General features: G+C 68.9%; 59 protein-coding genes and 1 pseudogene (1 of these 60 cut by a window edge). 22 read left to right on the top strand and 38 right to left on the bottom strand.

Annotated features, from left to right (window positions below; all coding sequences use genetic code 11):
• From AC1RLW_RS30535 to ispC, 9 genes and pseudogenes are all read left to right on the top strand, one after another.
• On the top strand, positions 1-186 hold the end of the coding sequence (locus AC1RLW_RS30535) for a polyprenyl synthetase family protein (RefSeq protein ID WP_159274880.1). The gene continues 687 nt to the left of window position 1, outside the view; 186 of the gene's 873 nt are visible here — the last part of the coding sequence; the start codon falls outside the window, past its left edge; the stop codon is at positions 184-186.
• 38 nt (positions 187-224) lie between these two features.
• Positions 225-1349 carry a Rieske 2Fe-2S domain-containing protein gene (locus AC1RLW_RS30530; RefSeq protein WP_493196166.1) on the top strand — a complete coding sequence of 375 codons (1125 nt, stop codon included), beginning with the start codon at positions 225-227 and terminating at the stop codon, positions 1347-1349.
• Positions 1350-1582: 233 nt separating this feature from the next.
• On the top strand, positions 1583-2689 hold the full coding sequence (locus AC1RLW_RS30525; RefSeq protein WP_493196165.1) for a terpene synthase family protein: 1107 nt from the start codon (positions 1583-1585) through the stop codon (positions 2687-2689).
• 53 nt (positions 2690-2742) lie between these two features.
• Positions 2743-3861, top strand: a complete 1119-nt coding sequence (locus AC1RLW_RS30520) for a Rieske 2Fe-2S domain-containing protein (protein WP_390348231.1) — start codon at positions 2743-2745, stop codon at positions 3859-3861.
• Between the two features lie 122 nt (positions 3862-3983).
• Positions 3984-4094 (top strand): annotated as a pseudogene (locus tag AC1RLW_RS30515) (polyprenyl synthetase family protein); the annotation flags it as partial.
• A 264-nt stretch (positions 4095-4358) separates the two neighbouring features.
• On the top strand, positions 4359-5483 hold the full coding sequence (locus AC1RLW_RS30510) for a Rieske 2Fe-2S domain-containing protein (RefSeq protein ID WP_493196164.1): 1125 nt from the start codon (positions 4359-4361) through the stop codon (positions 5481-5483).
• A 25-nt stretch (positions 5484-5508) separates the two neighbouring features.
• Positions 5509-6447 (top strand): 4-hydroxy-3-methylbut-2-enyl diphosphate reductase, encoded by a 939-nt coding sequence (ispH, locus tag AC1RLW_RS30505; protein WP_493196163.1) that lies wholly within the window; start codon positions 5509-5511, stop codon positions 6445-6447.
• Positions 6444-7742 (top strand): flavodoxin-dependent (E)-4-hydroxy-3-methylbut-2-enyl-diphosphate synthase, encoded by a 1299-nt coding sequence (gene ispG, locus AC1RLW_RS30500; RefSeq protein ID WP_493196162.1) that lies wholly within the window; start codon positions 6444-6446, stop codon positions 7740-7742. Before ispH ends, ispG begins: the two co-directional genes overlap by 4 nt.
• A 10-nt stretch (positions 7743-7752) precedes the next feature.
• Positions 7753-9000: a 1-deoxy-D-xylulose-5-phosphate reductoisomerase gene (gene ispC / locus AC1RLW_RS30495; protein WP_493196161.1), complete on the top strand. Its 1248-nt coding sequence runs from the start codon at positions 7753-7755 to the stop codon at positions 8998-9000.
• Positions 9001-9094: 94 nt separating this feature from the next.
• Here ispC and phnY read toward each other — a convergent pair whose 3' ends face one another.
• From phnY to psrA, 4 genes are all read right to left on the bottom strand, one after another.
• Positions 9095-10552, bottom strand: a complete 1458-nt coding sequence (phnY, locus tag AC1RLW_RS30490) for a phosphonoacetaldehyde dehydrogenase (protein ID WP_390348221.1) — start codon at positions 10550-10552, stop codon at positions 9095-9097.
• A gap of 21 nt (positions 10553-10573) precedes the next feature.
• Positions 10574-11821 (bottom strand): phosphonoacetate hydrolase, encoded by a 1248-nt coding sequence (gene phnA / locus AC1RLW_RS30485; RefSeq protein WP_062480081.1) that lies wholly within the window; start codon positions 11819-11821, stop codon positions 10574-10576.
• Positions 11822-11865: 44 nt separating this feature from the next.
• The gene (locus tag AC1RLW_RS30480; protein ID WP_095747023.1) at positions 11866-13182 is read right to left on the bottom strand and encodes an MFS transporter; all 1317 of its coding nucleotides are present in this window, start codon (positions 13180-13182) and stop codon (positions 11866-11868) included.
• A 123-nt stretch (positions 13183-13305) separates the two neighbouring features.
• Positions 13306-14400, bottom strand: a complete 1095-nt coding sequence (psrA, locus tag AC1RLW_RS30475; protein WP_493196160.1) for an iron-containing alcohol dehydrogenase PsrA — start codon at positions 14398-14400, stop codon at positions 13306-13308.
• Between the two features lie 175 nt (positions 14401-14575).
• Here psrA and AC1RLW_RS30470 point away from each other — a divergent pair, with 175 nt between their 5' ends.
• From AC1RLW_RS30470 to AC1RLW_RS30445, 6 genes are all read left to right on the top strand, one after another.
• Positions 14576-15460, top strand: a complete 885-nt coding sequence (locus AC1RLW_RS30470) for a LysR substrate-binding domain-containing protein (RefSeq protein WP_493196159.1) — start codon at positions 14576-14578, stop codon at positions 15458-15460.
• 87 nt (positions 15461-15547) lie between these two features.
• On the top strand, positions 15548-17101 hold the full coding sequence (locus tag AC1RLW_RS30465) for a class I adenylate-forming enzyme family protein (RefSeq protein WP_493196225.1): 1554 nt from the start codon (positions 15548-15550) through the stop codon (positions 17099-17101).
• Between the two features lie 4 nt (positions 17102-17105).
• The gene (locus tag AC1RLW_RS30460) at positions 17106-18227 is read left to right on the top strand and encodes an SLC13 family permease (protein WP_493196157.1); all 1122 of its coding nucleotides are present in this window, start codon (positions 17106-17108) and stop codon (positions 18225-18227) included.
• 38 nt (positions 18228-18265) lie between these two features.
• Positions 18266-18955 (top strand): helix-turn-helix domain-containing protein, encoded by a 690-nt coding sequence (locus tag AC1RLW_RS30455; RefSeq protein WP_487847403.1) that lies wholly within the window; start codon positions 18266-18268, stop codon positions 18953-18955.
• A gap of 64 nt (positions 18956-19019) precedes the next feature.
• Positions 19020-19871, top strand: a complete 852-nt coding sequence (locus AC1RLW_RS30450; protein WP_493196156.1) for a DMT family transporter — start codon at positions 19020-19022, stop codon at positions 19869-19871.
• A gap of 79 nt (positions 19872-19950) precedes the next feature.
• Entirely contained in the window at positions 19951-20280 is a 330-nt protein-coding gene (locus AC1RLW_RS30445; protein ID WP_095747028.1) for a hypothetical protein, read from the top strand.
• Positions 20281-20361: 81 nt separating this feature from the next.
• On the opposite strand, the gene AC1RLW_RS30440 is transcribed toward AC1RLW_RS30445, so the two are convergent.
• Positions 20362-21423, bottom strand: coding sequence for a DUF6708 domain-containing protein (locus AC1RLW_RS30440; protein WP_493196155.1), 1062 nt, complete (start codon positions 21421-21423; stop codon positions 20362-20364).
• A gap of 268 nt (positions 21424-21691) precedes the next feature.
• Between AC1RLW_RS30440 and AC1RLW_RS30435 the strand changes: the two genes are divergently transcribed.
• Positions 21692-22567 (top strand): hypothetical protein, encoded by an 876-nt coding sequence (locus AC1RLW_RS30435; RefSeq protein ID WP_493196154.1) that lies wholly within the window; start codon positions 21692-21694, stop codon positions 22565-22567.
• A gap of 108 nt (positions 22568-22675) precedes the next feature.
• Here AC1RLW_RS30435 and AC1RLW_RS30430 read toward each other — a convergent pair whose 3' ends face one another.
• The 7 genes from AC1RLW_RS30430 to AC1RLW_RS30400 all read right to left on the bottom strand — a co-directional run bounded on the left by AC1RLW_RS30430 (position 22676) and on the right by AC1RLW_RS30400 (position 31315).
• Positions 22676-23719 (bottom strand): NADP-dependent oxidoreductase, encoded by a 1044-nt coding sequence (locus AC1RLW_RS30430; RefSeq protein WP_493196152.1) that lies wholly within the window; start codon positions 23717-23719, stop codon positions 22676-22678.
• A gap of 118 nt (positions 23720-23837) precedes the next feature.
• Entirely contained in the window at positions 23838-24200 is a 363-nt protein-coding gene (locus tag AC1RLW_RS30425; RefSeq protein ID WP_447747628.1) for a DUF3325 domain-containing protein, read from the bottom strand.
• Between the two features lie 31 nt (positions 24201-24231).
• Positions 24232-24870 carry a DUF4198 domain-containing protein gene (locus tag AC1RLW_RS30420; RefSeq protein WP_307588223.1) on the bottom strand — a complete coding sequence of 213 codons (639 nt, stop codon included), beginning with the start codon at positions 24868-24870 and terminating at the stop codon, positions 24232-24234.
• A gap of 53 nt (positions 24871-24923) precedes the next feature.
• Positions 24924-27104, bottom strand: a complete 2181-nt coding sequence (locus AC1RLW_RS30415) for a TonB-dependent siderophore receptor (RefSeq protein WP_493196151.1) — start codon at positions 27102-27104, stop codon at positions 24924-24926.
• Positions 27105-27275: 171 nt separating this feature from the next.
• Entirely contained in the window at positions 27276-29759 is a 2484-nt protein-coding gene (locus AC1RLW_RS30410; protein WP_493196150.1) for a TonB-dependent siderophore receptor, read from the bottom strand.
• An 85-nt stretch (positions 29760-29844) separates the two neighbouring features.
• On the bottom strand, positions 29845-30783 hold the full coding sequence (locus tag AC1RLW_RS30405; protein ID WP_493196149.1) for a FecR family protein: 939 nt from the start codon (positions 30781-30783) through the stop codon (positions 29845-29847).
• Positions 30776-31315 (bottom strand): sigma-70 family RNA polymerase sigma factor, encoded by a 540-nt coding sequence (locus AC1RLW_RS30400; protein ID WP_493196148.1) that lies wholly within the window; start codon positions 31313-31315, stop codon positions 30776-30778. The genes AC1RLW_RS30405 and AC1RLW_RS30400 overlap by 8 nt, the downstream gene beginning before the upstream one ends.
• 179 nt (positions 31316-31494) lie before the next feature.
• Between AC1RLW_RS30400 and AC1RLW_RS30395 the strand changes: the two genes are divergently transcribed.
• The 3 genes from AC1RLW_RS30395 to AC1RLW_RS30385 are packed head-to-tail and all read left to right on the top strand — an operon-like array spanning position 31495 to position 36046.
• Positions 31495-32688, top strand: a complete 1194-nt coding sequence (locus tag AC1RLW_RS30395) for an efflux RND transporter periplasmic adaptor subunit (RefSeq protein WP_493196147.1) — start codon at positions 31495-31497, stop codon at positions 32686-32688.
• Positions 32685-34661 (top strand): MacB family efflux pump subunit, encoded by a 1977-nt coding sequence (locus AC1RLW_RS30390; RefSeq protein ID WP_493196146.1) that lies wholly within the window; start codon positions 32685-32687, stop codon positions 34659-34661. Before AC1RLW_RS30395 ends, AC1RLW_RS30390 begins: the two co-directional genes overlap by 4 nt.
• Positions 34662-34669: 8 nt before the next feature.
• Positions 34670-36046: an efflux transporter outer membrane subunit gene (locus tag AC1RLW_RS30385; RefSeq protein WP_493196145.1), complete on the top strand. Its 1377-nt coding sequence runs from the start codon at positions 34670-34672 to the stop codon at positions 36044-36046.
• On the opposite strand, the gene AC1RLW_RS30380 is transcribed toward AC1RLW_RS30385, so the two are convergent.
• The 10 genes from AC1RLW_RS30380 to AC1RLW_RS30335 form a co-directional block, all read right to left on the bottom strand.
• Positions 36027-37427 carry a sensor histidine kinase gene (locus AC1RLW_RS30380; protein ID WP_095950133.1) on the bottom strand — a complete coding sequence of 467 codons (1401 nt, stop codon included), beginning with the start codon at positions 37425-37427 and terminating at the stop codon, positions 36027-36029. The two genes, AC1RLW_RS30385 and AC1RLW_RS30380, sit on opposite strands and share 20 nt — an antisense overlap.
• Positions 37424-38122 carry a response regulator transcription factor gene (locus tag AC1RLW_RS30375; RefSeq protein ID WP_062478915.1) on the bottom strand — a complete coding sequence of 233 codons (699 nt, stop codon included), beginning with the start codon at positions 38120-38122 and terminating at the stop codon, positions 37424-37426. Before AC1RLW_RS30375 ends, AC1RLW_RS30380 begins: the two co-directional genes overlap by 4 nt.
• Positions 38123-38172: 50 nt before the next feature.
• Positions 38173-38553 carry a hypothetical protein gene (locus AC1RLW_RS30370; protein WP_493196144.1) on the bottom strand — a complete coding sequence of 127 codons (381 nt, stop codon included), beginning with the start codon at positions 38551-38553 and terminating at the stop codon, positions 38173-38175.
• 5 nt (positions 38554-38558) lie between these two features.
• The gene (locus tag AC1RLW_RS30365) at positions 38559-39053 is read right to left on the bottom strand and encodes a DUF4260 domain-containing protein (RefSeq protein ID WP_493196143.1); all 495 of its coding nucleotides are present in this window, start codon (positions 39051-39053) and stop codon (positions 38559-38561) included.
• The gene (locus AC1RLW_RS30360) at positions 39046-39510 is read right to left on the bottom strand and encodes a Spy/CpxP family protein refolding chaperone (RefSeq protein ID WP_493196142.1); all 465 of its coding nucleotides are present in this window, start codon (positions 39508-39510) and stop codon (positions 39046-39048) included. The genes AC1RLW_RS30365 and AC1RLW_RS30360 overlap by 8 nt, the downstream gene beginning before the upstream one ends.
• An 89-nt stretch (positions 39511-39599) precedes the next feature.
• Positions 39600-39983 (bottom strand): hypothetical protein, encoded by a 384-nt coding sequence (locus AC1RLW_RS30355; RefSeq protein ID WP_062478905.1) that lies wholly within the window; start codon positions 39981-39983, stop codon positions 39600-39602.
• A gap of 247 nt (positions 39984-40230) precedes the next feature.
• Positions 40231-42036 (bottom strand): phosphoenolpyruvate--protein phosphotransferase, encoded by a 1806-nt coding sequence (ptsP, locus tag AC1RLW_RS30350; protein ID WP_139700413.1) that lies wholly within the window; start codon positions 42034-42036, stop codon positions 40231-40233.
• 10 nt (positions 42037-42046) lie between these two features.
• A complete protein-coding gene (locus AC1RLW_RS30345) occupies positions 42047-42316 on the bottom strand; it encodes an HPr family phosphocarrier protein (RefSeq protein WP_062478901.1) in 270 nt (89 codons plus the stop codon).
• A complete protein-coding gene (locus tag AC1RLW_RS30340; RefSeq protein WP_062478898.1) occupies positions 42285-42740 on the bottom strand; it encodes a PTS sugar transporter subunit IIA in 456 nt (151 codons plus the stop codon). The genes AC1RLW_RS30345 and AC1RLW_RS30340 overlap by 32 nt, the downstream gene beginning before the upstream one ends.
• A 188-nt stretch (positions 42741-42928) precedes the next feature.
• On the bottom strand, positions 42929-43465 hold the full coding sequence (locus AC1RLW_RS30335; RefSeq protein WP_492687403.1) for a hypothetical protein: 537 nt from the start codon (positions 43463-43465) through the stop codon (positions 42929-42931).
• 102 nt (positions 43466-43567) lie between these two features.
• Here AC1RLW_RS30335 and AC1RLW_RS30330 point away from each other — a divergent pair, with 102 nt between their 5' ends.
• Complete coding sequence (locus AC1RLW_RS30330; RefSeq protein ID WP_062478893.1) at positions 43568-44065, top strand: TlpA disulfide reductase family protein; 498 nt, start codon at positions 43568-43570, stop codon at positions 44063-44065.
• A 65-nt stretch (positions 44066-44130) separates the two neighbouring features.
• On the opposite strand, the gene AC1RLW_RS30325 is transcribed toward AC1RLW_RS30330, so the two are convergent.
• On the bottom strand, positions 44131-44577 hold the full coding sequence (locus AC1RLW_RS30325; protein WP_062478890.1) for a c-type cytochrome: 447 nt from the start codon (positions 44575-44577) through the stop codon (positions 44131-44133).
• Between the two features lie 160 nt (positions 44578-44737).
• Between AC1RLW_RS30325 and AC1RLW_RS30320 the strand changes: the two genes are divergently transcribed.
• Both AC1RLW_RS30320 and AC1RLW_RS30315 read left to right on the top strand, forming a co-directional pair.
• The gene (locus tag AC1RLW_RS30320; protein WP_095747044.1) at positions 44738-45451 is read left to right on the top strand and encodes a cytochrome b/b6 domain-containing protein; all 714 of its coding nucleotides are present in this window, start codon (positions 44738-44740) and stop codon (positions 45449-45451) included.
• Positions 45448-46038 carry a GNAT family N-acetyltransferase gene (locus tag AC1RLW_RS30315; protein WP_493196141.1) on the top strand — a complete coding sequence of 197 codons (591 nt, stop codon included), beginning with the start codon at positions 45448-45450 and terminating at the stop codon, positions 46036-46038. The genes AC1RLW_RS30320 and AC1RLW_RS30315 overlap by 4 nt, the downstream gene beginning before the upstream one ends.
• A 7-nt stretch (positions 46039-46045) precedes the next feature.
• Here AC1RLW_RS30315 and AC1RLW_RS30310 read toward each other — a convergent pair whose 3' ends face one another.
• The 15 genes from AC1RLW_RS30310 to AC1RLW_RS30240 all read right to left on the bottom strand — a co-directional run.
• Positions 46046-46552 carry a peroxiredoxin gene (locus AC1RLW_RS30310; protein WP_070061892.1) on the bottom strand — a complete coding sequence of 169 codons (507 nt, stop codon included), beginning with the start codon at positions 46550-46552 and terminating at the stop codon, positions 46046-46048.
• An 83-nt stretch (positions 46553-46635) separates the two neighbouring features.
• Positions 46636-46905 carry a 30S ribosomal protein S17 gene (gene rpsQ, locus AC1RLW_RS30305; protein ID WP_062478880.1) on the bottom strand — a complete coding sequence of 90 codons (270 nt, stop codon included), beginning with the start codon at positions 46903-46905 and terminating at the stop codon, positions 46636-46638.
• A 9-nt stretch (positions 46906-46914) separates the two neighbouring features.
• On the bottom strand, positions 46915-47124 hold the full coding sequence (rpmC, locus tag AC1RLW_RS30300; RefSeq protein WP_056577224.1) for a 50S ribosomal protein L29: 210 nt from the start codon (positions 47122-47124) through the stop codon (positions 46915-46917).
• A 55-nt stretch (positions 47125-47179) separates the two neighbouring features.
• Complete coding sequence (gene rplP / locus AC1RLW_RS30295; protein WP_007838137.1) at positions 47180-47596, bottom strand: 50S ribosomal protein L16; 417 nt, start codon at positions 47594-47596, stop codon at positions 47180-47182.
• Positions 47597-47648: 52 nt separating this feature from the next.
• On the bottom strand, positions 47649-48560 hold the full coding sequence (gene rpsC, locus AC1RLW_RS30290; protein WP_062478877.1) for a 30S ribosomal protein S3: 912 nt from the start codon (positions 48558-48560) through the stop codon (positions 47649-47651).
• A 17-nt stretch (positions 48561-48577) separates the two neighbouring features.
• The gene (gene rplV / locus AC1RLW_RS30285) at positions 48578-48910 is read right to left on the bottom strand and encodes a 50S ribosomal protein L22 (protein ID WP_007838134.1); all 333 of its coding nucleotides are present in this window, start codon (positions 48908-48910) and stop codon (positions 48578-48580) included.
• Positions 48911-48919: 9 nt separating this feature from the next.
• Positions 48920-49198, bottom strand: a complete 279-nt coding sequence (gene rpsS, locus AC1RLW_RS30280; protein ID WP_062478874.1) for a 30S ribosomal protein S19 — start codon at positions 49196-49198, stop codon at positions 48920-48922.
• 10 nt (positions 49199-49208) lie between these two features.
• Positions 49209-50033, bottom strand: coding sequence for a 50S ribosomal protein L2 (gene rplB / locus AC1RLW_RS30275; RefSeq protein ID WP_056576555.1), 825 nt, complete (start codon positions 50031-50033; stop codon positions 49209-49211).
• Between the two features lie 2 nt (positions 50034-50035).
• Positions 50036-50371, bottom strand: coding sequence for a 50S ribosomal protein L23 (gene rplW, locus AC1RLW_RS30270; protein WP_056576559.1), 336 nt, complete (start codon positions 50369-50371; stop codon positions 50036-50038).
• Positions 50368-50988, bottom strand: coding sequence for a 50S ribosomal protein L4 (rplD, locus tag AC1RLW_RS30265; protein WP_062478869.1), 621 nt, complete (start codon positions 50986-50988; stop codon positions 50368-50370). Before rplD ends, rplW begins: the two co-directional genes overlap by 4 nt.
• Complete coding sequence (gene rplC / locus AC1RLW_RS30260) at positions 50988-51668, bottom strand: 50S ribosomal protein L3 (protein WP_062478866.1); 681 nt, start codon at positions 51666-51668, stop codon at positions 50988-50990. Before rplC ends, rplD begins: the two co-directional genes overlap by 1 nt.
• A 236-nt stretch (positions 51669-51904) precedes the next feature.
• Positions 51905-52459: a hypothetical protein gene (locus AC1RLW_RS30255; RefSeq protein ID WP_493196138.1), complete on the bottom strand. Its 555-nt coding sequence runs from the start codon at positions 52457-52459 to the stop codon at positions 51905-51907.
• A gap of 16 nt (positions 52460-52475) precedes the next feature.
• On the bottom strand, positions 52476-54059 hold the full coding sequence (locus tag AC1RLW_RS30250) for a hypothetical protein (protein WP_493196137.1): 1584 nt from the start codon (positions 54057-54059) through the stop codon (positions 52476-52478).
• Between the two features lie 151 nt (positions 54060-54210).
• A complete protein-coding gene (rpsJ, locus tag AC1RLW_RS30245; protein ID WP_007838118.1) occupies positions 54211-54525 on the bottom strand; it encodes a 30S ribosomal protein S10 in 315 nt (104 codons plus the stop codon).
• 21 nt (positions 54526-54546) lie between these two features.
• The coding region (locus tag AC1RLW_RS30240; protein WP_487861899.1) for an EF-Tu C-terminal domain-related protein at positions 54547-54619 on the bottom strand (73 nt) is incomplete at its 5' end.

Raw genomic sequence — 54619 nt, 5'->3', positions numbered from 1 at the left:
GGCAAGACCGCGGGCAAGGACGCGTACGACGACAAGGCGACCTGCGTTTCGATGCTCGGCCTCGACGCCTCGCGCACGCTGGCCCGCACGCTGAACGCGCGCGCCCATGCGGCGCTCGCACCCTTCGGTGAGCGCGCCGCGCGGCTCGGCCAGCTGGCCGACCTGGTGGTCCAGCGCGCGCACTGAGCCCCACCTGCGAATGCCCCCGCCCCAGGAGCCCCGACATGCCTGAACCGACGACCCATTTCATGAGGGAACCGCTGGGCGTGAACAGCGCCCCGTCGGTTGCCGACGAACGCCACGCGCGCGTCGTGGAGGTTCGCACGCCGCCGCGGCCCATGCGCAGCACCACGGGAGAGACGCGCCCCCCCCATCCTTATGCCAACGGCTGGTTCGCCGTGTGCTTCAGCCACGAGGTCAAGCCGGGAGCGGTGCGCATCGTGCCGTTCGCGGGACAGGAGCTGGTGATCTACCGCACGCAGTCGGGCCTGGCCCGTGCCATCGATCCGTACTGCCCGCACCTGGGTGCGCACCTGGGCCACGGCGGGAAAGTCGACGGCGAGAACCTGGTCTGCCCGTTCCACGGCCTGAGCTTCGGCCCCGATGGCGGCTGCGTGCGCGCCTGCGCAGGCCAGACGCCGCCGAACGCGGCACTGACGGGCCGCTACATGAAGGAGATGAACGGCGCGATCATGGTGTGGCGACACAGCGAGGACCGGCCGCCCGACTGGGACATTCCGGAAATGGACCTCAGCGACCGCCTCAACCCCCGGTACGGCAGCCACGAACTCGAAGGCTACTTCGACTCGATGGTCGAGAACAGCATGGACCTGACCCACTTCGGATGGGTGCACGGGTTCACCGAGACCGCGCTGTCGCACGAGGTGGACGGGCACAAGCTCATCGTCACGATCACCGCCCGCTGGAAGGGGCAGCGTTTCCACTCGCGTCTGACCAACTTCGGCCTCGGCTTCACCCGCGGGGAGAACGCGTTGCCGGACCTCGGCGTGCAAGTCGTGACCCTGGCCTTCGCGACACCCGTCGCGCCCATGAAATGGACCTTCCGCTGGAGCGACAACCCCAGCGTCGCGCGCTTCGACCGCTGGCCGGCCCCGCTGCGCAAGCTCGCCTACCAGGTGCTCAATCCGCTGGCGCACCGCTGGCTGATCTCGGTGGTGGGCGGCGACTTCCCGATCTGGGACGCCCGCACCCGCCTCCCGCATCCCAAGCTCATGGCGGGGGAGCGCTCCTTCACCGCCTTCCGGCGCTGGTCGGCGCAGTTCTACCCGCCCACCTCCGGCGACGACGCAGACGCTGGCCATGTCCTGCGCATGTCTGCGGGACGCTGAGCCGCCCCCACCAGGAGTTCCCACCATGCGCGTCATCCTTGCCCAGCCCCGAGGCTTGCGAGCTGCGCGATATCGCCGTGAGCTTCTCGGACGCTCTGCGCAAGGACAAGGCGGCGTCGTTCAGCTTCATTGCGCGGCGGACCTGAGTTCCTGCGCGAACGGCGCCAGGAACGCCACTCGCGCGCCTGCCCCACCCACCTCACCCGCGACGACGCGACCCAGGAGAAAACCGCATGACCAGCCGTCTCAAGTTCCCATTGCTACCGATCCCGCGCCGCTGGGAGATGCATCCGCACTTCGATCCCGCGCATTCGCTGACGAACCGCTTCGAGATGGCGACGCTCGCCTACTGCGACCGCTTCAGGATGTACGACAGCGAGACGCAACGGGCTCGCCTGGCCAAGATAGAAATCTCGCGCCTCGCCGCCCTGATGTACACCAAGGGCTCCGACGAGTTGCTGCAGGTCGGCTCCGACTTCACGTTGTGGGCGTTCGCCTTCGATGACGAGTACTGCGACGAGGGCCCGCTCAGCAAGGATCCGGCGGGCTTCAACCGCAAGGCCTGCGAGATCCTGCGCGGCATCGACAGCCCGGAGGATCCGCCTTGCAACGGCGACAAGTACGCCATGGGGATACGGGACATCCGCCAGCGCCTGGACCGGTTCGCCAAGCCCCAGCAAGCCGCGCGGTTCACCGAGATGATCCGCTGGTACGTCACCTCCGAGATGATGAAGCTCACGGACCCCAGTCCGACGCTCAGCGATTACTTCGTCACGCGCCTGTACGCGGGGGGCGGCATGGCGTTTCCGGCGCTGGTCCATATCGTGGCCGACGTCGACCTCCACCAGGACGAGTGGGAGGACCGGCGCGGGCGCGCCCTGATGGAGATCACGGCCCTGCTGGCCATCCTCGACGCAGAGATGTACGCCTACCCCAAGGAAGTTGCGCGCAGTTCCAACGACCACAACATCCTCATGCTCTTCCTGCGCGACTACCGCTGCTCTTTCGAAGAGGCGGTCGAGCGCTACATGCAGATGCGCTGGCGAATGATCAGCCTCTTCGAGCGCGTGCTCCAGGACGTGCTCAAGGACGCATCGCCGGCCATGACCGAATTCGTCAACGGTCTGGCTCTCTATCACGTGGGGACGATCCCATGGTCGATCGGCAACAACCGCTATGGATCGATCAGCGGGCTGGTGACCAACGAAGCGGTGGAGGACGGCGGCGTCACGTACGAGTGTCCGCCGGAGAGTTTCGAATCGATCGGCATCCAGTCGTGCGATTGGTGGTGGACGCTCGATCCGGCGCGGCGGGAAGTCGCGCACAGGCGCCGGGCCTGAGTCCGCAGGCGCCAGGCACCGAGGGCGGCGATCCACCGAAACCGAGAGCTCACATGACCGTTCTACTGAAACAGACAGAGACCGAGGCGCCTCCCGCCCCACCGATGCATGTGTCGGACGCCGCGACGCCCTTGCGCGCGCGCCAGCCGATGGCCGCGCACATGAAGTGCCTGCCCGGCGACGCAAGGCCGGTGCTGCCCTATCCGAACGGATGGTTCGCCGCCTGCTTCAGCCACGAGCTCAAGCGCGGTGCGGTGCTGATCAGGCCCTTGATGGAACGGGAAATCGTCCTGTACCGGACGCAATCCGGCCTCGTTCGCGTGATCGAGCCCTATTGCCCTCACATGGGTGCGCACCTGGGACACGGAGGCCGGGTCGAAGGAGAGAACCTGGTGTGCCCCTTCCATCGCCTGAAGTTCGGACCGGAAGGCGGCTGCGTGCACACGGGCCGCGCCGGGCCGACACCGCGCATGGCACTGACCGCACGGCATGCACGGGAGCACAACGGGCTCGTCTTCACGTGGGTGCATCACGAGGGGCACTCTCCCTCGTGGGAGCTGCCGGTGCATGACATGAGCGGCTGGAGCCGTCCGGCCTTCGTGCATCACGAGCAGGAAGGCTATTTCCAGAACTCCGGGGAGAACAGCGTCGACGTGATCCATTTCGACACGATCCACCGCTTTGGACAACCGGAAATGTCCGCCCGCGTCGTCGACAACCAGCTGGAGGTCCGGATGTCGGCCACGTTGATGGGCAAGCCCATGTTCCTGCATCTCACGAACTACGACGCAGCCACCATGTACGGGCACTTCACGGTGCCTTCGCTCGGCCTGCAAGCCGTTGTCCGGGCGTATTCCACGCCCAACACGCGCCTGCGCTGGTCCTTGCGCATCGTCACGACCCTGAAAGTCGAACGCTTCGCCCGCTGGCCTGCGGGGGTCCGCTCGGCGCTCTATGCGCTGATGAAGCCGCTCGCGGGCGTGTGGTCGGATCGCACGTCGCACCAGGACACGCGGATCTGGGACCACAGGGGGCTCCCGGGGAGTTTCAAGCTGATGGCCGAAGAGCGACCTGCCGCGCTGTACCAGCGCTGGGTGTCGCAGTTCTATTCGTGCGACTTCCCGGGTGTGAAGCCTTCGGCAACGGACAGGCCTTCGCACAAGGAGACTTGATGACCGCCTCCCTCGAGCATGCGCCCCACCGCATGGCCCCTTGCCCGGACGAGACCCGCTTCGACGCCTGGATGCACGACGCGGTCCGCCGCACCGAGCACGCCCTCGCCGACGCACCGCCCGACGCGCTGGACGCCACGGGCGCCGCCATCGAGATGGTCCACGTCTACTCGCTCGTGCACGACGACCTGCCCGCGATGGACGACGACGACCTGCGCCGCGGCAAGCCGACCTGCGTGTCGACGCTCGGCCTCGAAGCGTCGCGCGCGCTGGCCCATGAACTGCGCGAGCGCGCCCATGTGGCGATCGCGCCCTTCGGATCGAACGGCCGGTATCTCGGGCAACTGGCCGACCTGATCGTCCACCGCTCGCACTGAAACGATCGCCCCGCCACCCGACGCGTTTGCCATGCCTTCTTCATCGCCAGCCAGGCGTCGTGGGGCCAGGACGAGGCTCTCGACGCTGCATCCGAACATCCTCACCCAGGAGTCCCAGAGATGACCGAACCGACCGCGCGCACCATGATCGGCCTGCCCTCCGTGCAAGCGATCCATCCACCCGCAGGCGAACACCATGCCTTCCCCCAGGAGGTTCGCAAGCCGTACCTCCTGGCGCGCAGCGCCTCGGGCGACACCCGTCCTGCGCTGCCCTATTCCAACGGCTGGTTCGCCGTGTGCTTCAGCCACGAGGTCAAGCCGGGCGGGGTGCACGTCGTCCCCTTCATGGGGCAGGACCTGGTCGTCTATCGCACGCAGTCGGGGCTGGCGCGTGTCGTCGATCCGTATTGCCCGCACGCGGGCGCGCACCTGGGACACGGCGGGAAGATCGACGGCGAGAACCTGGTCTGCCCGTTCCATGGCCTGGCGTTCGGTACCGACGGCGGGTGCGTGCGCGCCTGCCCGGGCCAGACCCCGCCCCGCGCGGCGCTGACGAGCCGCTACATGCGGGAGCAGAACGGGACCATCCTGGTGTGGCGGCACAGCGAGGACCGGCCTCCCGAATGGGAGATTCCCGCCATGGACCTGTCGGACCGCCTCAGCCCGCAATTCGGCGCCCACGAACTCGACGGCTACGGCGACTCCATGGGAGAGAACGGCATGGACCCGACCCACTTCGGCTGGCTGCACGGATTCACCGATACCGAGATCACGCACGAGATCGAGGGGCACACGCTCGTCGCCACGATCAACGCACGCTGGAAAGGACAGCGATTCCGCTCGCGCCTGACCAACTACGGCCTTGGCCATGCCTGCGGGGAGAACGAAATGCCGGACCTCGGCGTGCACGTCGTGACCCAGGCGTACGCCACCCCCATCGCCCCCCTGAGATGGACGTTCCGCTGGATCGACAACCCCAGCGTCGCGCGGATCGATCGCCTGCCCGCGCCGCTGCGGCGACTCGCCTACCGGGTGCTCAATCCGCTGGCACACCGCTGGCTGATCTCGGTCGTCAACGACGACTTCACGATCTGGAACGCCCGCACGCATCTGAAGCATCCCAAGCTCATGCCGGGCGAGCGCACCCTGGCCGCGTTCCGCCGCTGGTCCGAGCAGTTCTACCCACCCACCCAGACCGCCGACGCGGAAGCCGGCCCGGCGCCGAGAACGTCGACGGGAAGATGAACCGCCACCCCGAGGAGTCCCCACCATGCGCGTCATCCTTGCCCAGCCCCGAGGCTTCTGCGCCGGCGTCGTGCGCGCCATCGACACGGTCGAACACGCGCTGCGGCGCCACGGCACGCCCATCTACGTGCGCCACGAAATCGTCCACAACAAGCACGTCGTCGACGACCTGAAGGCGCAGGGCGCCGTGTTCGTCGAAGAGCTGGCCGAAGTGCCCGCGGACGCGGTGGCGATCTTCAGCGCGCATGGCGTGAGCCACGCGGTCGAGGTCGAAGCCCGCGCGCGCGGCCTGCGCGCGATCGATGCCACCTGCCCGCTGGTCACCAAGGTGCACGAGCAGGGGCGCCGCTATGCCGCCAAGGGCTATGCGCTGATCCTCATCGGCCACGCCGGGCACCCCGAGGTGACGGGCACGCTGGGGCAGATTCCGGCGCCGGTCACGCTGGTGCAGACCGAGGCCGACGTGGACGCGCTGGTGCTCGATGCCGACGCGCCGCTGGCCTACATCACGCAAACCACGCTGTCGGTCGACGACACGCGCGGCATCATCGACTCGCTGCAGCGGCGCTTTCCGCAGATCGTCGGCCCCGACACGCGCGACATCTGCTACGCCACGCAGAACCGGCAGACGGCCGTGCGCGAACTGAGCCAGCAAGTCGACGTGGTGCTGGTGGTCGGCGCGCAGAACAGTTCCAACTCGCAGCGCCTGCGCGAGATCGCGGCGCAGGCCGGCGTGCGCAGCTACCTCATCGCGCAGGGCAGCGAGCTCAAGCCCGACTGGGTGCGCGACGCCGGCGCGGTGGGCGTCACCGCCGGCGCCTCGGCGCCCGAGACCATGGTGCAGGACGTGGTCGCCGCGCTGCGCCGGCTGGCCGAGGTGGAACTGCTGACGCTGCCCGGGCGCGAGGAGCATGTGGTGTTCCGGCTGCCGGCGGAACTCGCGGCGGAAGTGGCCGTGCCATGAAACCGCCCGTCGCACGCCGCCTCTCGCGGCAGGTGCGCGTCGGCACCGTGCGCATCGGCGGCGATGCGCCCGTGGCCGTGCAGGCCATGACCAACACCGACACCGCCGACGCGGCCGCCACCGTGGCGCAGGTGGCGGCGCTCGCGCGCGCGGGGGCCGAGCTGGTGCGCCTCACGGTCAACAACGAGGAGGCCGCCGCGCAGGTGGCGCCGATCCGCGATGCGCTCGCGCGCCAGCAGGTGAATGTGCCGCTGGTGGGCGACTTCCACTTCAACGGCCACCGCCTGCTCGCGCAGTACCCCGACTGCGCGCAGGCGCTGGCCAAGTACCGCATCAACCCCGGCAACGTCGGGCGGGGCGACAAGCGCGACGCGCAGTTCTGCCAGCTCATCGAGATCGCCTGCCGCCACGGCAAGCCGGTGCGCATCGGCGTGAACTGGGGCAGCCTCGACCCCGCGCTGCTGGCGCGCCTGATGGATGCGAACGCGCAGGCGGCGCAGCCGCAGCCGGCCGACGAGGTGATGCGCCAGGCGCTCATCGTCTCGGCGCTGGAGAACGCCGCGCGCGCCGAAGACGTCGGCCTGCCGCCCGATCGCATCGTGCTGTCGGCCAAGGTGAGCCAGGGGCAGGACCTTATCGCCGTGTACCGCGAACTCGCCGCGCGCTGCGACTACCCGCTGCACCTGGGCCTCACCGAGGCGGGCATGGGCTCCAAGGGCATCGTGGCCTCGGCCACCGCGATGGGCGTGCTGCTGCAGCAGGGCATCGGCGACACCATCCGCGTGTCGCTCACGCCCGAGCCGAACGGCGACCGCACGCGCGAGGTGCTGGTGGCGCAGCAGATCCTGCAGTCGATGGGCCTGCGCGCCTTCACGCCCAGCGTGACCGCCTGCCCCGGCTGCGGGCGCACCACGAGCACCTTCTTCCAGTCGCTGGCCAGCCAGATCGAAGGCTGGCTGCACGCGCAGGCGCCGGCCTGGCGCGTGCGCTTTCCGGGCGTGGAAGACATGCACGTGGCCGTGATGGGCTGCGTGGTCAACGGCCCCGGCGAGAGCCGGCTCGCGCACCTGGGCATCTCGCTGCCGGGATCGGGCGAGCAGCCGGTGGCGCCGGTGTACATCGACGGCGAACGCGCGCTGACGCTCAAGGGCGAGCACATCGCCGACGACTTCACGCGGCTGGTCGAGACCTACGTGGCCGCGCGCTACGGCGCCGATGCCGAGGCGCGCGAGCGGCTGGGTGCGTGGATGAAGCCGTCGTCGCGCGAGCGCGTCGTGCCGATCGCTGCCGTCTGAAGGCACTGCCATGGCCACGCAACGCCTCACCCTGCTCGGCGCCACCGGGTCGATCGGCGACAGCACGCTCGACCTCGCGGCGCGCCACCCCGACCGCTTCACGGTGCATGCGCTGACGGCGCACCGCAACCTCGACAAGCTCTTCACGCACTGCGTCGCCTTCCGCCCCGAGGTCGCGGTGGTCGGCGATGCGACAGGCGCCATGCAGTTGCAGGCCCGGTTGCGCACGGCCGGCCTGCGCACCGAGGTCATGCACGGCCCGCAGGCGCTGTGCGAGGTCGCGCAGTCGGCGGGCTGCGACACGGTGGTCGCAGCCATCGTCGGTGCGGCGGGGTTGCTGTCGTCGCTGGCGGCGGCGCGCGCGGGCAAGAAGATCCTGCTGGCGAACAAGGAGGCGCTCGTGATGTCCGGCGCGCTGTTCATGCGCGCGGTGGCCGCGCACGGCGCCACGCTGCTGCCGCTGGACAGCGAGCACAACGCGATCTTCCAGTGCCTGGCGGGCGCGCCGGCCGGCGGCGCGGGCGTGCAGCGGCTGGTGCTCACCGCGTCGGGCGGGCCGTTCCTGCACCGCCCGCTGGAGGCGCTGGACCGCGTCACGCCCGACGAGGCCTGCGCGCATCCCACCTGGCGCATGGGCCGCAAGATCTCGGTCGACTCCGCGACGATGATGAACAAGGGGCTGGAGACCATCGAGGCACGCTGGCTGTTCGCGATGCCACCCGAACGCATCGAGGTGGTGATCCACCCGCAGAGCGTGATCCATTCGATGGTGGCCTATGCCGACCAGTCGGTGCTGGCGCAGCTGGGCCGCCCCGACATGCGCACCCCGATCGCGCACGCGCTGGCCTGGCCCGAGCGCATCGACTCGGGCGTGGCGCCGCTGGACTTCCTGCAGCTCGCCCACCTGAGCTTCGCCGCGCCCGAGCTGAAACGCTTTCCCTGCCTGCGCCTGGCGCTGGAGGTGCTGCGCAAGGGGTGCGCGGCCAGTGTGACGCTCAATGCGGCGAACGAAGCGGCGGTCGATGCGTTCCTGAACGGGCGCCTGCGCTACACCGACATCGCGCACGTGGTGGAAGACTGCCTGCAGCGCGCGCCTGCGTCCGCGCACCAGAACCTCGACGACATCCTCGCGGCCGACGCGCACGCGCGCGTGCTCGCAAGTCAGGCGATCCAGCGTGCGGCGTTGCGGTCCCCATCGCCGGCGGTCCCGCTTTCCGAGTCGGTCACCTTGGCCGAAGGCACGGGCGCACGGCTGTAGCGCGACAGCCATTTGGCCGCCACGGCCAGTGCCATCGGCGGTGGGGTCTCACGCACGGCGCGCGACGCGCCATGCGCCTCGTGCGCCGCGCCAGTCACCATGGCAGCGAGTAGGTCTTGGTGTTGGTGAAGCTCTTCATCGCCTCGAGCACGCCTTCCTTGTAGCCCAGGCCCGAGTCCTTGATGCCGCCGAAGGGCGTGAGCTCCAGGCGGTAGCCCGGCACTTCGCGCACATTGACGCTACCCACGTTCAGCTCGCGGATGAAGCGCGTGATGTAGTCCAGGCGGTTCGTGCAGATCGACGACGACAGGCCGTAGGCCGTGCCGTTGGAGATGCGGATCGCTTCGTCGATGTTCTTGAAGCGGATGACGGGCGACACGGGGCCGAAGGTCTCGTGCTTGGCGACGGTCATCTCGGGGTCGACGTGGTCGAGCACCGTCGGCGAATAGAGCGCGCCGCGGCGCTCGTTACCGTACAGGAGCTTGGCGCCTGCTGCGATGGCTTCGTTGACCACGGCTTCGAACTGCTTGGCAGCTGCCTCATCGATCACGGTGCCCATGTCGGTGTCGGGGTCCATCGGGTCGCCGTACTTCAATGCGCGGGTCTTCTCGACCAGCAGTTCGACGAAACGATCAGCCACGGCTTCGTGCACCAGCATGCGCTTCACGGCCGTGCAGCGCTGCCCCGAGTTCTTGTACGACCCGTTGGCAGCCAGCGTGGCCGCCTCCTCGATGTCCGCGTCTTCCATCACGATGATCGGGTCATTGCCGCCCAGCTCCAGGATCTGGCGCTTGTAGGTGGCCTTGCCCGCGATGTACTTGCCGATGGGCACGCCACCCGTGAAGGTGACCAGGTCGACGTCGGCGTTGGTCAGCAGCTCGTCGGCAATTTCCTTCGGGTCGCCCGTGAGCACCGACAGCATCTGCGGCGGCAGGCCCGCCTCGTACAGGATGTCGGCCAGCAGGAAGGCCGTGAGCGGCGTCTTCTCGCTGGGCTTCAAGACGATGCGGTTGTTGGTCGCGATGGCCGGCGCCACCTTGTGGATCACCTGGTTCAGCGGGTGGTTGAACGGCGTGATGGCGGTGATGGCGCCCAAGAGTGGCTCGCGCATCGTGTAGACCTTGCGGCTCTTGCCGTGGTGCGTGAGGTCGCAGGAGAACACCTGGCCATCGTCCACCAGCGCCTGGTTGGCGGCGAACAGCAGCACGTCGGAGGCGCGGCCCACTTCGTACAGCGAGTCCTTGCGCGACAGGCCCGACTCGAGCGTGATGGTGCGCGACATCTCGTCCAGGCGCGAGGCGATGATCTCGCCGGCGCGCATGAGGATCTTGTAGCGCTCGTAGCGCGTGAGCGTGGGCTTGTAGTCGCGGGCAATGCGCAGGGCGTTGCGCACGTCGTCCAGCGTGGCCTTGGGCACGGTGGCGATCACCTCGCCGGTGTACGGGTAGGTGACCTCGATGGTGCGGTCGCGGTGGACTTTCTCGCCCGCGATGCGCAGGGCTTCGCGGTACACGGTGCCGGGCTTCAGGGCGGCGTGGTCGGACTTGCTCATGGAATGCTCCGTCAAATAAGTTCAGGCGGCGGCCACCAGTGGGCCTTGGGCGTGGTTCAGTGCGAGGTCGAGCGCGTCGAAGTTGCGCAGCCGGCGCGTGCTCGCCACGCCTGCGACGGGGCGGTTGCAGATCAGGGGCACCTTCTGCTCCGACACGCCGCCGTGCGAACGCAGCGGCACTTCGAGCGCCGTGAGGTCGTGGCGCGTGGCCGAGGTGCCGATGACGGTGCTCTGCTCGCTCACCACCACGATGTCGCCGATGCGGTCGGGCGGCAACTCGAAGCGCTGCGCGGCCTCCTTGCGCGAGAGCACGAGCTGCATGCCGGGGATGCGCTGGATGCGGTCGATCCAGCCGGGCACCTCATCCTCGCTGGGCACATACACGGTGGCGAACGAGCCGAGTGCGCCGTGGTGCACCACATACGGATCGGTGATCGGCAGGATCACGCGCGCGCGGTCCGGGCCATACCAGCCGTCGAGCACGTCCTGCAGGTAGATGACGTTGGGCGAGCCGTCGGCGCCGTGCTTGTCGTTCATGCCGTGGTCGGCCGTGAGTACGATGGTGGCGCCGAGTGCATCGAGCTGCGCGAGGTAGCCGTCCATCATCTTGTAGAAAGCGTTGGCGGCGGGGCTGCCCGGCGCGGCCTTGTGCTGCACGTAGTCGGTGGTCGACAGGTACATCAGGTCGGGGCGGCGCGATTCCATGAGCTTCACGCCGGCGGCGAACACGAACTCCGAGAGTTCGGCGCTGTAGACCGAAGGCACCGGCATGCCGACCATGTCGAGCACGTTGTCGATGCCGTTCTCTTCCATCGTCACCTGGTCCGACTTCTCCGACGAGAAGCAGATGCCCTTCATCTTGTGGCCCAGCAGCTTGCGCAGCTTGTCCTTGGCGGTGACCACCGCGAGCTTCGCGCCTGCATCGGCAAACGCGGCCAGCACGGTGCCGGCACGCAGGTACTTGGGGTCGTTCATCATCACTTCCTGGCCCAGCTCGCGGTCGAAGAAGTAGTTGCCGCAGATGCCGTGCACCGCAGGCGGTGCGCCGGTCACGATCGACAGGTTGTTGGGGTTGGTGAACGAGGGCACGACGCAGTCGGCGAGCAGGTCGGCGCCGCCCTTGCGCATGGCCTCGAGGTACGGTGCCACGCCGGCCGCAATGGCCGCGTCGAGGTACGCGGGCTCGCAGCCGTCGACGCAGACGACGACCACCGGGCGGACCATCCAGCGGTAGCTGCGGCCGTTGACTTCGAGTGAGTCGGATTTCATGAAGAGATGCTCCTTGGCAAGTTGGGTGTGTCGGTGCGCAGGCCTCAGCGGCGGATGAACAGCGCAATGAAGGCACTGATGAGGCAGCTGGCCGCGACGATGGGGAACACCACCGAGGTGCTGCCCGAGTGGTCCAGCATCCGGCCGATCAGCGGTTCGCCCAGGCCGGCCAGCAGGTACGAGAAGAAGTTCATGACACCGGTGGCGGTGCCGGCGCGCTTGGCGCCCACGAGGTCGGGGCACAGGGCCCAGAACGACGAGGCCGGGCCGTAGACGAAGAAGCCCGCCAGGAACAGCAGCCCCAGGCCGAGGATGCTGGTGGGCAGCAGGTACATGCCCATCGAGGCGATGGCGCCCAGCAGCATGTACAGCACGATGGCCTTGTAGCGCTTGGAGCCGAACACCTTGTCGGAGATCCAGCCGTTGGTGAGCGCGCCGAAGGCCATGCCCACGGGCAGCGCCACCGAGATCCAGGCCGGGTCGATCATGCCGTCGGCGGCCTTGGCCCAGTCCTTGCCCAGGAAGTGCACGGGCACCCAGACGATGAGGCCGTAGCGCGCCGCGTTCTGGAAGCCGATGGCCAGCGCGGCGATCATCAGCTTGGGGTTGCTGAGCACGGCCTTGTAGCGCGACCACGAACTCTCTTGCGGTTCGCCGTCGGCCACGCCGGCCTTCTCGGCTTCCTGCGGGTTGTTGTTGGCCACGCCGGTGTCGGGCGACTTGAAGCCCAGGTCTTCCGGCCGCTCACGGGCGATCAGGTAGAAGGCGATGCCGCCCACCAGCATCAGCAGCACGGGGAGCCGGAAGATCCAGCGCCAATCGAGGTGCAGCACGTTGACGACGATGATCGACGTGACGAACGACAGCACCGAGGCGCAGCCGGCGGCGAACACGTAGAAGCCGTAGACCTTGCCGCGCTCGCCCGCGCCCCACCAGTTCGACAGCAGCCGGCTGCCCGGCGCCCAGCCCAGGGCCTGGAAGTAGCCGTTGATGCCCCACGGGATCGCCAGGCTCTTGAAGCCGACCGCGAAGCTCACGACCCAGTTGGCGGCGCACGAAAGGATGGCGCCGGCGGTCATCACGCGGCGTCCGCCGAACTTGTCGCCCAGGTTGCCGTTGATGGCCTGCCCGACGGCATAGCACCACAGCAGCGAGGTCGAGGCCCAGCCGAGCATTTCCTTGGAGAGGCCGAACTCCTTCTGGATGCCGGGGATGGCGAAGCCGAAGGTCTGGCGCCCCGTGTAGAAGAAGAAGTAGCAGAACATGGCCGCCAGCAGCATCCGCCACTGCGCCTTGCGGAACGAATTGTCGAGGGGGCGTGCGTAGGTGCCCGCCTGCAGGATGGGATTGGCCGCTTGCATGGTATGTCTCCTTGTCTTGACGGGCGTGGGGCCCGTGGGGCCGGCTCGATGGCCGGCATGCTGTCTGTCGTGTCTGTCGTGTCTGGCTGTCTCTGTCTTGTCTCGCTGCGCAGTCCCTGCCTGTCAGGCCAACGCCGCCGCGCCGATGAAGTTCTTGCCGCGCGCCCCGTCCATGGCGCGCGCGATCATGGCCGCCGCTTCGCTGTCCGCAACGCCATAGTCGGCAAACTCGGTCTTCACGCCAAGCCCCTGCAGGAAAGCCCGCAGTCGCTGCGTGGCGGTCGCCATGTCGGCGCCGAACAGCAGCTGCAGCGTCCGGTCGCGGTCGGGCGAGCGGGCCCAGGCTTTCTCCAGCACGAGGGGCAGCGTGAACGAGCACGCGATGCCGTGGGCCAGGCCGTGGCGCAGCGTCATCTCGTAGGAGATGGAATGCGCCAGCGCCGTCTTGGTGTTGGAAAACGCCATGCCTGCCTTCAGCGCGGCCAGCGCCATGCGCTCGCGCAGGTCGAGGTTGCCCAGGTCCTTCAGCAGCGCCGGCAGGCAGTCGAAGATGTCGCGCACGGCCGAGACGGCGAAGGTGTCGGAGACCGGGTTGGCGTTGACGTTCCAGATGGCTTCGAGCGCGTGCGAGAGCGCATCGAGCCCCGTCGACACCGTGGTGCCCGCCGGCACCGAGAGCATGAGCTCGGGGTCGACGATGGCGGCCTCGGGCCAGGTGGCGTCCAGGTGCAGCGAGTATTTCTTCTGGTTGCCGGCGTCCCAGATGGTGGCCCACGGCGTCACCTCGCTGCCGGTGCCGGCGGTGGTCGGCACGGCGATCAGCGGCTTGACGCTGGCGGGCACGAAGGGCTTGCCGGTGGCCAGCAGCGCGACGAGCTCGTCGAACTGCCCGTTGGCCGTGCCCACCATCAGCGCCTTGGCCGTGTCGATGGCGCTGCCGCCGCCCACCGCCACGATGGCGTCGCAGGGCGCGTCCGATTGCCAGAAGGTGTTGTAGAGCTCGCGCAGGTGGGCGACGTCGGGGTTGGGGCGCACGTCGTCGATCACGGTGACGAGCGCGTCGCCCAGCAGCGCCTGCAGGCGCTCGACCAGGCCCAGGCCGCGGGCCTCGGGGAAGGTGACGAGCGCGACGCGGCGGCCCGCCAGGAGCGCGGGCAGCCGTGCGAGGCTGCCTCGCCCGGAATGAATGGACACGGGGTTGCGGTAGGCGTGGGGCATCTTTTTTGTCTCCGGTTTCTGTCTGGGCCGCAGTGTCGAAGCGGCGTGCCGGGGCGTCCAATCGCATTTCGCGCGTGCAACCCGTCCAAAACCGATGGATGCCTTCGGGAAAGCCTGCATAGGCGCCGGCGCCGCATCTGAGGGAGGCTCGGCGCACGCCCCTCACGACCGCCCCATGTTTCACCAGTACTACAAGTGGATCCGCTGCTTCCACGCCGTCGCCAAGACCGGCGGCTTCACCACGGCCGCGCGCTACCTGCACATCGGCCAGCCCACCGTGACCGACCAGGTCAAGGCGCTGGAAGAGCGCTTCAACGTCGAGCTGTTCCTGCGCAGCGGGCGCGCCGTGCGGCTCACGGCCGCGGGCGAGCAGCTGTATGCGATCACGCAGGGCCTGTTCGGGCAGGAGGAAGAGGCGATGCAGTTCCTGCAGCGCGCCCACAAGCTGCGCACGGGGCTGGTGCGCGTGGGCGCGGTGTCGCCGCCCATCGCGCTGGAGCTGGCGCGCAGCTTCAAGCGCAGCCACGCCGGACTCGACCTGACGGTGTCGATCGGCTCCGAGGCCTCCACGCTCGGCGGGCTGCAGGACTTCGACATCGACGTCGGCATCCTCGTCGAGCCGCCCGAGATCGAAGGCCTGCACCAGGTGCCGTACCGCGTGGAGCGCATCGTGGCCGTGGTGCCCGCGAAGCACCCGTGGGCCAAGAAGCGCACCATCGCCACGCGCGACATCGCGGGCGAGCCGGTGATCCTGCGCGAGCCCGGCTCCAAGACGCGCCACCGCGTCGAACGCGCCTGCGCGCAGCAGGGCGTGCAGATGCACTGCGTGATGGAGATCAACAGCCGCGAGGCCATCCTGCACGCCGTGGCCAACGGCATGGGCGTGGGCTTCGTGACGCAGATCGAGTGCATTCCGCTGCCCGGCCTGAAGATGGTGGAGATCGACGACGACGAGCTGTCGATCAGCTACTCGCTGTGCTGCCTGGCGGTGCGCAAGGACCGGCCGCTGATCCGCGCGCTGTTCGAGGTGGCGCAGCAGGGCGACGACACGGCCGGCTGAGCAGGGTTTCGTCGCCGGCGGCACACCCCGCGGCGGGCTTCTTCGCTATCCTGCCGTCTGGCCCCAGACGAAGGATCGACCTTGAACTTGCACCCCGCCCTCCAGGACGCCGCCGCGCGCGACTTCGGCACCCTTGCCGACCTGGTCCGCCTCCACGCCCAGCACACGCCCGAGCGCCCCGCGCTGGCCGATGCCCAGCAGACGCTGGACTACCGCGCGCTCGACGCGCTCATGGACCGCATCGCCGCCGCCCTGCAGCGCGACGGCCTGCGCGCCGGCGACGCCATCGCGGTCTGCGCCGCCTCGTCGGTGCCCTACGCCGCCGTGTTCCTGGGCGCGCTGCGCGCGGGCGTCGCGGTGGCCCCGCTGGCCCCCGGCTCGGCGCCCGCCAGCCTGGCGCGCATGATCACCGACGCCGACGCGCGCCTGCTGTTCACCGACGCCTCGGCCGCCGAGGTGGTGGGCGCCGCGCAGGCCACGGGCCTGCCGCACATCGCGCTCGACGGCTCCGACGTCGGCCGCGCGCTCGACGACTGGCTCGCGGCGCCCGGCGCGAAGCCGGAGCCCGTCGAGGTGCAGCCCGACTGGGCCTTCAACATCATCTATTCGTCGGGCACCACCGGCGAGCCCAAGGGCATCGTGCAGGGCCACGGCATGCGCTGGTCGCACATCCAGCGCGGCGCCAAGTACGAGTACGGGCCCGAGACGGTCACGCTGCTGTCGACGCCGCTGTACTCCAACACCACGCTGGTGGTGTTCTTCCCCACCCTCGCCTTCGGCGGCTGCGTGGTGCTGATGCCCAAGTTCGACGCGCTGGGCTACCTGCAGCTGGCCGTGCAGCACCGCGTGACGCACACCATGCTCGTGCCGGTGCAGTACCAGCGCCTGATGGCGCACCCGCGCTTCGACGCGCACGACCTCTCGACCTTCCGCCACAAGTTCAGCACCAGCGCGCCCTTCAACGCGGCGCTCAAGGCCGACGTGCTCAAGCGCTGGCCCGGCGGGCTGGTCGAGTTCTACGGCATGACCGAAGGCGGCGGCACCTGCATCCTGGAGGCGCACCTGAACCCGACCAAGCTGCACACCGTGGGCCAGCCCGCGCCGGGCAGCGACATCCGCCTGATCGACGAGGAAGGCAACGAGCTGCCGCGCGGCGACACCGAGGTGGCCGGCGAGGTGGTGGGCCATTCGGCCGGCATGATGACCGGCTACCACCGCCAGCCCGCGAAGACGCGCGAGGCCGAGTGGTTCGACGCCACCGGCAAGCGCTTCATCCGCACCGGCGACGTGGGCCGCTTCGACGCCGACGGCTTCCTCACGCTGTTCGACCGCAAGAAGGACATGATCATCAGCGGCGGCTTCAACATCTACCCGAGCGACCTCGAAAGCGTGCTGCGCGGCCATGCGGCGGTGGCCGACGTGGCGGTGGTCGGCATTCCGTCCGAGCAATGGGGCGAGACGCCCGCGGCCTTCGTGGTGCGCCGCGAGGGCGACGCCACCACCGAAGAGGCGCTGCTGCAGTGGGCCAACGCCCAGGTCGGCAAGACCCAGCGGCTGGCGCGCCTGCGCTTCATCGACGAGCTGCCGCGCAGCGCGATCGGCAAGGTGCTCAAGCGCGAGCTGCGCGACCTGAGTGCCTGATCGAGTGACCGCCGCAAGCGCCGACACCGCCCCGCCCGAACACGGCGGCGGCAACGGCCTGCTGTGGGTGCTCGTGGCCGTCGCGGTCGTGTTCGCCTTCGTGCGCCCGCGCGCGCCGATGGACTGGCTGCGGCTGGTCGACTGGCAGACCGTGGGCGCGCTGGCGGGCCTGCTCGCCATCACCCAGGGCGTGGAGAAGAGCGGCATGCTGCAGGCCGCCGCGCGGCGCCTTCTGGCGCACACGCACAGCCAGCGCGGGCTGGCGATGGCGCTCACGGCCACGGCCGCGCTGCTGTCGGCGCTGGTGACCAACGACGTGAGCCTGTTCCTGCTGGTGCCGCTCACGCGGGTGCTGGCCGTGCAGGCGCACCTGCCGCTGGCGCGGCTGGTGGTGCTGCAGGCGCTGGCCGTGAACGCGGGCTCGGCGCTCACGCCCATCGGCAACCCGCAGAACCTGTACCTGTGGCACCGCTCGGGCGAGAGCTTCTTCGGCTTCATGGCCATGATGGGCCCGACCGTGGCGATCATGCTGTTCTGGCTGTTCGTGGCCGTGTGGTGGCTGGTGCCGCGCACGCCCATCGCGCTGCGCGAGGAGACCGAGACCGCGCCCGTGCAGCCGCGCCTGCTGGCGCTGGCCGGCGTGCTGTTCGTCGGCTTCGTGGTCGCGCTCGACCGCCACTGGCTGCTGCCCGGCCTGGGCGCGGTGTTCGGCGTGCTGCTGCTCACCTACCCGCGCGTGCTGCGCGGCATCGACTGGGCCTTGCTGGCGATCATCGCCCTGATGTTCGTCGACCTGCGCCAGGCCGCCGAGCTGCCCGCCATCGCGGCGCTGCTGGGCCACTGGCCCATCGGCGAGGGCTGGCGCGCCTACCTCGCGGCCATTGCCGCCTCGCAGGTCATCAGCAACGTGCCGGCGGCGATCCTGCTCGACCACTACGTGCACGACCTGCCGGCACTCGCGGCCGGCGTGAGCGTGGGCGGCTTCGGCTGCGTGCTGGGCTCGCTGGCCAACCTGATCGCGCTGCGGCTGGCGAAGCTGCCGCACGGGCTGCGCGAGTTCCACCGCATCAGCATTCCGTTCCTGCTGGTGTGCGCGGCCTCGGCGCTGCTGCTGCGGCTGGGGTGATGACAGGCGGCGGGGCGGCCCGGACAATCGCTCCCGCCATGCCCACGCCCGCCCCCGTCCTCTCGCTGCGCGACTACACCCCATCGCGCGGCAGCCATGCGCACGACCACTTCCAGGTGCTGCTCGGGCTCGACGGCGTGCTCGAGATCGAAGTCGAAGGCCGCGGCTCGGGCATCGGCACGGGCCAGGCCCAGGTGGTCGCGCCCGGCGACCGGCACGACTTCGAGGCCCGGCGCGGCGGCAGCGTCTGCCTCGTGCTCGACACGCCGCACGCCCCGTGGGCGCGTTGCGTCGAGCAGCCGCCGGCCGATGCACCCCGGCTGCACGCACTGGCCCGCTACCTCGCGCACTGCCTGCAGCAGCCGCAGCACGCGGCGCTCGCCCTGCAGCACGGCCCGGCGCTGCTGCTCGAGGCCTGGGGCGCCGCGCCCTCGGTCGCCGATACGCGCCGCCGCCGCATCGACTGGCCGGCCCTCGCGGCCTGGGCGCAGGCGAACTGGCACCGGCCGCTGGGCGTGGCCGACCTGGCCGAGGTCGCCTGCCTGAGCCCCAGCCAGTTCGCGCAGCGCTGCCGCGAGGAACAGGGCCGCAGCGCCATGCTCTGGCTGCGCACGCTGCGGCTGGCCCATGCGCGCGAACTGCGGCTCGAAGGCCTGAGCGTGGCCGAGACGGCGCGCCGCACGGGCTACCGGTCGCCATCGGCGCTCACGGCCGCGCTGCGCCGCTGACTTCGTCGTTGCGCGACGACGCACCGTCGGGCCGCGACGAGCGCCGCGCGTAGCCTCGGCGTCCATGCCCGCCACCTTCTACGCCCTGCTCGCCATCGCGCTGTGGGCCACGCTCGCCACCTTCGGCACCGCGCTGTCGCACCTGCCGCCCTTCCTCCTGACCGGGCTGGCGCTGATCGTCGGCAGCGTGCCGAGCTGGCCACTGGTGCTGCGCGACCGCCGCGCCTGGCGCGTGCCGCCGCGCACGCTGGCGCTCGGGGTGTACGGGCTCTTCGGCTTTCACTTTCTGCTGTTCATCGCGCTGCGGCATGCGCCGCCAGTCGAGGCCAACCTCGTGAACTACCTCTGGCCGCTGCTGATGGTGGTGCTGGCGCCGGTGCTGCTGCCGGGCGTGTCGCTGCGCCCGCTGCACGTGGTGGCGGCGCTGCTGGGCTTCGCGGGCGCGGCCATCGCGATCCTCGGTGCGCGCGGCGGCGGCTCGGCGCTTCCCGGCGCGCCCGCCACGTACTGGGGCTTCCTGCCCGCGGCCGGCTCGGCCTTCATCTGGGCCAGCTATTCGCTGTGGACGCAGCGTGTCACGCCCTTCCCGACCTCGGCCATCGGCCTGTTCGGGCTGGTGTCGGGCGCGCTCTCGCTGGCCTGCCATGCGCTGCTGGAGCCGGCGGTGGCGCTGTCGGCCACAGACGGGCTGCTGGTCGCACTGTGCGGCCTGGGCCCCTTGGGCGCGGCCTTCTTCGTGTGGGACATGGCGCTCAAGCGCGGCGACGCGCGGCAGATCGGCATCCTGAGCTACCTCACGCCGCTGGCCTCCACCGCGCTGCTGCTGGCCGTGACCGGCCGCGCGCTCACGGCCAGCATCGCGCTGGCGGCGGCGCTGATCATCTCGGCCGCGGTGATGGGCACGCGTGCGAAATGAGACAAATCAGGGCGATGCCCGACAGAGCTTGTCGTTTTTTGTGGCTAGAGTGGAGGCTCAGGAAAAAGGAGTCACCCCCATGGATCAGAAGAACAACAAGACCGAGGATTTCGAGATCACGCCCAAGCTGGTGTTCGACATGAACCTGGCGCTGTACCTCGACCTGGTGGCCGCGCTGGAGGGCGCGGGCGCCGTCACCTACCGGCAGATGGCGGCGCGGGTCCTGAACATCAGCATGGACGCGCGCACCGACGGCGACACCAACCTGTCGACCGTGCTCGAAGGCATCGCCCAGGGCTTCGCAGGCCACGGCGACGGCCTCTCGATCGAACTGCTGAAGGCCGCGCGCGGCCTGCGCGAGGACGATGCGATGGGCGACATTCCGATGCGGCCCAACCTGGACGACTGACCCGTCGCCTGCGGCATCGATCTCCGGCGGCCGATGCGCCGTGCAATCGGCGGGGCACGGCGACGCTGCCGCTTTCGCCGCTCAAGGCGACTTCCTGACGGGCACCGGCCGCCCCACCCGTTCCAGTACCTCCTGCGGCCAGATGACCTTGCGCATGGTCATGTGGCTGATCCAGTTGCACAGCGCCCACAGGGTGAAGAACGGCAACGTCACAGGAAAAAGGAGCAGAAAAAGAACGGTCGGAAAACGGTTGGTTCTCCACCACCAGCCCAGCTGGGGTCCGAAGGGGCTGACCACGCCCATGCTTTGCCACAAGCTGCGGGGGCGCTCGAAGATTTGAAGCTGCTCGCCCTGCGGAACACCAGGCCCCCCGTCTTCCATGAAGCGCCGGATGTGCTCCCACAGCATCGGCACGGTGTACTCGCCCATGCCCAGGCTGTTTCCCACATCGAATTCATCAAGCAGGCGGCCCTCTTTTTCGTCGGGCTTGCGGTAGTCGCGCACCACCAGCGTCAGGCTGTGCAGGCGCGAGAGGGCCTGACCAGTGGATGCCAACGTCACACGGTGTTCGGCCGTGATGCACGCCCAGTCGTATTCCACCGCCTGCAGCGCGATGGGTTTGAGGCGCATGCGCTGCCACCCGCTGTCGGCAGAACCGTCGAGCGGAAACAGGCGATAGACCTTGCGGTGCTTGCGGTCGAAGACGGTCGGCTCGTCCTCGGGGGCAAAAAGATCCATGCGCAAGAAGAAAAGGTACCAGCGAGGAAAAACGTAGAACGCCAGAAATGCAACGACCACCATCTCCAGCGCCAGGAACGGATGCCGCCAGGACGTGAACACGCTCAACATTCCCGAGGAAACCAGCATCCAGAGGACCCATGTCTGGACGACAACGCCGGCTGCCACGCTCATCAATGCAAATCCGCGCATCTGTGCGGATGCCCCCGGTTGCTGAAGCGCGATCGCGTCCTTGAACACCGCCACCACATTGTTCATGGCACTGGGCTCATCGCTGGCGCGCTTGTTCTTTCTGAAACGCTCCAGCACGCCATTGAGCGCCCGGTCGTCTACCGTGTTCGGCGCAGGCTCGACGCCCTGCAGCAACGCGATGGCTGGTGCCACGAACTCACCATGCTTGAGCACGTTCAGCTTCCTCCGGTGCAGCTGTATCGTGCTGCATTTTCTTGAAAATCGCCCCATCAGGGCTCGGTGGGTCTGGGTGCGGAGATTCTGGGCCACAGCCAGTGCATCGGGTCGGCCTTCAGCCCTGCTTGAATGACGGCCCCCAGAGCGTCCAGTATCTTGCTGCGGTCCATGCGCGGTGCAGGTCGTTCACACGACCGGCCCACTGACGAAGCGCGGAGGTTGTCAGAATTCTTTCCTTTCCATCCTCACCTGTACCGAGAGCACGGTGACCTCATTGAAAACCCCTTCGGATGGGGCCCTGTCGGCAGTGCTGCACAAAGTCAGCGACAACATCGTCCTCATCGGACCTGCGCGAAACAGGTTGCAGACGGGCGCAGCATTCGCATCGTTCTGCTCGATTGTCTTGCTCTGCGTGCTGTGCGCGACCTTCATCATGGGCACAAGCGACGGGCCCAACGAATGGGCATCTTTTCTTCCCTCGTTTGGCTTCGCCATGTTCCTGGTTGTGATGGTCTGCACGCAGCTTTTTTATCCTCGAAGCTTTCTGTTTCAGCGTGCGCCGATCTATGCAGTTTTCGATCGCGAAGCGCGGCGGGGCTACTGGGCAAGCGATGGCCAACTGCGCGCTGTGCCATGGAAAGAAGTTCGTTTCTATACCGTCGAGACCAGCCGCGAATCGAGCACTGGACAACGGTTGCACCAGCATTTCCTGCGGATCGAAAGCTCTGGCCCGAGCGAGGGACGCAGCGTCGAAATACCGGTCACGCAGACCTTCGATCGCTTGAGCGGCGCCATGGTTGTTTCCGGGCTCATCAAGGCCTCGCGTCGCTTCATGCGCAACCGCCGCGCCATGGGCGCTGACATGGAGGACCTTCGCCTGCAGCCCCAAGGAAGCATTCTTCGGTCCATCGGAACGTGGGTCATCCCGCCCCATCAGTCCCTCAAGACGCACCCCTGGAGCGTTCTTTTCGGGGTGTTCGGCTTTCCATGGGTCAGCTTGTTTTTCATCTTCACCGCCTTCTACATGGCGGCGGTCAAGGCCACGAGCACGCCCGCCCGCTGGCCGGATGAACTGCTGTCCAGGATCGGGGAGATTCCGGCAGGGTCCCAACTGGAAACCATCATCTCGTCGAAGGTCTGACCGACCGTTGCGCAAAGCCCGCCCGCGTTTGCCAACGGTCCGTCGTCCTCCTGATGCCCCGCTTGGGGGCAGCCCCGAACGACGGGGCTGCGGACGCTTTCGGCAGCGTCAGTCTTCGGCGACTTGAAGTACGAGCTTGCCGAAGTTCTCCCCCGCAAACAGCTTGTTCAGCGACTCGGGGAAGGTGTCGAGGCCCTTCACGATGTCTTCCTTGCTCTTCATGCGGCCGTCCTTCAGGTAGCCGGCCATCTCGGCGATGGCGATCGGGTAGCGGTCCGCGTAGTCGAACACCACGATGCCTTCCATGCGCGCGCGGTTCACCAGCAGGCTCAGGTAGTTCTTCGGGCCGGCGGCCGGCATGCTGTTGGCGTTGTTGTACTGGCTGATGGCGCCGCAGATGATCACGCGGGCCTTTCGCGCCAGGCGTGCCAGCACCGCATCCAGGATGTCGCCGCCGACGTTGTCGAAATAGATGTCCACGCCCTTCGGGCAGTGGGTCTTCAGGCCTTCGCGCACCGCGCCCGCGCCGGCCTTGTAGTCGATGCAGGCGTCGAAGCCCAGCTCTTTCACCACCCACTCGCACTTGGCGGCGCCGCCGGCGATGCCGACCACGCGGCAGCCCTTGATCTTGGCCAGCTGGCCCACGGTCTGGCCCACGGCGCCGGCCGCGCCCGAGACGACGACGGTTTCGCCTGCCTGGGGCATGCCCACGTCCATCAGGCCGAAGTAGCCGGTCATGCCGGGCATGCCCAGCACGTTGAGCCACTGGGTGATGGTGCCCACGCGCAGGTCGACCTTCACGAGGCCGTTGCGCTTGATCTGGTCCTGCGGGATCAGCATGTATTCCTGCACGCCGAGCGTGCCGTACACGGTGTCGCCCACGGCGAACTGCGGGTTCTTCGAGGCCACCACGCGGCCGATGCCGCCGGCGCGCATCACTTCGTCGATGGCCACGGGCGGGATGTAGCTCTTGGCGTCGTTGAGCCAGCCGCGCATGGCGGGGTCGAGCGACAGCGACAGCGTCTTGACCAGCACGCCGCCCTCGTCGGGCTGGGCCACGGGCTCGGTGCTGAAGCGCCAGTGCTCGCGCGTGGCCGTGCCCTCGGGGCGCTTGGCAAGACGGACCTGGTGGTTGGTGAGGGCGCTGCTCATGGTGTCTCCTTGATGGGTGAATGTGCCGGGCATCGGCGACGCAGCCGCATCGTAGTCGCGGGCCCCGACCCCGCGCGTAGCGCAGGCGACAGCCCGCGCGCGCCCTCCGGGCACCCTGCTATGGAAGCAGGAGCAGCCCGTACGCCGCCGCCGTGGCGACGCCCAGCACGGAGGCCACGGCGCCGACGCGCCGCGCCCAGCCGGGCCGGTAGCTCACGAGGCCGACCACCACGAGCGCGGCGGCCGTGAGGGCGCCCAGCCACAGCACCCATCCCATGGCCGGCCCGCGCAGGCGCAGCGCGGCGACCAGCGACAGCCCCAGCAGCGCCGCGCCGCCCAGCTGCTGCCAGGGCCGCGACGGGCCCGGCGTGCGGCCGCGCCCGTGGGCGTCTTCGTAATGCCGGTCCATCGCCAGGCTCAACGTGACGAAGCCGCCGAGCGCCGACGCGAACAGGGCGCACACCAGCGCGAAGGTGCTCATCAAAAGCACCCCCGCGCCGGAAGCCCCGCCCTCACCGGACGACGAAGCTCAGCGTGGCGACGTGGCGCGTCTGCGTGTAGGGCTTGCCGTCCCAGGTGCCCTTGCCGTCCTTGTCGGTGTGGTTCACCTCGACCACGTACTGGCCGGGCCAGGGCGTCTGCAGCGTGACCTGGCCGGCGTCGTCGGTGGTGAACTTCTTCTCCCACTTGGGCGGGCCGAACACGACCACCTCGGCCTTGGGCAGCGGCTTGCCCGCCAGCAGCAGCGTGAAGCTGTTGCTGTTGGCGGCCTGCGGCACGAGCTCGAGCGTGTGGCGCGCGACGGTCTCGGTGCGGCCGGTGCGTGCCTGGTAGAGGCTCGCCACGCCCTTGTCGCTGACGTAGGCACCCACGAGGCGCGCGTCGCCGCTGGCGTCGGCCTTGACCACGAAGTGATCGGCATGGCGCGTAGCGGGCGTCTGCTTTCCGTCGGCGGCGATGCCGCGCGGCGCGCTGACCAGCTTCAGGTGGCCCGCCTCGGTCTCGCGCAGGTCGTCGGCCCATTCGCCGAAGTAGGCCTTGGCCTCGCCGCCTGCGGCGGGTTCGAGCCAGACGAAGTGGGCGTGCGCGGCGCCCGAGAAAACGAACGCGGCCGCCGCGAGGGTGGCAAGGGAGAACAGGGGTTTCTTCATGGTCGATGCTCCAGGGTTGGTTGAGGATTGAGACGGAATGGAAGGCTGCTTGTTCAGAACTTGGCGCGCAGGGTCAGGCTCACGTTGCGCGGCTCGCCCCAGAACACGCTGTCGTAGAAGCCCACGTTGCGGTAGTACTTCTTGTCGAAGACGTTGCGGATGTTCAGCTGCGCCGTGACGTTCTTGTTGATCTCGTAGCTGGCCATGAGGCTGAAGACCGCGTACGCCTTCTGCGAGATGCGCGGCAGCGGGTCCTTCATGCTGAACAGCGGCGGCTGTCCATACCACGACTCGCCGTAGATGCCGCTTTGCGCCGTCATGTCGCCGCCGACCTTCAGGCCGCGCCAGGCGCCACTGAAGCGGTAGGCGGTCGACAGGCGCAGCAGGTGCCTGGGCTGGTTGGGCACGGCACGCGCGCCCTTGGCGGTCTTGGCATCCAGGTAGGTGTAGCCGGCGGCCACGTTCCAATCGGGCGTGATCTGGCCCGACACGTCGAACTCCAGGCCGCGCGCGGTCACGCCGTCGCCGCTGGCCACGTAGGCCTGGCCGCCATCGGGCAGGCGAAAGCCCGCGGGCACGCTGCGGTCCAGCTCGGCCAGGTTCTTCTTCTTGACCTGGAACACGGCGGCCGACGCATTGAGCGCACCGCCGAAGTACTCGCCCTTCAGGCCCAGCTCGGCGCTGATGCCGGTCTCGGGTGCAAGGTACTGGTCGTTGCGATCCTTCGAGCTTTGCGGGTTGAACAGCGTGGTGTAGCTGGCATACAGGGAGTGGCGCTTGTCGAGGTCGTAGACCAGGCCGACGTAAGGCGTGACCTCGTCCTTCGCTTCTGACTTGCCCGTGGTGCGCGTGTACTGCAGTGCCGTGTTGTAGGCGTGCGTGTACCTGCGGTAGTTGCTCACGCGCGCGCCGACGATCACGTTCAGCGGGTCGGTGAGGCTGAAGCGGCCCGCCACGTAGCCGCCGTTGAGCTGCGTGAAGCCCACGGTCTTGGAGCCGTCGGCCAGGAAGATCGGGCGCGGGATGTTGCCGGTCCACGTGCGGTAGTCGGGAATGGCCTCGGGGTACGGGATCACCGGCGTGCCGCCCTGCGAGGTGTAGGTCTGGTTGCCGCCGTTCCATCCGGCGATGAAGGTGTGGCGCCGCCCGAACAGGCTGAAGGGGCCGGTGGCGTACAGGTCGAAGTTGTCGTTGACGTACTCGCCCTCGCCCCACACGCCGCTCCACAGCTTCATGCCCTGGCCGGTGAAGCGGTTGGGGTAGCCCGCGCCGCCGTTGGCCACGGTGGTGTTGTTGGTGCTGGTGGTGCGCGCATAGCCCAGGTGCACCTTCCAGTCGTTGTCGAAGCGGTGCTGCAGCGAGACGAAGGCCGTGTGCTGCTTGTTGGCCCAGGTGCTCCACGGCGCGCTCAGGCTGGTGTTGCGCGGCAGGTTGGCGAGCGTGCCGTCGTGGTTCCAGTACGGAATGGCGCCCCAGGTCGCGCCCGTAGGCTTGTTGTCCTGGAAGTCGATGCCGGCGGTGAGCAAGGTGGAGCGCGTGAGGTCGGCCTCGACGATCACCATGCCCACGGTCTTGCGCTCGTGGTACAGGTCCATGTACGAGTCGCGGTCCTGCCAGGCCAGCGCGGTGCGCGCGCGGATGCGGCCGTCGGCGGTGAGCGGCACCGACAGGTCGACCTCGGCGCGCTTGTGGTTCCAGCGCCCGTAGCTGAGCGAGGCGCTGCCCTGGAACTCGCGCGTGGGGCGCTTGCGCACCGAGTTGATGGTGGCCGACGGGTCGCCCGTGCCGCCCATGAGGCCGGTGGCGCCGCGGATGACCTCGATGCGGTCGTACAGCACCGTGTCCGACAGCGGCGAATTCGGCCCGCGCGGCATGCCGTCGATCTGGAAGTTGTTGATCGAGAAACCGCGTGCCGAGTAGTTCACGCGCTCGCTGTCGGCCTGCCCGACCATGATGCCGGTGGTCTGGCCCAGCACGTCGTCGATGCGGGCGCTGCCCAGGTCGTCCATGCGCTCGCGCGTGATCACGGTCACCGACTGCGGCGTCTCGCGGATCGACAGGTCCATGCGGGTCGCGGTGGAGGCCTGCTCGGCGGTGTAGGAGCGGCTGCCCTCGGTGCGGCCGCTGCGGTCGCCCGAGACGGTGACCTCGGACAGCGCCGCGCCGCTGGCGGCGGGCTGTTGCTGCTGCTGCGCGCTGACAACGCCGCAGCAAAGCAGGGCGACAAGGGCCACGGGAGACCGCTGGAAGCGGGCGCGTGAAAACGAATGCTGGTTCATGGCATGAAGAAAGGGGGCGGCCCGACCCGAGAGATCGGCAACGCCCGTTGGCAGGAGATGGCTAGCGACGCACCCGGCCGCGAAGGGACCGGCAGCGACCTGGCTGCGGAGAAAAAACGCGGTGCGTCAGTAGGTGCCGCGCAAGGTCACGAGCAGGTGGCGCGGGGCGCCGTAGAAGCTGCTGCTGGTGCTGGTGCGGTAGCGCGTGTCGAAGACGTTGTTCAGCGCCACCGACACGGCGAGGTGCTTGTTGATGGGGTAGCGCGCCATGAGGTCGAGCGTGGTGTAGGCCCGCTGCGTGAAGCGCGCGTGGCCCGAGGGACCCAGGCCGGTGCTGTAGGTGTCGCTCTGCCAGTTCAGGCCACCGCCCACCGTGAGGCCGTTGCCGATGCCGGCGATGCGGTAGCTGGTGAAGAGCTTCAGCAGGTTTTTCGGCACCTGCGTGTTCAGGCGCCGGCCGGCCGCGTCGCGTGCCACGCTGTGCGCGAAGCCGCCGCCGACCTGCCAGCCGGGCAGCAGCTCGCCGGCCATTTCAAATTCGTAGCCGCGCGTGGTCGTGCCCTTGGCGGCGCGGTAGGCGGCCGAGCCGTCGGGCGCGAACTCGTTGTCCAGGCGCACGGCGAGGTTGTCCTGCTTCACCTGGAACACGGCGGCGCTGAGGTTGAGCCGGTCGTTGTGGAACGCGCCCTTCACGCCCGCTTCGTAGGCGTGCCCTTCGAGCGGATCGAGGTAGGTGCCGCTGCGGTCCTTGGCGGCCTGCGGCTTGAAGATGCTGGTGTAGCTGGCGTAGGCCGACCAGTGCCTGTCGAGGTCGACCACCACGCCCGCGTACGGCGTGACGACGCCCTTCTCGCTGCGCGTGGTGAGGGTGGCGGCGCGCTGCAAGGGGACGGTGCGCGTCGCGTCCTTCCAGTCGCTCGCGCGCGCGCCGACGATGACCGAGAGCGCCTCGGTCGGCCGCAGCCGCACCGTGGCATAGGCGCCCGACTGGCGCGTGGCGGTTTCCTGGCGGCCGGTCACGGGCTGGTGCGGCTGGGCCGGCAGGTCACCGGTCCAGGTGTTGAAGTTCGCGATCCACGGATCGAAGCCCGCCACGTTCCAGCCCGCGTACAGCGGCGCGTCGCTGTGCGTGCGCGAGGCGTTGTAGCCCAGCACCAGCTCGTGGCGCCGGCCCAAGAGTTCGAAGGGGCCACTGGCGTACAGGTCGAATGCGTTCTGCACCGGCACCGCGTTCCAGCGGTTGGTCCACAGGCCGAGCCCCGCACCGGTCGCGCGGTCCATGTAGCCGCGCAGCGCGTAGCCGATGACGTCGTCGTAGGCGCGGCGCGAGCGGTTGAAGGCGGCGTGCACGGCCCAGCCGTTGTCGAAGCGGTGGTCGAGCGCGGCGAAGTACTGGCGCTGGTCCTGGTACGAATGGGCCCAGCGCGCGGCGGCGCTGCGCGAGCGGCCGTAGGTGGCCTCGCTGCCGTCGCTGAAATGCAGCGGCAGGCCGGCGCGCGCCACGCCGTCGTTGTCGTGCCGCTGCAGCTCGAAGCCGGCGCTCAGGCGCGTGCTGCGCGCGAGGTCGGCTTCGACGATGCCGTAGAACAGGCGCTTGTTCTCGTGGTGACGCTCGATCCACGAGTCGCCGTCCTGCACTGCCGCGACCACGCGCGCGCGCACGCGGCCGTCGGCGGTGACGGGCCCGCCGATGTCGAGCTCGGCGCGCTGCCGGTTCCAGGTGCCCGCGCTGAACGAAGCGCTGGCCTGCAGCGCGTTGCCGGGGCGCTTGCGCACGAGGTTGACGGTGGCCGCCGGCGTGCCCACGCCATTGAGCAGACCGGTGGCGCCGCGCACCACCTCGACGCGGTCGTAGAAGGCCAGGTCACCCGTCTGCAGCAACCAGGTGCCGGCCTGCGGGATGCCGTCGACCTGGTAGTTCTCGACCTCGAAGCCGCGCGCATAGACGGCGTTGGCGTCGGTGCCGGCGTTGCCGCTTTGCACGAAGCTCAGGCCGGGCGCCTGGCGCAGCACGTCGCTGATCTGGCCCAGGCCCTGGTCGTCGATGCGGTCGCGCGTGAGCACGCTGACCGACTGCGGCGTCTCGCGCAGGCTGAGTTCAAGCCGCGTTGCGGTACCGATCGCGCCGTCGGTGGTGTAGGAGCCCGTGCCTTCGGTGACGGTGCCGGTGTCGCGCCCGCCGGTGACCGTGACCTCGCTGAGCGCACCGCCGGCAGCCGGCGCTTCGGCCTGCGGCTTCGGACCCGGTGCGCGCTGCGCCGCGACGCGCAGTGCGTAGCCGCCCGAAGCACCGCGCACCGCTTCGAGGCCGCTGCCTTCGAGCAGCTGCAGCAGCGCCTCGCGCGCCGTGTAGCGGCCCTGCAGCGCAGGCGCGCGCTTGCCGCGCACCACCTCGGCATCGACGCCGAGCAGCAGCCCCGTGCGCACGGCGAGCGCGGTCAGCGCGCTGCTCAGCGGCTGCGCGGGCTGGTGCCACTCGAAGGCCGCATCGGCGGCGGGCGCTTGCGCGGCAGCCGGCGCGGTGAGCAGCACCAGGCTCGCCAGCGCGAAGGCACGGCGCAGGCGATGCCAGCGCTGCGCGGTCTCGGTCGGGTCTGCGGGTCCTGTCATGGTGTGGTGAATCTCTTTTCACCACCTATGACAAGCGGGCACGGGAAACGGGTAGCGGTGTGCGCGAAAAAGTTCGACCGCCCGGTCACGGCGGCGCCGTGGTGGTCACCCGCACCAGCCACGGCGACAGCGTCGACACGCGCAAGCTCGGCAGCGCGCTGGCGAGCAGCGCGAGCGCGGCGTCGCTCTGCTGGATGGGCAGCACGCCGGTGAAGCGCAGCGCGCCCAGGGCCTCGTCGTCGGCCAGCAGCAGGCCGGGCCGGTGCCGGCCGAGCTGGCGCAGCACCTCGGCCACGGGCGCGTCGTCGAACACCAGCCGGCCCTGCGGCCAGGCCAGTCCGCCGGGCGCGGCGGGCACGGTGTCGGTGGTGACGCCGCGGCGGTCGAAGCGCACCTGCTGCCCCGCCTGCACGTCGACCCAGCGGTCGTCGCCGCCCTCGAGCGGCTGGACGCGCACGCGCGATTCGGTGACGGTGACGAGCGTGTCGTCCGCCTCGCGCCGCACGGCATAGCGCGTGCCCAGCGCCTGCGCGCTGCCGTCGCGGTCGACCACGGCAAAAGGCTTGTCGCCGTGCGCGACCTCGACGAAGACCTCGCCGCGCAGCAGCTGCACGCGGCGCACGCTGCCCGACAAATCGATGTCGATGGCCGAGTCGCTGTTCAGCGCGACGCGGCTGCCGTCCTCGAGCGTGAGGTGGCGGATCTCGCCGGTGCCGGTGCGCTCGTCAGCCAGCCAGGCCTGCCACGGCATCGCGGCGCCCGCCACGAGCAGGCAGGGCAGCAGCACGAGCGCGCCCAGCGCCTGGCGCGACAGGCCGCGGCGTGTGGGCTGCGGCGCGGGGGTGTCGGGCGTGACCGACTCCCACATGCGGCGCATCTCGGCCAGCAGCCGCGCATGGCGCTCGTCGAGCGCGCACCAGGCCGCGCAGGCGGCGCGCGTGGCGTCGTCCACGCTGTCGTCGGCGAGGGTCACGGCCCACAGCGCCGCCTCCTCGCGCAGGCGCTCGGTGGCCGCGTCAGGCATGGGCCGGGGCGTCGGCGCTTTCCGCTTCGGGCACGGCCGCGGCCAGGCGGCCATGGCAATGCGCCAGCACCTTCGCGAGGTACTGCTTCACGCGCGTCTCGGACACGCCCAGTTCGGCCGCGATCTCGCGGTACGAGCGCCCTTCGACGCGCGCCATCAGGAAGGCGGTGCGGCTCTTCACGTCGAGCTCGGTCGCCAGGAGCGCGAGCACCTGGCCCAGCAGCTCGCGTGCGCAGGCCTTGTCCTCGGCGCTCGGCGCGCAGGCGTCCTCGGCCATCAGCGCGACGGTGCGCAGCACCTCGGCCTCGACCTGCATGCGGCGGAAGCGGTTGATCATCAACCGGCTGGCCACCACCTGCAGGAAGGCGCGCGGCTGGCGCAGCACCGGCTGCTGCGGCAGCTCGATGAGGTTGAGAAAGGTGTCGTGCGTGAGATCGGCCGCGGTGAAGCCGCAGCGCAGGCGGCCCAGCAACCAGCTGCGCAGCCAGCCCTGGTGGTCGACGTACAGCTGCCGGACTTCCGGATGGGACATGGTGTGAAGGGGCATCGCGGGCAGCGACGCAATTGAGAGTTATTCTCATTATAGATTTGTAAAGTTTGTCCTGTCCCCCGAATCGTCTCATTCCGCATGAGGCACCGCGCGGGCTACCCGTTTCCGCGCCTCGCACGTCTTAGCAGCATGACCCTCGCTTTCTTCTGCAGGGACGCCCGGTGACGGCGCCCGCTTCCCGTTCGCGCGCCGGCACACGCCTGCGCATCGCCGCCTTCGCGGCCCTGGCCCTGGCCGCCGCCGCGGTGGCCTACGTTTGGGCGAGTCCGCGCGACCCCGGCTGGGACACCGCCGTGCTGCGCCGCGGCGACATCGAAAGCAGCGTGACCGCCATCGGCACGCTGCAGCCGCGCCGTTATGTGGACGTGGGCGCGCAGGTGTCGGGCCAGATCCTGCGGCTGCACGTGCAGCCCGGCGACCCGGTGAAGAAGGGCCAGCTGATGGTGGAGATCGACCCCAGCGTGCAGCAGGCCACGGTGGACGCCGGCCGCGCCTCGCTCGCGGGGCTGCGCGCGCAACTGGCCGACCAGCACGCGCAGCACCGGCTGGCGCGCCAGCAGTTCGCACGCCAGCAGCAGATGGCCGCCGAGGGCGCCACGCGCGCCGAAGACGTGCAGACCGCCGAAGCCACGCTGGCTTCCGCCGCCGCGAAGATCGCGCACCTCGAAGCCCAGATCGCCCAGACCCAGGCCACGCTCAAGGCCGACGAGGCCCGCCTGGGCTACACGCGCATCTACGCGCCGATGGCCGGCAGCGTGGTCTCGGTGCAGGCGCGCGAGGGCCAGACGCTCAACGCCACCTACCAGACGCCCGACATCCTGCGCGTGGCCGACCTGTCGAGCATGACGGTGTGGACCGAGGTCTCGGAAGCCGACGTGCGCCGCGTGAAGCGCGACATGGCCGTGTACTTCACCACGCTCGGCGCCGACCGCCGCCGCTGGGAAGGCACGGTGCGCCAGGTGCTGCCCTCGCCGCCCGTGGCCGCGGGCAAGAGCGGCGGCGACGCGCCGCAGGCGCCGGCCGCCAGCAAGGTGGTGCTCTACACGGTGCTGTTCGACGTGGACAACGCCGACGGCGAGCTCATGCCGCAAATGACCGCGCAGGTGAGCTTCGTCGCCGCCTCGGCGCGCAACGTGGTGGTGGCGCCGCTGCCCGCGCTCACGGCCGTGAAGGGCCAGAGCGGACGCTTCACCGCGCGCGTGCTCGGCCCTGATGGCAAGCCCGCACCGCGCGACGTGCGCATCGGCGTGCGCGACCGGCTCTCGGGCGAGGTGCTCGAAGGCCTGGCCGAGGGCGAGCGCCTCATCACCGGCGAGCGCGCGGCCGGCGGCGGCACGCGGAAGTTCCAGCTGTGAGTGCGGCCGAGACGAAGACGACCCCGCTGATCGCGCTGCACGACCTGCGCAAGTCCTACGGCGGCCACGACGGCGCGCCGGCCGTCGAGGTGCTGCGCGGCATCACGCTGGAGCTGCATGCGGGCGAGTTCGTCGCCATCGTCGGCAGTTCGGGCTCGGGCAAGTCGACGCTGATGCACCTGCTCGGCTGCCTCGACCGCCCGACCGGCGGGCGCTACCTGTTCGCCGGCCAGGACGTGGCCGGCATGGACGCCGACGCGCTCGCGCGGCTGCGGCGCGAGGCCTTCGGCTTCGTGTTCCAGGGCTACCACCTGATCTCCACCGAGTCGGCGCAGGAGAACGTCGAGATGCCCGCCATCTACGCCGGCGCGGCGCCTGCCGAGCGCGCCTCGCGCGCACGCGGGCTGCTCACGCGCCTGGGCCTGGGCGAGCGGCTGGGCCACCGGCCGCACCAGCTGTCGGGCGGGCAGCAGCAGCGCGTGTCGATCGCGCGCGCGCTCATGAACGGCGGGCGCATCGTGCTGGCCGACGAGCCCACCGGCGCGCTCGACTCGCGCAGCGGCGAAGAGGTGATGGCGCTGCTCGACGAGATGGCCGCCGCCGGCCACACCGTGATCCTCATCACGCACGACCGCGAGGTGGCGCAGCGCGCACGCCGCGTGATCGAGATCCGCGACGGCTGCATCGTGTCGGACAGCGGACGCGCGCCCGCCGAAGCGCCGCCAGAGCCACTTCCGCGGCTCTCAGCCACGCACACGGCCGACGCCGCCGACACGCCGCGCGCCCTGCTCTCCGAGCTGCACGAGGCGCTGCGCGCGGCCTGGCGCGTGATGTGGATCCACCGCTTTCGCACCGGCCTCACGCTGCTGGGCATCGTGATCGGCGTGGCCTCGGTCATCGTGATGCTCGCGGTCGGCACCGGCTCGCAGGAGGCGGTGATGAAGCAGATCTCGCTGTTCGGCGCCGACAAGATGTACGTGGCCGCCATTCCCGACAGCGCGCGCGGGCGCGGCGGCAAGCTCACGCTGGCCGATGTCGACACCATCCGCCGCCTGCCCAACGTGCGCGTGGCCATGCCGTACATCGAGGGCTTCGTGGTCGCGCGGCGCGGCAACGTGGACCACCGCACCGAGGGCGGCGGCGCCACCACCGACTTCGAGCAGGCGCTGAAGTGGCCGACCGCGCGCGGCATCTTCTTCGACGAGAGCGACGAGCAGAGCCTGGCCAAGGTCGCGGTGATCGGCGAGCGCGTGCAGGCCGCGCTGTTCGCCGACGGCACCGACCCGGTGGGCCAGCGCATCCTGCTGGACAACGTACCCTTCGACGTGCTGGGCGTGCTCGCCGCCAAGGGCGCGGGCGGCGGCCAGGCCAGCGAGGACGAGCGCGTGATCGTGCCCTTCTCCACCGCCGCCGCGCGGCTGTACGGCAGCAACCATCCGACCTGGGTGGCGGTGGCCGTGCACGACGTCGACAAGGCCTCCGAGACGGCGGCAGAAATCGTCGAGGTGCTGGCCGCGCAGCGCCACGTGCGCGACGTGCAGGTGTTCAACCAGACCGAATCGATCAAGGCGCGCGCGCAGACCCAACGCACCATGACCGTGATGCTCGGGCTGATCGCGGCGGTGTCGCTGGTGGTCGGCGGCATCGGCGTGATGAACGTGATGCTCATGACCGTGCGCGAGCGCACGCGGGAGATCGGCATCCGCATGGCCACGGGCGCACGCCAGCGCGACATCCTGCGGCAGTTCCTCGTCGAGGCGGTGCTGGTCACCGTGACCGGCGGCGTCGCGGGCGTGGTGGGCGGGCTGCTCGTGGGCGCCGCGCTCATCGTGTGGAACGTGCCGGTGATCTTTTCCCTCACCGCCATCGCGGGCGCCTTCGGCTGCGCCGTGCTCACCGGCCTGGTGTTCGGCTTCATGCCGGCCCGCAAGGCCGCCGCGCTCGACCCGGTCGCGGCCCTGTCTTCCGAATGACGACTGCCATGACGCGCCTTTTCTTCTCTCCCGCCGCGCTGGCCCTGGCGGCGCTGTTGCTGCTCGCGGGCTGCGCGACGCCATCGGCCGATGCGCCTGCGCGCACACCACCCGTCGCAGACCCGTGGTGGGGCGGCTTCGGCAGCACCGAGCTGCCGGCCTTCGTCGCCGCGGTCGATGCCGGCAACCCCGACGGCGACGCCGCCGAAGCGCGCCTGCGCCAGGCCGAGGCCCAGGAGCGCATCACCGGCGCCTCGGCCTGGCCTGAACTGTCGGCCACTGCCGATGTGCAGCGCCAGGGCCAGCTCGGCGGCGATGCGAACGTGAGCGGCAACCGGCGCGCGCTCGGGCTCGGTGCGCGTTACGAGGTCGACCTGTGGGGCCGCCTGCGCGCACAGCGCGACAGCGCCGGCGCCTCGCGACGCGCCAGTGCCTTCGACCGCGACGCGGTGCGGCTCGCGCTGCGCGCGGGCGCGGGCGCAGCCTGGCTCGAAGCGCTGGGCCTGCGCGAGCGCACGGCCATCGCGCGGCGCAGCCTGGACGATGCCGAACGGCTGCTGCGGCTGGTCGAGGCCCGTACGCGAGCGGGCGCGGCCTCGCCACTCGAGCGTGCGCAGCAGCGCGGCATCGTCGCGTCGCAGCGACGCACGGCCGCCACGCTGCACCAGCAGTCGCGCGCGGCCGACATCCGCATGGCGCGTTGGCTCGGCCAGGCCGGCAGCGAGGTGCGGATCACGGCCACCAGCCTGCAGCAGCTCGCGCTGCCCGCGGTGGACGCCAGCCTGCCGGCCGACCTGCTCGCGCGCCGGCCCGACATCGCACGCGCCGAAGCTGCATTGGCCGCAGCCGATGCGGATGTAGCGGCGGCGCGCGCGGCGATGTTCCCCATGCTCACGCTGAGCGCCGGCCTCGCGGCCGCGGGGCCGCGCTTCGGCACGCTGTTCGATCACCCGGTGTACAGCCTGGCCGCTGCGCTCGCGGCGCCGGTCTTCGACGGCGGCCGGCGCGCGGCGGCGCGCGACCTGTCAACCGCACGGCGCGAAGAGCTGCTCGCGACCTACCGCGCCGCCACCGTGGCCGCCTTCACCGACGCGCTGACCGCGCTCGACGCCGTGGCCGCGCTCGACACGCAGCGCGCCGCGCAGGACGAGGAACTGGCACAGGCCGAGCGCGCGCGCACGCTCGCCGAGTCGCGCTACCGCGCAGGTGCCGAGACGCTGCTCACGCTGCTCGATGCGCAGCGCACGCTGTTCGCCGCGCAGGACGCACGCGCGCAGTTGCTGCAGGCCCGGTTGCAGGCCAGCGTGGCGCTGTACCACGCGCTCGGCGGGGGTTGGTCTGCCGAAGCGGCAGCCTCCACGCGCCTCAGCCGAACCGCACGCTGATCTGCAGGCCCGGGTGCGCGTTGCGCACCGTGAGCCGGCCACCGTGGGCTTCGGCGATGAGCCGGCACAGGTACATGCCGAGGCCGACACCGCCCGTGGCACGCGCCCGCGCGCCGTCGGTGCGGTAGAAGGGCTCGGTCAGGCGTTCGAGCTGCGCGTCGTCCACGCCGGGACCGAAGTCGCGCACTTCCAGCTCGGCGCCGCCGTCGGCCGGCGCACGCAAGCTCACGGTCGGTGGCTGCGGTGCGCCGGCGCTGTAGCGCAGCGCGTTGTCCAGCAGGTTGCGCACCATCAGGCGCACGCGCATGCGGTCGACGGGCTGCGGTGCCAGGCCGTCCGCGAGGTCGAGCTGCACCGCCTGCGCGCCGGGCATCTCGGCCACGATCTCGCGCACCAGCGCGGCCAGGTCGACCGGCTCGCGCTGCAGCGCGGCATGCGGGCTGGCCAGGCGCTCGCTTTCGAGCAGGTCGCTGATCAGGTCGCGCATCTCGTTGAGGTCGCGCAGCAGCGCCTCGCGCTCGGCCTCGCCTTCGGGCGTGGCGGGCAGCAGCTCGGCGTTGAGCCGGGCCCGCGTGAGCGGCGAGCGCAGCTCGTGGCTCAGCGCCAGCAGCAGGCCGCGCTTGGCATCGAGCATGGCCTGGATGTCGCTGGCCATGGTGTTGACGCGCTGCGCGAGGTCGCCCAGGTCGTCGTTGCGGCGGATCGGAATAGGCTGCGTGAACTCGCCGCGGCCGAAGCGCTGCGCGCCCTCGCGGATGTCGATGAGCGGACGCAGCAGCCGGCTCACCAGTGCGTAGGCCACCACCACGAGCAGCAGCAGCACGCACAGCGTGGTCCAGCCCGCCGCGCGCGGCGCGAGCTGCCACAGCCGGGGCGCCCAGCCGAAGATGACCTTGTGCCCGTCGGCCGTGGGGCGCACGAACCAGCGCTCGGTGGAGAACATCGACTCCTCGCGGTCGCGGTCGTAGAACCAGCCGCCGCGCGCGTGCATGTCGTTGCCGGGGTTCGACTCCCAGTTCACGCTGGGCCCGGTGATGCGGATCGTGATCGGGAGCCGGTCGACCAGCGCCTGCGCGCGCACCGTGTCGGGCGGCGTGCCGAGTTCGGCAACGAGGCGGTCGGCGTAGTCCATCAGCATCGGCTGCGCTGCCTCGGCCCAGGTGCTGGAGAACGAACGCTTCATGCCGCCCACGAACACCGCCGCCATCACGAGCGCGAGCACCACGAACATCATCACGATCCGCACGCGCACCGAGCTGCGCCAGCGCTGCTGCATGTGCGCGTGCATGCGCGCATGCCAGTGCCGGCGGCGCTCCTTGCCGGGGCACAGGCCTTCGTTGTCGGCGGGCACGGCGCCTGCGCGCCTGCGGGGAAATCTCATGAAGACGGCTCGCCCGGCGCCACGGCCAGCGCATAGCCGGCGTTGCGCAGCGTCTTGATGCAATCGAGCGGCTCGAGCTTCTTGCGCAGCCGGCTCACCACGATGTCGACCGCGCGCGTGAAGAGCTCGGCCTCGTGGCCGCGCAGCCGGTTGAGGATGTCGTCGCGGCTGAACACCTTGCCGGGCTCGCCGGCCAGCAGCGCGAGCAGGTCGAACTCGGTGCCGGTGAGCTCCACGCGCTCGCCGTGGCGCAGCACCTGGCGCCGGTCGAGGTCGATCGAGAGGCCGTCGAACACGCGCAGCTGGGCATTGGCGGCGGCGGCTGCCGGCGCGCTGCGCTGGCGGCGCAGGATGGTCTGCACGCGTGCCACGAGTTCGCGCGGCTCGAAGGGCTTGGGCACGTAGTCGTCGGCGCCGAGTTCGAGGCCGACCACGCGGTCCATGACCTCGCCGCGCGCGGTGAGCATCACGATGGGGATGTCGCTTTCCTTGCGGATCTCGCGGCACAGTTCGAAGCCGTCCATCTCGGGCAGCATGACGTCGAGGATGGCCGCGTCGTAGTGCCCCGCGCGCAGCTTGGCGATGCCCTCGCTCGGGCGCTTGGCGCTGTCGAGCGTGCAGCCGAAGCGTGCGAAGTAGGTGGTCAGCGGCGCGGCGAGGTGTTCGTCGTCGTCGATCAGCAGGATGCGCGGCATGGCGGGATTGTGCCTCCTGGCAAAGAGAGCGCGAATGGCAAGGCTTGCAATCAATCCGGCCGGCATCGCACCGTCCAGACCAGGCCGGCGGCGAGGCCGGCGAGCAAGAGCACGTGATAGACCACGTCGGGCACCGTGCGCGGGCCGATGCCCGCGACGATGGTGCCAAGGCCGACCAGCGTGCCCAGCAGGGCAAAGCCCTGTCCGGCGATCGCCGCCGTGCGGGCATGCGCGGGGCGGCGCCAGGTTTCGAGCGCCGCGAGCACCAGCACGGTGGCGATCACGGCCTCGGCGGTGCGGGCCTGCGGATGCGCGTGGCCGGCCACGAACCAGCCGCCGTGCACCGCCGACGCGGCGGCGAGCGTGAACGCCTCGCCCAGCATCACGGTGCGCGCGAGCGCGGGGCGCATCGAAGGACGCGAACGGGCCACGGCACTCACCACGGATCGGCGCGGCCGATGCGGCCGAGGTGGGTGGACGCAAAACCGGTCGCGTACTTCAGGCCGAAGCCCAGCGCATGGTCGAGCCCGACGCGGGCCAGCCAGATCAGGCCGCCGGCCACCGCCCACGGCTGCGCCGCGAACACGCCCAGCGCCAGCAGCAGCACCGGCCCGATCAGCGCATGCGCGGCGTTGTACAGCGCCGCGCCGACACGCGGCCCCGCGAGGTAGCCGAGCAGCGAAAGGTCGGGCGCGAACAGCCAGAGCGCGAACACGCCCCAGCCCATGCCGAACTGGGCATAGCCGACCAGCGCCACCGCGAGCACCACCGCGCCTTCGAAGCGCAGCACGGTGCGCACGCCGTCTACGGCCGGCACTGCCGCCAGTTCGCGAGACGCCGCGGAACCCACGTGCTGCTGCGGCGCCCGCAGAGCGGGTCGATGCAGCGACACGAAGCGCGCCCAGCCCGGGGGCGAGCCCATTTCAGCCATGACGGTTCCAGCGGCGGCCGCCGCGCTCCATGAAGTCACGCACCTTCTGTTGCTGGGCGGGGTTCAGGTGGTCGAAGAAATCGGCCGCGGCGGCGATCACCTCGGGGCTGCCGGTGCGCACCACGGCGGTCTTCTCTTCGATCAGGCGTGCGGCGCCGGCCTGGTCGAGCGTGTTGCCCGCGAACAGGGCCTTGAACTGCGAGCGCGGATCGCCCGAGCCGCCCGCACCGCGCATCGCCTGGCGCTGCGCCTGCAGCTTCTCGGCGAGCACGGTGAGCTTCTGCTTCTGCGCGGCGTCGAGTTCGAGCTTGCTGCCGACACGCTCGACCATCTTGGCGCGGAACTCGGCGCTGTCGCCGCCCCAGCCGTGGCGGTGGCCGGCACAGCCGGCGATGCTGCCGGCGACGACGGCCAGGCCGGCGAATCCGAACAGGGTGCGTTTGATCCAGTGCTTCATGGGGGTGCTCCTTCATGCGCCCCTGCGCGGGGCTGCTTCAGTGATGGACGAGGCGACGGCGGCGCCGCCCGGGGCGCCGCATCGTCGGCTCAGAGACGGTTGCCGCTGTCGCGCGCGGCGGCGGCACGCGCGTCGACGGGGTTCTGCATCGTCGAGATGACCTTGCTGTTCACGCGCGAACCGGAGGTCACGTTCTGGTCGGGGGCGGCGGCGGTGCGCACGGCTTCGGCGATGACGCGGGCGCGGTCGGTCGACACGGCCACGGTCTCGGGGCCGCGCGAACCGCGCACGACGTTCTGGTCGGGGGCGGCGGCGGCGCGCACGGCTTCAGCGTTGACATCGGCGCGGCTCATGGCCGACACGGGCGCGTGGACGCCCTCGTAGCTTTCAGCCTTGGCGCCGGCGGCGGCGAGCATGGCGAAGGAACCGACAGCAACGAGCTGCGCGAGGGAGAAGGACGACTTGACGATCATGATGCAGGCCTTTCTTTCAGGGGTTGGAAGAGGAGACCTGATGGTGCGCGTCGATGCCCCGAGAGTCCTTTCACCCCCGTATCGCCGTATTTCGGTTTGTTTCACCAGGATTGGCTCGGCCCCAGGCTGCGCGCACTTCGTGTCGCTTCGCCAACCCCCTACCGGGGGCAACACCGACGGCCCGGCAAAGCCGGTTCCGTGGTGTTCCTGGTGCTTGCGTCCCACCGCGAAGGGCGGGGTTACGGGCTCAGCCCGCGAGTGCGGCCGCGGGATCGTCCGCGTCGAGCACGCCCTGCGCCCAGGGTTCGAGCTTGCCGGTGTCGGCGCGCAGCACTTCCTGCTTCACGGCGAGGATGCGCGAGGGGTGCATCGAGAAGCTGCGCAGGCCCAGGCCCAGCAGCAGGCGCGTGAAGGCGACATCGCCCGCCATCTCGCCGCACACCGACACGCCCTTGCCCTGGCGGCGGCACTCGGTGATGGTGTCGGCCACGAGCTTGAGCACCGCGGGGTGCGCGGGGTCGTACAGGTGGGCGACGGCCTCGTCGGCGCGGTCGATGGCCAGCGTGTACTGGATCAGGTCGTTGGTGCCGATCGACAGGAAGTCGAAGTGCTTCAGGAAGGTCTTGAGCGTGAGCGCGGCGGCCGGGATCTCGATCATGGCGCCGAGCTTGACCGGGCCGTACACCGCGCCGCGGTTGTCGAGTTCGGCGCGCGCGAAGTCGATGAGCGACAGCGTCTGGCGGATCTCGCTGGCGTGCGCGAGCATCGGAATGAGCAGGTGGATCTCGCCGTGCGCCGCCGCGCGCAGGATGGCGCGCAGCTGCGTGAGGAACATCGCCGGATCGGCCAGGCTCCAGCGGATGGCACGCAGGCCGAGCGCGGGGTTCAGGTGCTCCTGCTTGCTGCCCGATTTGCCGTCCAGCGGCTTGTCGGCGCCCACGTCGATGGTGCGGATGGTGACGGGCATGCCCTGCATGCCCTCGACCGCGCGCTTGTAGGCCTGGTACTGCTCTTCCTCGTCGGGCAGGCGCGTCTGGCGCGCCGAGTTCTCGCGGCCCATGAAGAGGAATTCGCTGCGAAAGAGGCCCACGCCCACGGCGCCGGCCTTGACGGCGCCGGCCGTGTCTTCGGGCATCTCGATGTTGGCCAGCAGGTCGACGCGCTGGCCGTCGAGCGTGACGGCGGGCTTGTGGCGCAGCCGCGCAAGCCGCCCGCGTTCGAGGTCGCCCTGGCGCTGCTTGAAGCCGTACTCGGCCAGGATGATCGGCGACGGGTCGACGATCATCACGCCGGCTTCGCCGTCGATGATGACCCAGTCGTCCTGCCGCACCAGCTGGCTCGCGGAGCGCGCGCCGACGATGGCCGGGATGTCCATGCTGCGCGCGACGATGGCGGTGTGCGAGGTGCGCCCGCCCACGTCGGTCACGAAGCCCGCGAACACGCTCTTCTTGAACTGCAGCATGTCGGCCGGCGAGAGGTCGTGCGCAATGAGCACCAGCGGCACGTCGAAACCGTCGCCCGCGGTGGGGTCGTCGTCTTCGTCGTCGTGCGCGGCGGCGGCGCGCTTGCGCCGCGGCGGGCTCGGCGCGAGCACGGCAGCCGTGCCCTTCATGCGATGCAGCATGCGCTCGACCACCTGCTCAAGGTCGGCCTTGCGCTCGCGCAGGTACGGGTCCTCCATCTCGTCGAACTGGCGCGCGATGATCTCGAGCTGCGTGGTCAGCGCCCATTCGGCGTTGTACAGCCGCTCGCTGATCCAGTGCTTCACGCCACCGCTGAGCACGTCGTCCTGCAGCAGCATCTGGTGCACCTCGAGCAGCGCCGCGAGCTCGTGCGGCGCGTCGTTCGGGCCCATCTGCGCCACGCTGGCCTGCAGCTTGGTGAGCTCGTCGGCCACCGCATTGCGCGCGGTGCGCACGCGGTCGATCTCGGTCTCGATCTCCTCGGGCTTGATGAAGTAGTGCGCCACGTCGATGCGGCTGGACACGACCAGCACCGCGCGGCCGATGGCAATGCCACGGGCGACCGGGAGACCGTGGACTGCGAAGGTCATGCGCGGGTCCTTATTCGCCTTCGCCGAACTTGTCGTCCATCAGTTGGACGATGGCGTTCATGGCTTCGTCTTCCTGCGGGCCGTTGGTTTCGAGCTCGACGGTCACGCCGAGGCCAGCGGCCAGCATCATGACGCCCATGATGCTCTTGGCGTTGATGCGGCGGTCGCCGCGCGACAGCCACACCTCGCAGGGGAAGCTGCCGGCGAGCTTGGTCAGCTTGGCCGACGCGCGTGCGTGCAAGCCCAGCTTATTGCTGATGGTCACGGATTTCTTGATCACTGTGCTTTCTTTTCGCCTGGTTCTGGGGAGCCGCCACCGCCACCTGCATCACGCCGGCGGTGCCGCCCGCGAGGGCGCGCTGCACCAGGGTGTCGAGCGGTTCATGGCGGTAGGTGACGGCGCGCAGCAGCATCGGCAGGTTGACACCGGCCACGAGCCGCGAGCGCACGCCGTCCACCAGCTTCTGCGCGACGTTGCAGGGCGTGGCGCCGAACACGTCGGCCAGCACCAGCACCTGCGAGCGCGGCGCATGCAACTGCTGCGCGAGCGTGATGCGCGCGGCGGCCAGCGTTTCCTCGGGCGACACGTTGGGCAGCACGTCGAGGGCCACGACGGCCTGCTCGCAGTCGGGGAACACATGCAGCGCGCACTGCCGCAGCGCCTGTGCGAACGGGGAGTGGGCAATGATGAGGATGCTGTTCATGCGGCTCGGAGGACGACGCGTCGATTATGCGGGGGCGCCCAAAGGAAGTAGAGACATCGAGGACACAACGCGGCAGCTGGGGAAAGCGGCCATGGCGGGCGCGTGGCCGGGATGTCAGTTTGCGCCGCGACAACAGCTATGAAAACGATAGCTGGCCCGCGCATCGCGGCCCGCCGGCCGGCCCTCGCTCATGGCAGGCGCAGGCCCTCGAAGAAGGTCTTGGTCGCCTCGGGCGAGGACGGCCGGCCGAGCACGGTGGCCTGGTAGAGCGACACGCTGCCGTCTTTCTGCGACTGCGCGAACCAGAGCACCTGGACCGGCGCCACGCCCTGCTGCGCCGATTGCCCGTCGAGCCGCCACGGTGCGGGAACGGCCGTGGCGCGCGGCAAGGTGGCCGGCCCCTGGATCACCTGCGCGACGCCCAGCTGGCCGTGCGTGGCCGTGCGCCAGGCCGTGAGCCAGGCCTCGGCCTGCGCCGGGCTGGTCGCGGCGGCATGGGCCACGGCGAAGGTCGCGCCGCCGGCTTCGCAGCCGGTCATGTCGACCTGCACCGACTCGGCGCCCAGCGGCACCGCGCGCTGGGCGCGGTCGGCCTTGCAGGGCAGCAGCGCAACCAGGCCGGCGTCGGCGATCGGCACTTCGCGCCAGTTGAAGGTGGGGCTGCAGGCGCCCAGCGCGGCGGCCAGGGCCAGCACGGGCCAGGAGGGGAAAGGAAGCGAGGGCATCGGAGGACGATTATCGAGCGGCCTTCGGGGAATGAAGCGCGTGCGCCGACGCGTTCCGGCACGCGGAACTAAAATCGCGCCGCCTCTCTCCTTCAGGTGCCCATGAAAAAATACATCGCTGCCGCCGCCGTCGTGATCGCCCTGGCCGCCGGCGTGGGCGTGTACCTCGGTTCGGGCAGCACGGCCGCTCCGGCCTCGACCTTCGTGCTGCTCGACGGCACCACCAAGAGCACGGCCGACCTGAAGGGCAAGGTCACGCTGGTCAACTTCTGGGCCACGAGCTGCGTGACCTGCGTGGCCGAGATGCCCAAGGTGATCTCGACCTACGACAAGTACAAGGCCCAGGGCTACGACACGCTGGCGGTGGCCATGAGCTACGACCCGCCGAGCTACGTCGTCAACTTCGCCGAAACCCGCAAGCTGCCGTTCAAGGTGGCGATCGACAACACCGGCAGCGTGGCGCAGGCCTGGGGCGACGTGAAGCTCACGCCGACCACCTTCATCGTCAACAAGAAGGGCGAGATCGTGAAGCGCTACGTGGGCGAGCCCGACTTTGCCGAGCTGCACAAGCTGATCGAAAAACTCCTGGCCGAGGCCTGACCTTCGGCCCCAGAAAAGCAAAAGGCGCTCCGAGGAGCGCCTTTTTCGTGGCGAAAGCCCGCGGCTTACTGGTTGCGGAAGCTGTCGTGGCAGGCCTTGCAGCTCGCGCCGGTCGGGCCGAACTGGGCCTTGAGCGCGTCGATGTTGCCGGCCTTGGCGGCGACGACGAGCTTGCCGGTCTCGGCGATCACCTTGTCCTGGTGTTCCTTGAACTTCGCGGCTTCCTTCCAGACTTCGGGCTTGGCCTTGCCGCCCTCGGTGCCGGCGCCGAAGCCGGCCCAGGGCAGCTTGGCCATGTCGGCGACGATCTCGGCGTTGGCGGCCGCAGCGGCGGCGTCGTAGGGCGCCCGGCCGTTGGCCATGGCGCCGAGGCGGCCGAAGTGCTGGGCCATCACGAACAGCGCGCTCTGGCGGTACTTGATGGCATCTTCGGGCTTGGCGAACTGTGCCGCGGCGGGCAGGGACATCGCAGCGCAGGCGGCTGCAAGGGCGAACGAAGCAAAACGGGTCATCGTGGGTCCTTGTGTGGGGGTTTGGGCACCGTCGAACGCGGTGCTGCAGGCAGTGTAGGGGCTGCCCGTGTCGGGCGCATAGCAACAACCCGGTGGAAGGACCGGGCCGGACTTTGCTAATCTGCGCCTTCCGCAGCCTCGCGCCCCGGCGCCTTTTTCGATGACCGACACCCTCTCGGTGGCCCGCACACGCGTCTGGGACCTGCCGACCCGCCTCTTTCACTGGGCGCTCGCCTTCGCCGTGATCGGCCTGATCGTGACGGGCCTGAACGGCATCATGGAATGGCATTTCCGCCTCGGCTACACCGTGCTGGCGCTGCTGCTGTTCCGGCTGATCTGGGGGGTCGTGGGCGGGCGCTGGTCGCGCTTCGCGGCCTTCATCTATGCGCCGGGCTCGGTCATCGCCTACCTGCGCGGCAAGTCGCACCCCGACCACCTGATCGGCCACACGCCGCTGGGTGCGCTGTCGGTGTTCGCGGTGCTGGCGCTGTTGATCCTGCAGGTCGCCACCGGGCTGATGGCCGACGACGAGATTTCCGCCTCCGGGCCGCTGACCCGCTTCGTGTCGGGCGCGATGGTGAGCCTGGCGACGGGCTGGCACAAGGCGCAGGGCAAGTGGATCGTGATCGCCCTGGTGAGCCTGCATGTGCTGGCGGTGCTGTTCTATGTGCTGGTCAAGCGGCACCGGCTGGTCGGGCCGATGCTGTCGGGCGACAAGCTGGTGGTCGCCGGTGCGGCCGCCAACGGGAACGGTAACGGCAATGGCAACGGCGTGGCCCCGAGCCGCGACGATGCGGTGTCGCGCACGCTGGCGCTGGTGCTGTTCGCGCTGTGCGCGGGCGTGGCGTTCTGGGTGGCGTCGTTGCGCGTATGAGCGGCTTTTCCGTCTCCCGCCCGTTACCGCTGTCGGACACGCCGGCTGTGGTGCTGCTCACGCCCGACGAACCGCATGAAGTCGACGCCGTGCGCGCCATCTTCCGCGACTACGCGGGCTCGCTGGCCATCGACCTCGACTTCCAGGATTTCGACGGCGAACTGGCCGGACTGCCCGGCGAGTACGCCGAGCCGCGCGGCACCTTGCTGCTGGCGCTGGTCGATCCCGCCCATGTGAACGAAGACGCCGGCCGTGCTGCACCCACGCTGAAGCGCGCCGACGGCACGCTCGCCCACGTGGCGGGCTGCTGCGCGCTGCGCCCGCTCGACACCACGGACTACGCGAACGCGGCGGAAATGAAACGGCTGTATGTGCGCCCCGGGTTCCGGGGGCTCGGGCTCGGCCGGCAGCTGGCCGAGGCCATCCTCGATGCGGCCCGCAGCGCAGGCTATGCCTGCGTGCTGCTCGACACCCTCGACGACATGGAGTCGGCGCGCGCCCTCTACGAAGACCTGGGTTTCGCGGAGGTGCCGCCCTACTATCACAACCCCGTCGCCGGGGCTCACTACCTCAAGGTAGAGCTGTAGGCCAGACTCAGCCGCGGGCTTGCGCCAGCAGCGTGTCGGCGTCGCTCACTTCGAACTTGCCCGGGCCTTCGACGTTCAGCGTCGCGACCTTGCCGTCCTTCACGAGCATCGAGTAGCGGTTGCTGCGCAGGCCCATGCCGCGGCCGGTCAGGTCGAGCGTGAGGCCGGTGGCCTTCGCGAAGTCGGCGCTGCCGTCGGCCAGCATGCGCACCTTGGCGCCGGTCTTCTGGTCGCGCGCCCAGGCGCCCATCACGAACGCGTCGTTCACGCTCACGCACCAGATCTCGTCCACGCCGGCGGCCTTGAAGTCGTCGAAGTGCTGCACGTAGCCCGGCACGTGCTTGGCCGAGCAGGTGGGCGTGAAGGCGCCTGGCAATGCGAACAGCGCGATGGTCTTGCCCGCCGTGGCCTTGGTCACGTCGACCGGGTTCGGGCCGATGCTGCAGCCCTCGCCCTCCACTTCGGAATATTCCTGCAGGGTGGCCGAAGGAAGGGTGTCGCCGACTTTGATCATGTGAATTGCTCCTGAAAAAGAAAAACGGCCCACATTGTGGGCCGTTTCCGGATGGGTTGCCTCGAGGGCGACCGAGTGCCTGATCAGACCAGGACGGCCTTCTCGACCAGACGGGTCACGACCCAGTTCTTGGTCTTCGAGATCGGACGGCTTTCCGTGATCTCGATGGTGTCGCCGAGGTGGTACTCGCCCTTTTCGTCATGGGCGTGGTACTTGCTCGTCTTGGCCACGATCTTGCCGTAGAGCTCGTGCTTCACACGGCGCTCGACCAGCACGGTCACGGTCTTGGCACGCTTGTCGCTGACCACCTTGCCGATCAAGGTGCGCTTGAGGGATTTTTTAGCTTCCGTCATGTTCACTCCTTACTTGGCGGCTTGGGTCTCTTGCTCTTTCTGAGCAAGAATGGTCTTGGCGCGAGCGATGTCGCGACGCGTCACGCGCAGCGTCGTGGTGTTCGACAGCTGTTGCGTGGCCTTCTGCATGCGCAGGCCGAAGTGGGCCTTCTGCAGATCCTTGATTTCGGCTTGCAGGCCTGCGACGTCCTTCGTGCGCAGGGTTGCGGCCTTCGTCACCTTGGCCGAAGCCGCGGTTTCTTTCTTCTTACGTGTTGCCATGGATGTTCTCCTCTCAGGCGCCGAGCTGGCGAGCGACGAACGTCGTGCGCAGCGGAAGCTTGGCGGCGGCCAGGCGGAACGCTTCGCGGGCGAGTTCTTCGGGCACGCCGACGATCTCGAACACGATCTTGCCAGGCTGGATTTCAGCGACGTAGTACTCGGGGTTGCCCTTACCGTTACCCATCCGCACTTCAGCGGGCTTGGTAGAGATCGGCTTGTCCGGGAACACGCGGATCCAGATACGGCCACCGCGCTTCACGTGACGCGAAATCGCGCGACGAGCGGCTTCGATCTGGCGCGCCGTGAGGCGACCGCGGTCGGTGCATTTGAGACCGAAGTCACCGAACGCAACCGAGTTACCCGTGGTTGCGATGCCGGTGTTGCGGCCCTTTTGTTCCTTGCGGAACTTTCTGCGTGCAGGTTGCAGCATGTTTTGTTACTCCGTGAGGGCCCCAGGCACTTGCGTGCCCGGGAGCGACCGATTACTCGGTCTTGGCACCGTCCGCTGCTGCAGCGGGCGCGGCTTTGCGGACGCGCTTAACGGCGGGTTTCGAGTCTGCACCGGCGCCGCCGGTTGCTTCTGCGGGCTTGTCGCTGCCATCGGCCGGAGCGGTGTTGCCACCGATCGGACCACGGGCACCGGCACGGGGGCCGGGACCACGACGGTCGCCACCCGGACGGTCGCCAGGGCGACCATCACGGCGGGGACCACGCGGGCGGCGCTCTTCGTCCGGACGCGGCGTTTCGACGGCCGGCAGGTCGTTGCGACCCAGCGTGTCGCCCTTGTAGACCCAGACCTTGACGCCGATGACGCCGTAGGTGGTCTTGGCTTCCGAGGTGCCGTAGTCGATGTCGGCGCGCAGGGTGTGAAGCGGCACGCGGCCTTCGCGGTACCACTCGGTACGTGCGATTTCGATGCCGTTCAGGCGGCCAGCCGACATGATCTTGATGCCCAAGGCACCCAGACGCATGGCGTTCTGCATGGCACGCTTCATGGCGCGGCGGAACATGATCCGCTTTTCGAGCTGCTGCGTGATGCTGTCGGCGATCAGCTGCGCATCGATTTCGGGCTTGCGCACTTCTTCGATGTTGACCGCAACCGGCACGCCGAGCTGCTTGCCCAGTTCGCGCTTGAGGTTCTCGATGTCTTCGCCCTTCTTGCCGATCACGACGCCCGGACGAGCCGAGTAGATCGTGATGCGTGCGTTCTTGGCGGGACGCTCGATCATGACGCGCGACACCGAAGCGTTCTTCAGCTTCTTCTTCAGGTATTCGCGAACCTTGATGTCTTCGGCCAGCATGCCCGCGAAATCGCGGTCGCTTGCGTACCAACGGCTGGACCAGTTACGGGTGACCGCAAGGCGGAACCCGGTTGGGTGGATTTTCTGTCCCATATTTCTTCCAGGCCTTCTTAGTTGCCAACCGTCACGTACACATGGCACGTGGGCTTGCTGATGCGATTGCCGCGACCCTTGGCGCGCGCCGTGAAGCGCTTGAGCGTTGCACCTTGCTCGACGTAGATGGTCTTGACCTTCAGCTCGTCGATGTCGGCGCCGTCGTTGTGCTCGGCGTTGGCAATCGCCGACTCGAGCACCTTCTTGATGATCACAGCGGCCTTCTTCTGCGTGAATTGCAGAACGTTGAGCGCTTGATCGACCTTCTTGCCGCGGATCAGGTCCGCGACCAGACGGCCCTTGTCGACCGACAGGCGGACACCGCGGAGGACTGCACGTGTTTCAGACATGGTCGTTCCTTACTTCTTCTGGACTTTTTTGTCCGCGGGGTGCCCCTTGAACGTGCGCGTGAGCGCAAATTCGCCGAGCTTGTGGCCGACCATCTGGTCGGTGATGTACACGGGCACGTGTTGCTTGCCGTTGTGCACAGCGATGGTCAGACCGATGAACTCGGGCAGAACCATCGAGCGGCGCGACCAGGTCTTGATCGGCTTCTTGTCCTTGTTCGTCACGGCCTTGTCGGCCTTGGCCACGAGGTGGTGGTCGACGAAAGGACCCTTTTTGAGAGAGCGAGTCATTGGCTATCCCTTACTTCTTGCGACGCGACACGATGAAGACCTGCGTGCGCTTGTTGTTACGGGTGCGATAGCCCTTGGTCAGATTGCCCCACGGGTCGACAGGATGGCGGCCTTCGCCAGTCTTGCCTTCGCCACCACCGTGCGGGTGGTCGACCGGGTTCATCACCACGCCGCGAACGGTCGGGCGGATACCCATGTGACGCTTCACACCGGCCTTGCCGAGCTGGCGCAGGCTGTGTTCTTCGTTGGCCACTTCACCGATGGTCGCGCGGCATTCGATGTGAATGCGACGGACTTCGCCCGAACGCATGCGGACCTGGGCGTAAACGCCTTCACGGGCCAGCAGCGTGGCCGAGGTACCGGCCGAACGTGCGATCTGCGCGCCCTTGCCGGGTTGCAGTTCGATGCAGTGGATCGTCGAACCCACGGGGATGTTGCGGATCGGCAGGGTGTTGCCGGCGCGGATCGGGGCTTCGGCGCCCGACATCAGGGTTGCACCGGCTTCCAGACCGCGCGGGGCGATGATGTAGCGGCGCTCGCCGTCGGCGTAGCAGACCAGAGCGATGTGGGCGGTGCGGTTCGGGTCGTACTCGATGCGTTCGACCTTGGCCGGGATGCCGTCCTTGTTGCGCACGAAGTCGACAATGCGGTAGTGGTGCTTGGCACCACCGCCACGATGGCGGATCGTGATGTGACCGTTATTGTTACGGCCGGCCTTCTGGAACTGGGGTTCCAGCAGGGCTGCGTGAGGCGCACCCTTGTGCAGGTGATCACGCGAAATCTTCACCGCGCCGCGTTGGCCCGGCGAAGTGGGTTTCATCTTGATGACGGCCATGATTAAGCGCCTTCCCCGACGAGGTTGAGCTCTTGACCGGCCTTCAGCGTCACATAAGCCTTGCGCACGTTGTCGCGGCGGCCGATGGACTTGCCAAAGCGCTTGGTCTTGCCCTTGGTGTTGAGCACCGACACGCCCTGGACTTCGACCTTGAACATCAGTTCAACAGCGGCCTTGATCTCGGGCTTGGTGGCGTCTTGCAGCACCTTGAAAGTGACAGCGTTCGACTTCTCGCCGACCATCGTGGCCTTTTCGGACACGATCGGTGCGACCAGCACGTTCATGAGACGGCCTTCGTCGAACTTACGTTGTGCAGGGGTGGGGTTCACGCGGCTCATGCGAACATCTCCTTGAGCTTGTCGACGGCACCCTTGGTGACCAGCACCTTCTTGTAGTGAACCAGCGACACCGGATCGGCGTAACGGGGTTCGACCACGAGGATGTTGACCAGATTGCGCGAGGCAAGGTACAGGTTTTCGTCGACTTCTTCGGCGATCACGAGCACGGACTCGAGATTCATTGCCTTGAAACGGGCTGCCAGCGGCTTCGTCTTGGGCGAATCCACGGTCAGCGAATCGACCACGGCCAGACGGCCTTCGCGAGCGAGCTGCGAGAAGATGGAGGCCATGCCGGCGCGGTACATCTTCTTGTTGATCTTCTGCGAGAAGTTTTCGTCAGGCATGTTCGGGAAGATCCGGCCGCCTCCGCGCCACAGGGGCGAGGACGTCATACCGGCGCGGGCGCGGCCCGTTCCCTTTTGCTTGAAAGGCTTCTTGGTCGAGTGCTTGACCTGTTCGCGGTCCTTCTGGGCGCGCGTGCCTTGACGGGCGTTGGCCTGGAATGCAACGACGATCTGGTGGACCAGGTCTTCGTTGTAGTCACGGCCGAACACGGTCTCGGGGGCGTCGTACTTCGACGCGGCCTGGCCTTGTTCGTTCAGGAGTTCGAGTTGCATTACTTCGCTCCTTCAGCCGCTTGCGGCTTGGCCTTGATGGCGGGACGCACGGTGACGAAGCCACCCTTCGAACCCGGGATCGCGCCCTTGATGAGCAGCAGCTGACGTGCTTCGTCGATGCGGAACACGTCGAGGTTTTGCGTCGTGCGGGTGACGTCGCCGAGGTGGCCCGTCATGCGCTTGCCGGGGAACACGCGACCGGGGTCTTGTGCCATGCCGATCGAGCCGGGCACGTTGTGCGAACGGCTGTTACCGTGCGACGCGCGCTGCGAGCTCATGTTGTGACGCTTGATCGTGCCGGCGTAGCCCTTGCCGATGGTCGTGCCTTGCACGTCCACCTTCTGGCCCACGGAGAACACGCTGCTTGCCGCGATCACGCCGCCAGCCTTGTGCTGACCTGCGGTATCGGCGGTGACGCGGAATTCCTGGATGATTTCACCAGCTTCGACACCTGCCTTGGCAAGGTGGCCGGCTTGGGGCTTGGTCACGCGCGATGCTTTGCGCGAACCGAACGTCACCTGCAGGGCGACGTAGCCATCGGTCTCTTGGGACTTGATCTGGGTCACACGGTTGTTGGACACATCCACCACCGTGACAGGAACTGCGTCCCCGTCATCGGTGAAGAGACGCATCATCCCCACCTTGCGGCCCAGCAACCCGAGGGAGTTGCTCAGACTCATTTGTTTTCTCCAAAAATGGAAGACTTCCTTCGCCGCTGCCACTTCAATTGGCGACAGCGTTTGGCTGGTTTCCCGGCCTGCGAGAGAAGGTTGATAAATCTCCGCCAGAACGGCGCCCGAACGGACGCAACAAGAGCAGAGCCAGAGATTATAGCCCGCAGTCGAACCGAGGCGCAAGTGGCCCTTTTCGGGCCGGATTCAGGGGGTTCCGGCCCCGTTTCGGGCGGCTTTCGGGCCTATTTCGCGGGCAGCGAGATGATGTTGTCGCCGCCTGGCAGCGACTTGATCTCGCCATTGGCCTTCATGGCGGGCGCCGCCGCGCCGGTCTGGATCGGGATGGAAATGGCACTGGTCCGACCAGCCTGCTTGATGAACACATTCAGGTAGGCCAGACCGTCACCCTGGCTGATCACCGTGACGGAAGTGTCGGAGCGCTGTCCCGACGGCAGGCTCAGCGACGCGCTGCCGGACAGCGTCAGGCCCGCATCGACCGTCAGCGTCACGCTGGCGCCTGCGGGGTCGCTGACGCCGTCGAACTGCAGAACGACGACAGTCGGCTTGCCGGCCTGAGGCGCGCCGTCCAGCCGGTACTGCAGCTTGACGCCGGAGTCATTGGGTTTTCTCGATGCGGTCACCCAGGGGGTGGCCGCATCCTTCGAGGTTGCAGCCGACAGCTTCGCAGTGGTGCGCGCCGGCGGCATGCCGTCGGCCAGGGCGGACACTGAGAGCGCGGACAGTGCAAGTCCCGCCGCCAACGCGGCAGCCAAAGAGAGGCGAGTGTTCAGGATCATCGCGAGCCTTCCCTTCCTATTGAACAAGCACGCTGAGGCACAGCGGCGAAGCAGAGGAGCTCGTCATTGCGGCATCCCGCACTGCCAGAACGTACTCACCCGCGCTCAGGCTGACCCGGTTGCCCGACCGGGCGATCTCTCCGCCCCGGAAGACGTCGAAGTCCGGCAGCGTGGCGCCCCCGACCGTGACCTGGTAGTCCCGGTTCGCCGGCGCGGTGAAGCGCAGGTAGGCAATGCTGCCGTGCTTGTTGCCGGTACCCGCCGCATTGGAGACGCAGGCACTGCTCGGCGCCGGACCAACCGTCAAGGCTCCGTACATCGGCAGCGCTCTTGACACCCCGCCGTCGTTCGATTCGCCCGTGCCGAATGCATCGCTGGAGGTGATGCCCTGCCCAGCCAACAGGCTGTTCAGCGCCGAGGCGTTGCCAGGCGACGTCGCATTGAACGCGGCGGCGAACGCGTGGATGGACGTGACCGGCGCGCCGCTTCGGAACTGGAAGCCGGTCAAGGTGTCGTGGATGGGCTTGAAGCCGGCTTGCCGATTGAGATTCCACAGGATGGCCTGGACCGACAGTTCGCGGAACCAGCCCGGGTTGCCGGTCGGGGGGCCGGCGGACAGATCCAGCCGCCCACCGTCGCCCTGCTGCGCACCCGTCGAGTCCACGTAGTTGCTCCGGTTCAGGGCGATGCCCGACCATGCATTGCCCCAGCCTTCGGAAAAAGCGAGCCGCCGGTCGAGACGATCCGTTCCGTCATGCTCGCCCCCCATCGAATCGTCGCGGCTGAACGCCGACTGGTAATAGTGCCCCCACTCATGCGCGATCACCGGTGCATCGAACTCGTCGGTGTCGACGTTCTCCTTGCCCAGCACATAGATCTGCCGACCGCTGCTTCCGTTGTTGAAGAAGAAGGTCGTGCCGATTTGCCCTGTCGCGAGGTTGATCGACGTGGACGGCGCATTGTCGGCACTCCAGAAAACCTTCAGCACAGGAAACGCCGAAGCTGGCGCCACCGACAGCACCTTCTGCATGGAGGTGTAGATCGTGTCGAGCACGGCGAACGGCGCTGCGACGCGCGTCCCGCTGTAGCCAGAACCTCCCCAGCCGCTGTCCGCACGCAGGTCGCGCGTCAATGCCACGCTTCCCGAAGAAAAGCTCGCCGACTGCATCGAGTACAGCGCATCGCTGCGCGTGTTGTCGCGCACCGTGACATCCCAGGTCGCGCCCGGACCGGTCCGGGTCAGCTGGGCCCGGACGCGCACGGTGATGTTCGTGTTCGCCGGCACCGAGACCGCGTAATTGCCACCGTCATCCGTGGTGGTCAACGCGAGCTGCGCCGATGTGGTGGCATCGAGCACCTCTACCGTGGCGCCGCGCACGGGCTTGGCTGTGGTGTTCGCGTACAGGAGGGGCCCGCTGTTGTTCGGCACCGAGTCGTAAGTGGCTTTCCCGCTCAGGGTGACCGGGTTCAGCACGATCGGCAGGCCGATGGGAAACCCACCGCCGCCTCCGCCACCACCACCGCCTCCCCCACCGCAACCTGCCAGCAATGCTGCTGCGATGCACGCCGCACCGAATGCAAAAGAGAACTTCTGGCTCATCACGTGTGCTGCCCTCGTTTCAGCCCCGGCGCACTGCGTCCCGCAGGCCGGTGCGCGAGGATGCCACACTTGAGAAACAAACGTGAAGCACAAAAAAGCCCGCCTGCATTTCTGCAGGCGGGCTGTGCTCGGAATGCGACGCGAGGTCGAATTACTGCAGCTTGATCTCGACGTCGACGCCGGCCGGCAGGTCGAGCTTCATCAGCGCGTCCACGGTCTTGTCGGTGGGATCGACGATGTCCATCAGGCGCTGGTGCGTGCGGATTTCCAGCTGGTCGCGCGACGTCTTGTTGACGTGCGGCGAACGCAGGATGTCGAAACGCTTCATGCGGGTCGGCAGGGGCACGGGGCCCTTGACGATCGCGCCGGTGCGCTTGGCGGTGTCCACGATTTCAGCGGCCGACTGGTCGATCAGCTTGTAGTCGAATGCCTTCAGGCGGATGCGGATCTTTTGCTTGGTAGCCATGGTGATTCCTTTGCGTCCGGCTTAGATGTCGAGGATCTTGGCCACGACGCCCGAACCCACGGTACGGCCGCCTTCACGGATGGCGAAGCGCAGG

The sequence above is a fragment of the Variovorax sp. GW822-FHT04A09 genome (assembly GCF_058801005.1).
The sequence above is the reverse complement of the archived record's forward strand: the minus strand, read 5'-3'. Positions and strand labels throughout refer to the sequence as shown.

Coding starts and splice junctions, on each gene's coding strand:
- AC1RLW_RS30255 (WP_493196138.1), bottom strand. CDS start 52,459: ATGATCCTGAACACTCGCCTCTCTTTGGCTGCCGCGTTGGCGGCGGGA.
- AC1RLW_RS30315 (WP_493196141.1), top strand. CDS start 45,448: ATGAGCGGCTTTTCCGTCTCCCGCCCGTTACCGCTGTCGGACACGCCG.
- AC1RLW_RS30385 (WP_493196145.1), top strand. CDS start 34,670: ATGACGCGCCTTTTCTTCTCTCCCGCCGCGCTGGCCCTGGCGGCGCTG.
- ptsP (WP_139700413.1), bottom strand. CDS start 42,036: ATGACCTTCGCAGTCCACGGTCTCCCGGTCGCCCGTGGCATTGCCATC.
- AC1RLW_RS30335 (WP_492687403.1), bottom strand. CDS start 43,465: ATGCCCTCGCTTCCTTTCCCCTCCTGGCCCGTGCTGGCCCTGGCCGCC.
- ispC (WP_493196161.1), top strand. CDS start 7,753: ATGGCCACGCAACGCCTCACCCTGCTCGGCGCCACCGGGTCGATCGGC.
- AC1RLW_RS30445 (WP_095747028.1), top strand. CDS start 19,951: ATGGATCAGAAGAACAACAAGACCGAGGATTTCGAGATCACGCCCAAG.
- rplV (WP_007838134.1), bottom strand. CDS start 48,910: ATGTCTGAAACACGTGCAGTCCTCCGCGGTGTCCGCCTGTCGGTCGAC.
- AC1RLW_RS30470 (WP_493196159.1), top strand. CDS start 14,576: ATGTTTCACCAGTACTACAAGTGGATCCGCTGCTTCCACGCCGTCGCC.
- AC1RLW_RS30375 (WP_062478915.1), bottom strand. CDS start 38,122: ATGCCGCGCATCCTGCTGATCGACGACGACGAACACCTCGCCGCGCCG.
- rpsC (WP_062478877.1), bottom strand. CDS start 48,560: ATGGGACAGAAAATCCACCCAACCGGGTTCCGCCTTGCGGTCACCCGT.
- AC1RLW_RS30455 (WP_487847403.1), top strand. CDS start 18,266: ATGCCCACGCCCGCCCCCGTCCTCTCGCTGCGCGACTACACCCCATCG.
- rplW (WP_056576559.1), bottom strand. CDS start 50,371: ATGAGCCGCGTGAACCCCACCCCTGCACAACGTAAGTTCGACGAAGGC.
- AC1RLW_RS30365 (WP_493196143.1), bottom strand. CDS start 39,053: ATGGCTGAAATGGGCTCGCCCCCGGGCTGGGCGCGCTTCGTGTCGCTG.
- AC1RLW_RS30310 (WP_070061892.1), bottom strand. CDS start 46,552: ATGATCAAAGTCGGCGACACCCTTCCTTCGGCCACCCTGCAGGAATAT.
- phnY (WP_390348221.1), bottom strand. CDS start 10,552: ATGAGCAAGTCCGACCACGCCGCCCTGAAGCCCGGCACCGTGTACCGC.
- rpsS (WP_062478874.1), bottom strand. CDS start 49,198: ATGACTCGCTCTCTCAAAAAGGGTCCTTTCGTCGACCACCACCTCGTG.
- AC1RLW_RS30510 (WP_493196164.1), top strand. CDS start 4,359: ATGACCGAACCGACCGCGCGCACCATGATCGGCCTGCCCTCCGTGCAA.
- AC1RLW_RS30430 (WP_493196152.1), bottom strand. CDS start 23,719: ATGAGCAGCGCCCTCACCAACCACCAGGTCCGTCTTGCCAAGCGCCCC.
- AC1RLW_RS30355 (WP_062478905.1), bottom strand. CDS start 39,983: ATGATCGTCAAGTCGTCCTTCTCCCTCGCGCAGCTCGTTGCTGTCGGT.
- AC1RLW_RS30480 (WP_095747023.1), bottom strand. CDS start 13,182: ATGCAAGCGGCCAATCCCATCCTGCAGGCGGGCACCTACGCACGCCCC.
- AC1RLW_RS30405 (WP_493196149.1), bottom strand. CDS start 30,783: ATGCCTGACGCGGCCACCGAGCGCCTGCGCGAGGAGGCGGCGCTGTGG.
- AC1RLW_RS30250 (WP_493196137.1), bottom strand. CDS start 54,059: ATGAGCCAGAAGTTCTCTTTTGCATTCGGTGCGGCGTGCATCGCAGCA.
- AC1RLW_RS30340 (WP_062478898.1), bottom strand. CDS start 42,740: ATGAACAGCATCCTCATCATTGCCCACTCCCCGTTCGCACAGGCGCTG.
- AC1RLW_RS30360 (WP_493196142.1), bottom strand. CDS start 39,510: ATGAAGCACTGGATCAAACGCACCCTGTTCGGATTCGCCGGCCTGGCC.
- phnA (WP_062480081.1), bottom strand. CDS start 11,821: ATGAAATCCGACTCACTCGAAGTCAACGGCCGCAGCTACCGCTGGATG.
- AC1RLW_RS30380 (WP_095950133.1), bottom strand. CDS start 37,427: ATGAGATTTCCCCGCAGGCGCGCAGGCGCCGTGCCCGCCGACAACGAA.
- rplP (WP_007838137.1), bottom strand. CDS start 47,596: ATGCTGCAACCTGCACGCAGAAAGTTCCGCAAGGAACAAAAGGGCCGC.
- rplD (WP_062478869.1), bottom strand. CDS start 50,988: ATGCAACTCGAACTCCTGAACGAACAAGGCCAGGCCGCGTCGAAGTAC.
- AC1RLW_RS30400 (WP_493196148.1), bottom strand. CDS start 31,315: ATGTCCCATCCGGAAGTCCGGCAGCTGTACGTCGACCACCAGGGCTGG.
- psrA (WP_493196160.1), bottom strand. CDS start 14,400: ATGCCCCACGCCTACCGCAACCCCGTGTCCATTCATTCCGGGCGAGGC.
- AC1RLW_RS30320 (WP_095747044.1), top strand. CDS start 44,738: ATGACCGACACCCTCTCGGTGGCCCGCACACGCGTCTGGGACCTGCCG.
- AC1RLW_RS30420 (WP_307588223.1), bottom strand. CDS start 24,870: ATGAAGAAACCCCTGTTCTCCCTTGCCACCCTCGCGGCGGCCGCGTTC.
- AC1RLW_RS30425 (WP_447747628.1), bottom strand. CDS start 24,200: ATGAGCACCTTCGCGCTGGTGTGCGCCCTGTTCGCGTCGGCGCTCGGC.
- ispG (WP_493196162.1), top strand. CDS start 6,444: ATGAAACCGCCCGTCGCACGCCGCCTCTCGCGGCAGGTGCGCGTCGGC.
- AC1RLW_RS30525 (WP_493196165.1), top strand. CDS start 1,583: ATGACCAGCCGTCTCAAGTTCCCATTGCTACCGATCCCGCGCCGCTGG.
- AC1RLW_RS30410 (WP_493196150.1), bottom strand. CDS start 29,759: ATGACAGGACCCGCAGACCCGACCGAGACCGCGCAGCGCTGGCATCGC.
- AC1RLW_RS30330 (WP_062478893.1), top strand. CDS start 43,568: ATGAAAAAATACATCGCTGCCGCCGCCGTCGTGATCGCCCTGGCCGCC.
- rplB (WP_056576555.1), bottom strand. CDS start 50,033: ATGGCCGTCATCAAGATGAAACCCACTTCGCCGGGCCAACGCGGCGCG.
- rpsJ (WP_007838118.1), bottom strand. CDS start 54,525: ATGGCTACCAAGCAAAAGATCCGCATCCGCCTGAAGGCATTCGACTAC.
- AC1RLW_RS30450 (WP_493196156.1), top strand. CDS start 19,020: ATGCCCGCCACCTTCTACGCCCTGCTCGCCATCGCGCTGTGGGCCACG.
- AC1RLW_RS30530 (WP_493196166.1), top strand. CDS start 225: ATGCCTGAACCGACGACCCATTTCATGAGGGAACCGCTGGGCGTGAAC.
- ispH (WP_493196163.1), top strand. CDS start 5,509: ATGCGCGTCATCCTTGCCCAGCCCCGAGGCTTCTGCGCCGGCGTCGTG.
- rpsQ (WP_062478880.1), bottom strand. CDS start 46,905: ATGACGGAAGCTAAAAAATCCCTCAAGCGCACCTTGATCGGCAAGGTG.
- AC1RLW_RS30520 (WP_390348231.1), top strand. CDS start 2,743: ATGACCGTTCTACTGAAACAGACAGAGACCGAGGCGCCTCCCGCCCCA.
- AC1RLW_RS30325 (WP_062478890.1), bottom strand. CDS start 44,577: ATGACCCGTTTTGCTTCGTTCGCCCTTGCAGCCGCCTGCGCTGCGATG.
- rplC (WP_062478866.1), bottom strand. CDS start 51,668: ATGAGTCTGAGCAACTCCCTCGGGTTGCTGGGCCGCAAGGTGGGGATG.